We start from the raw sequence: 55,396 nt of genomic DNA on the forward strand, positions 1-55,396 counted from the left end.
ATCCTGCCCAAGCCCGATCTGGTGGACGAGGCGGAGGCGTGCCTGCGCCTGCTCTCCGGCCGCACCCATCGGGTCTATACCGGCGTCTGCCTCATCGATCCGCGCGGCCGCACGGCCACCCGCCTCGTGGAGACCCGGGTGCGCTTCAAGAGGCTCTCGCGCGACGAGATCAACGATTACCTCGCCTGCGGCGAGTGGCGCGGGAAAGCAGGCGGCTATGCCATCCAGGGCATCGCCGGGGGCTTCGTCGTGAAGCTGGTGGGCTCCTACACCAACGTGGTGGGGCTGCCGCTTTCGGAAACCCTCGGCCTGCTGACCGGCCAGGGCTACGACGTGCGCGCCGGCTGGGTGGAGCGCGCGGCGTGAGCGCGGATACCCCCGCCAAACCCATCCCCGCCGCTCGTCCGTGCCCCATCTGCGGCAAGCCGCCGGTGGAGCGCTACAAGCCCTTCTGCTCCAAGCGCTGCGCGGACGTGGACCTCAACCGCTGGCTATCCGGCAGCTATGCAATTCCCGGCCGTCCCGAGGAGGACGAGGACGGGGAGAGCGGCCCGCCCGAGCGGGGCTAGGCGCCCACCGCCCCCACCTTGACGGCTCCCGTTACGGCGCGCGAGGGTGCCGCAGGTCTGGCGCGGGCCGGGTCTGGCAGTGGAGCGAGCATCATGGCGGCGGTGGAACGGGTGTCGGCGGATCATCCCCCCTTCCGGACTGAGGCCTTCATCGACGGAGCCTTCGTGCCGGCTGCATCGGGCCGCACCTTCAGCGCCGTCAACCCCGCCACCGGCCATGCCATCGCCGAGGTCGCGGCCTGCGATGCGGAGGATGTGGACCGGGCGGTGAAGGCCGCGCGCCGCGCCTTCGAGGATCGCCGCTGGGCCGGCCAGCGCCCGCTGGAGCGCAAGCGCGCCTTGCTGCGCTTCGCCGAGCTCATCCGCACCCACCGGGACGAACTGGCCCTCACCGAGACGCTGAACATGGGCAAGCCCATCTCGGACGCCCGCGCCATCGACGTGCGCGCGGCGGCCGACTGCTTCGCCTATTACGGGGAGTGCTGCGACAAGATCTACGGCGAGGTCGCGCCCACCACCGACGACAACCTCGCTTTGGTGCTGCGCGAGCCGCTGGGCATCGTCGGCTGCGTCACACCGTGGAACTTCCCCATGATCATGGCCGCCTGGAAGGTGGCGCCGGCCCTCGCCATGGGCAATTCCGTGGTGCTGAAGCCGGCTGAGGAGAGCCCGCTCACCGCGCTGCGCCTCGCCGAGCTGGCTGCGGAGGCCGGTATCCCCGACGGGGTGTTCAACGTGGTGCCGGGGCTCGGTGTCGAGGCCGGCAAGGCACTGGGGCTCCACATGGACGTGGACGCCATCGCCTTCACCGGCTCCACCGAAGTCGGCCGCTATTTCCTGCGCTATTCGGCCGAGAGCAACATCAAGCGCGTGGCCCTCGAACTGGGCGGCAAGACCGCCTTCGTGGTGGCGCACGACGTGAAGGACCTCGGCGCCGTGGCCGAGGCGGTGGCCGGTGGCATCTTCTTCAATCAGGGCGAGATGTGCACGGCGGCCTCACGGCTGCTGGTGGACAACCGCATCCGCGCTGAGCTGGTGGAGCGCGTCGCCGCGCTTGCCCCGCGCTGGATGCCGGGCGATCCGCTCGACCCTGACGCGCCGGCCGGCGCTGTGGTGAGCCGCGAGCATCAGGGCCGCATCCTCTCCGCGATCCAGGCCGGCGGCGCGAGCGGGGCACGGCTGGTGACGGGCGGCACGGCCGTGCGCACGGAAACCGGTGGCGCCTTCGTGGCGCCCACCGTGTTTGACGACGTGGCGCCGTCCTCCGCGCTGGCGCAGAACGAGATCTTCGGCCCCGTGCTGTCGGTGATCGGCTTCGACGGGCTGGACGAGGCCGTGGAAATCGCCAACGGCACCATCTACGGCCTCGGCGCCTCCGTCTGGAGCGCCGACCTTGCCGCCGCCCACAAGGTAGCGCGGCGCTTCAAGGCCGGCATCGTCTATGTGAACTGCTTCGACGCCGACGACATCACCACGCCCTTCGGCGGCGTGAAGCAGTCCGGCTTCGGGCGCGACAAGTCCCTGCACGCGCTGGAGAAGTATTCCGACCTCAAGACGGTCTGGACGCGGCTCTAGCCGTCCGGGACGCGATATCCGTCAGCGCCGCGCCAGCAGATGCGCCTCTTCGGTCGCTTCCCACTGGCCCTTGAGGGCGTCGGGGCGGGTGACGGCATCGAGCTGCGTCACCTGATAGCCGGCATCATGCAGCGCATGGACCTCTGACGCAGGCACGGAGAAGGGCGGGCCCCCGACGAGGGACTGATCATACACGAGGGTGACCACCAGTTGCGGAACCGCCCCGGTGATGGCCCTGACATGGGCGGCATAGCGCGGCCGCATGTCGGGCGGCAAAGCGATCAGGGCGGCGCGGTCATAGACGGCATCCACCGGGCCGAGGGTCTCGGCGGTGAGGGCGAAGATGTCGCCCTGGAAGATGTCGAGGCCGGGCGCGTGGAAGCGCAGGAGGTCGCCGGCCTCGGTGATCTCGGGCACCACGTCCAGCTCGGCGAACAGCTCGTCCACCGCGATGCGGCTCAATTCCGCGCCGGCCACGGCGAAGCCCTGCCCCAGCAGGTAGGCAATGTCCCGCGTCTTGCCGCACAAAGGCAGGAAGAGGCGCGCGCCGGGCGCGAGGTCGAGGCGGGGCAGGTGCTTCACCAGATAGGTATTGGGCTTTCCCTCGTGAAAGCCGATCTGCTTCGTCTCCCACCGCGCCTGCCAGAACCCCGGTTCCATGCCCTCGCCTCCGCACGCTCGATCCACCAGTCGCAGCTTTAGCAGATCAGGCGGGCGGCGACAGCGCGGGGGTGGCCCACGGTCCCGCTTTCGCGCTAGAACCGCAGAGGTTCAACACGGAGCATCGCCATCGTGACGTCCGCCCCCCTGTCCAACTCCACCGCCCACTGGCGCGCGCTGGATGCGGCGCACCACCTGCACCCGTTTTCCGACACGAAGGCGCTGAACGCCGAGGGGGTGCGGGTCATCACGCGGGCCGAGGGGGTCTATGTCTTCGACAGCGACGGCAACAGGATCCTCGACGGCATGTCGGGCCTGTGGTGCTCGCAGGTGGGGCACGGGCGGCACGTCATCGTCGATGCCATCGCCCAGCAGCTGCATCAGCTCGATTATTACAACACCTTCTTCAAGACCACCCATCCCGGCGCGGCGGAGTTGGCGGCGGCCATCTCCGAGGTAGCGCCGGCCCACATGAACCACGTGTTCTTCACCTCCGGCGGCTCGGAGGCGGTGGATACGGTGCTGCGCATGGTGCGCCATTACTGGGCGTCGCTGGGCAAGCCCGAGAAGCACATCTTCATTTCCCGCCGCAACGGCTATCACGGCTCCACCATGGGCGGTGCCTCGCTGGGCGGGATGAAGCCCATGCATGCGCAGGGCGGGCTGCCCATTCCCGGCATCATCCACGTGGCCCAGCCTTATTGGTGGGCCGAGGGCGGCGAGATGAGCCGCGAGGATTTCGGCCTCTATGCCGCGCGCGAGGTGGCCCGCGCCATCGACGAGGCGGGGCCGGAGAATGTGGCCGCCTTCATCGGCGAACCGATCCAGGGCGCCGGCGGCGTCATCATCCCGCCCGCCAATTACTGGCCCGAGGTGGAGAAGATCTGCCGCGAGCGCGACGTGCTGCTGATCTGCGATGAGGTGATCTGCGGCTTCGGGCGCACGGGGCGCTGGTTCGGCGCCGAATTCATGGGGGTGAAGCCGGACCTCATCACCTTCGCGAAGGGCGTGACCTCCGGCTACTTCCCGCTGGGCGGGGTGATCGTCGGCGACCGGTTCGCCGAAGGCTTCATCGAGCATGGCGGCGACTTCAACCACGGCTACACCTATTCCGGCCATCCCGGCGGCTGCGCCGCGGCGCTCGCCAACCTCAAGATCATGCATGAGGAAAAGCTGGTGGACCGGGTGCGGACCGATATCGGCCCCTATCTGCAGGAACGCTGGCTGAAGCTCGCCGAGCATCCCCTCGTGGGCGAGGCGCGCATGGTGGGGCTCATCGGGGCCATGGAGCTGACCCCCGACAAGGCCACCCGCGCCGCCTTCGCTGCGGAGGAGGGCACGGTGGGCCTTATCTGCCGCGACTTTTCCTTCAAGGAGGGGCTGGTGATGCGCGCGGTGCGCGACGGCATGATCCTCGCCCCGCCCTTCACGCTCTCCCACGAGGAAGCGGACGAACTGGTCGCGACCGCCTGGCGGGTCCTGGACCTCACCCATGCCGAGCTCACCAAGCGCGGGATGATGGTGCCGGTGCCCCGCGTGCCGGCGCGGGTGACCGCCAGCGCCTGAGGGACCCGCGAGGCCGGTGCCTGGGGCACCCGTTCTGCTGCCCGGCCGCGTGCCAGGCATCCCCACCGAACCGGGCGGCAGCGTTCGGCACGCGTCCTGCCATCACAGGCGGACCAGCCCGCCGTCTCCCTTATGCGGTTGATGGGGGGGCCCTCACGGCAAAGCCAAAGTCAAAAGTGGCGCGCGCGGGGCGACGGCCAAGGTTTGCGGAGGCCTCTTTCTCAGATCAGCCCAAATGTCCAGAACGTATTGATCGTAGTCGGGAACGATTTGCCATCGATCACTGTTTCTCCTGCAACATGAACGCAGCAGGAGAGGTAACATGCGCAAGACATTGTTGATCAGTACCGTGGTTGCCGGCCTCGCGGCTCCCGTGATCGTTCCCACGGTCGCTTTCGCGCAGGCCTCCACCGCCACGGGCGCCATCGGCGGCGCCGCTGTCGGCGCAGTGGTCGGCGGCCCCGTGGGTGCCGTGGTCGGCGGCGTGGTGGGTGCGGGCGTTGGTGCCGCGGCCGAGCCGCCGCAGGAAGTGCGCACCTATGTGATGAAGGAGCGCCGTCCCTCCGTCCGCCTCCAGCAGGAAGTGGTGGTGGGTGAGCCCCTGCCGTCCAACGTGGTGCTCTACGACATTCCGGACAACAACCAGTACGGATACACCGTCGTCAACGACCGCCGGGTGATCGTGGATCCCCGGACCCGCAAGGTGGTCTATATCGTCGAGTGACGGAACGGTCTGGTACCGCGTCGAAGGCGCCGCCCCCCGGGCGGCGCCTTTGGCGTTTCAGGCCACCGGCGCGGAGTCCGCGAACTGCGGATGCGCGGCACTGAAGGCGTCGAACCAGGCGACGAGCTTGGGATGATCGGCCCGCCAGTCCCCCGCAAAGCGGAAATCGAACCAGCCGAGGGCGCAGGCAAGGGCGATGTCGCCCACGTTCGGCGTGCCGGAATAGGGCTCCACCTCGGCTTCCAGCGCATCGAGCGCGCGCAGGCGCTTGCCGGCCTGATGCTCCAGCCAGCGCGCCTCGTGCTTCTCCTGCGGCCGGAAGCGCGCCTCATAGAGGATCAGGATGGCCGCATCCATCATCCCGTCCACGAGCGCTTCCCGGCGCAGGACCTTGATGCGCGCCACGGGCTCGGTGGGGAGGATGCGCCCGTCGCCGGCCAGATGGTCCAGATAGGCGAGGATCACGGAAGAATCGAACAGCACCTCGCCGTCCCCGGTCAGCAGCGCCGGGATCTTTCCCAGCGGGTTCTGCTGGCGCAGCGTGTCGTTCGCGTCGAGGGTGTCGGCAGGCTCCAGTTCAAGCGAAATGCCGAGGATGGCGGCAGCGACGCGCACCTTGCGCACGAAGGGAGAGGTGGGGGAGTGGCGGAGCAGCATGTGGGGGTCCGTCAGGACGGGGGAGGGACCCTCTGGATAGCGCGCCTGCCGCCATGCTGCCACGCAAAATCAACGGCATCTCCCCTGCCGCGTTCGCTACCCGGTTATTCCGGCGGCGTCAGCCCGCCTCGGTCAGCCACGACACCCGCGCGCGCCCCTTGCCGTCTCGCGCCAGCAGCGGGGCGAGGGCGTTGAGCACCGTTTTCATCTCGTCCGCCAGCGTGAAGGGCGGATTGACGATGATGAGGCCGGAGCCGGAGAGCGTGTCCAGCGCGCGCACCTGCGCGAAATCCAGTTCCACGCGCAGGGTCTTGGGCAGCTTCAGGTGGGCCACGTCGCGGCGGAAGGCGTCCACCGCGCGCAGGTCCTTGATGGGATACCAGAGCATGAAGATGCCTGTGGCGAAGCGCCGGTGCGCCGCCTCCAGCCCCGCCGCCATGCGCTGGAACTCGCCGGGCTCCTCGAAGGGCGGGTCCACCAGCACCACGCCGCGCCGCTCGCGCGGGGGGAGATGCGCGGCGATCGCCTGCCAGCCGTCCTGGGCGAGCACCTTTACTCGGCCCTCGGCGCCGGGCGCCTCGCCCACCCGCTTTTCCAGCTTCGCCCGCTCCTCCTTGTTCAGCTCGCAGAACAGGAACTTGTCCTGCGGCCGCGACAGAGCGAGGGCGAGGGCCGGCGAGCCGGGATAGAGCTTGCGCCCGCCCTCGCGCAGTCCGCGCACGCAATCGAGATAGGGCGCAAGAAGCGCCGCGGCGGGGGCGGGGAGGGTGCCGGCGTCCTGGGCCGCCAGCACCGCCTCGATGCCCGCATCCGCCTCGCCGGTCTTGCGGGCGTTGCTGCCGTCGAGATCGTAGAGCCCGGCGCCGGCATGGGTGTCCAGCACGCGGTAGGGCGCATCCTTCTTGCCGAGATAGGCGAGCACGCGGGCCAGCGCGGCGTGCTTCATGACATCGGCGGGATTTCCGGCGTGGAAGGCGTGGCGATAATTCATCTCGGCTCGGCGATGGCGCGGAAGGGGGATGGGGACGGCGCGTGCAGCTGTGACGCAACGGTATTGTGGCCTTCATGACGCCGTGCGACCGTCCCGGCGTGACGCATGGACGCTGGCGCGTCAAGCGGCAGTCAACCGCACGCGGTCTCCGCGTCCGCAGGAGGGAAACATGAAGCCTCTCGTTTTCGCGCTGTCCCTTGGTGCCACGCTCGCGGTCGCGGTGCCGGCTTCGGCCCAGCAGGTTCCCTCCCTCGTCGGCACCTGGAAGGGACCGAGCGACGGGGTGGGCATGGAAATGGGCTATGTCACCGCCGATTACGGCTTGGTCGTCGAGGAGCAGCGCGGCCGCTCGTTCAAGGGCAAGGTGATCTATCCGGTGCCTGGCGGCACCAAGTCCGAGCCCATTCACGGCACGATCACGCCGGACCTGAAGACCGTCTATGTGGTGGGCGACGACGGCTTCCACATCGGCACGCTGCAGCCCGACGGCAAGTTCGACCTCTGCTATCTGGAAGTCGACGACGACGACGCGCTAGCGCTCTGCGCGCGTCTCACCAAGCAGCCCTGAAAACGGGTCTCGAACCGGCCGGCGGGGGCCTCAGCGCCCGCCGCGCACCGGCGGCATCACCATGCGCGAGAGCCGGCAGGCGCGGCGGTCCACCTCCGGGCAGGGCTGGAAGGCGAGGTCGCGGCTGAGGCACACCCGCACTTCCCGCAGCCGGCGCCGGTCGCAATCCACCGAGATCATGCCGGTGTCGAGGCCGGGATTGGCGGCGCGGAAGGCGTCTTCCACTTCCTGCGGCGAAACCATCTTGTAGTCGTCGAGGCGGGAGAACTCCGCCGGGATGACCACCTTGGCCTTCGCCGCGCGCACCTGATCGAAATAGGCCTGCGGCGACAGGCCGGAGCAGGTGCCGTGCTTCTTCCATTCATAGATGACGAGACGCCGGCTCGGCATCACGTCCAGCATGGAATTGACCAAAGGATTGGGCACGTAGGGCGGCGGGCTCTGGCAATATTGCGGGAAGCCCCGCTCATATTGCGGCCACAGCCCGTGCACCACGAAGGCGTAGGGGCGGGTGAGCGAGCATTGCGGCTCGCTGTCCGCGCGGCGGCCCTGGTCCTCGCAATAGGTCGGCGACCAGGACAGGGAGAGCACATAGAAATCGAACTGGCCGGGCTGGCCCTCGGCGCGCGCCGGACCATGGGCCGCGAGCGCCAGCAGCAGCGCGACACCGGCGGCGAGCCGGCCCGCGGTCGCCCGCAGGGCCTGCGCGAAAGGCCGCGTCACGGACCCGCCATCTTGCAGGACGGGGCGTAGGCGTAGTTGCGGTCGAGACCCACCACGCACCATTCCACGCCCCAGCTGGCGCCGATGAAGCCGCCGTCCTCGATGATGGAATAATAGATGGCGCGCTTCTTGAGATCGTTGGTGAAGACCGTGCCACGGCAATAGCGGCGCGGCTGGTATTCCGGTCCCCACGGGCGATAGGCGATCTCGTGCACCTTCTCGAAGTCGGTGATGGAGAGGGCGGAGGCCCAGAAGCGTCGCTCGGTCTCGGCGAAGCGGGTGGCGATGAGGTCGAGCGCCTCCTGGCTGTCGCAGGCCGGGATGACGCCGGAATAATTGGGGCCGGAGAGCCAGAAATTCAGCTCGGCCAGATTCGCCGCCTTGGCCGGGGCGAAGGATACCGGCGCGAACGCAAGCGCAGCCACGGCGGCCGCCGCGGCGATCCGGCCGAAGGCGCCTCCCATGGCCGCGCGCATGCGCTTCATCTTGCCGCCAGCCTTGTCGCCAACGGCCTTCGCGCCCAGCGCCCGCTCACCCATGGTCGTCTCCACTTCGCGGCCTCTCGCCCCTCCGGGCGTACCTCGGCGGGACGATGCGACCGGCTTTTGCTGCGGTCAAGGACGCGGCGGCAACACCTTAAGAGAAAATGAACGAGCGGTTCGATGGCGGGTGTCGTGCTCTCGCCGGAAAAGACCGGCAAGCTGGCCAGGTCCGACTCGTGCGGGAGGAGCCCCGAATGCCGCAAACGACGCCCCACCTCGTGGCCGCAAGCCGCAGCGGACCTGAACCCTCCGCCTTGCCGCGCTTCGCCACCGGCCGGGAGGCGGCGCTGGAGATGCGGCCGGACCAGCCGGTCTATTGCTTCCGCCCGGACGTGCTCGCCGCCGACGCCGCGGCCTTCCTCAAAGCCTTTCCGGGCAAAACCGCCTATGCGGTGAAGACCAATGGCGAGCCCATGGTGCTCGACGTGCTGGCGCGCGCGGGCATCAACGCCTTCGATGTGGCCTCTCCCGCCGAGTTCGCGGCGGCGCGGGCGGCCGCGCCGGGGGCCGAACTTTTCTACATGCACCCGGTGAAGGCGCAGTCGGACATCCGCCTCGCGCTGGAGCATTACCGCATCCGCGCCACCGCCCTCGACCATGAGGACGAGGTGGCGAAGATCGTGCGCATCGTTCGCGCGCTGGATCTCGACCCGGAAGACCTCACCTTGTTCGTGCGCATCGCCTCCAAGGGGGAGGCGGCCTACGAGCTGTCGCGCAAGTTCGGCGCGGCGCCGGGCCATGCGGCGGAACTGCTCCAGCGCATCGACGGCCTCGGCATACGCTGCGGCCTGTGCTTCCACGTGGGCAGCCAGGTGGAGGATGTGGACACCTATGCCCGCGCCGTCGCCACCGCCGCCGAGGTGCGCGATGCGGCCAAGGTGCCCATCTCCGCGCTCGACGTGGGCGGCGGCTTTCCCGCGACCTATGCGGTGGACCCCCGCCGGCCGGTGCCGCCCATGCCGCCGCTGGGCGAGATCGTCGGCGGGCTGATGGGGGCGGTGGAGCGGCACGGCTTTTCCGGCATCCCGCTGGTGGCGGAGCCGGGGCGCGTCATCGTCGCCCGCGCCTTCTCGGTCATCGTGCGGGTGCTGCTGAAGAAGGGCCAGCGCCTCTACATCAATGACGGTGTGTGGTCGTCCTTGTCGGATTCGTGGACGGGGAAGATCCTGCTCCCCGTGCGTCATATCCCCGATCCCGCCCGTCGCCGCCGGCCGGGGCGGGCGGACGTGATGGCGCCCTTCCGGATCTACGGCGCCACCTGCGACAGCGTGGACGTGCTCTCCCGCCCCTTCTATCTGCCGGAGAGCGTGGATACGGGCGACTGGATCGAGATCGGCCACATCGGGGCCTATTCCCTCTCGCTGCGCACGCGGTTCAACGGCTTCTACCCCGACACCTTCGTGGAGGTGACGACGCCGTTCGACGCCGGTGAGGCGCCGGACGGCTTCGCCGAGCCCGAGCGGCGTGGCTCCGTGGAGGGGTAAGGAAAGGCGGAGCCTTCAACCTGAGCTGTCATGCCCCGGCTTGTCCGGGGCATCCACTGTGCCGACAGCGCGATGTCTGAACCATGAGCTGCCCCGTCCGCCCGGTGGATCCCCCGGACAAGCCGGGGGATGACGGCCGAAAGGGATGGTGAGGGTCCCCCCTAGAACCAGATCTTCTGCGTCTCGCGGCCCTTGTAGAGGTCGGCGACATACTCGCCATAGCCGTTGAAGATCACGGTGGGCACGCGCTCGCCGGTGGCGATGTCCTCCTCGCTGGCCTGGCTCCAGCGCGGGTGCGGCACCTTGGGGTTCACATTGGCCCAGAAGCCGTATTCGGAGCCCTGCAACTGCTCCCAGAAGCTCACCGGCTGCTTGTCGGTGAAGGTGAAGCGGACGATGCCCTTGATGGACTTGAAGCCGTATTTCCACGGCAGCACGAGCCGCAGCGGCGCGCCGAACTGGTTGGGCGCCGGCTTGCCGTAGACGCCGGTGACGAGGAAGGCGAGCTCGTTGGTCGCTTCTTCCAGGGTGAGGCCCTCGACGTAAGGCCACGTATAGCGGAAGTCCCGCTGGTTGGGCGCCACCTTGGGATCGAGGAAGGTCTCCATCTTGATGTATTTGGCGCCCGAGGTGGGGGCGGCGAGGGCCACGAGGTCCTTCATGGGAAAGCCCGTCCACGGCACCGCCATGGACCACGCCTCGACGCAGCGGTGGCGATAGAGGCGCTCCTCGAACTTCACCTTCTTGAACAGGTCATCGATGCCCATCTCCTGGGGCTTCTCCACCAGCCCGTCGATCTTGACGAGCCAGGGACGGCGCTGGAAGCGCGTCATGGAGGGGCCGACGACCTTGCCGTAGCTGAACTCGTAATAATTGTTCACGAGGCTCGACTTCGCCTCCGGCGTCACCGGCCGCTCGAGCGTGTAGCGGGGGTTGCGGGTGGCGGGGTAGAGGCTGGCCGAGGGGTCGGGCACGTCGCCGACGCGCTGGGCTGCGGCAGGGCTGGCGAGGGTCCCGGCGCCGAGGCCGGCGAGGAGCATCGCGCCCGCACCCATGGCCTGGCGGCGGTTGAGATAGACGTCCTCCGGCGTTGCCGCCGATTCGGGAAGTTCCCAGCCACGCCTTGATCTGATGAGCATTCAGTGTCCTCCGTCGCGGCGCCAAGATCAGGGCGGGGGGACGAAGGGGCAAGTCACACGGGCGTGTCTCACACGGGCGTGTCTCACACGGGCGTGTCTTACGCGCCGGTGTCGAGCCTCATTGCGGGCTGGTGGCGGATTGCTCCAGCGTCAGCGTCGCGCCGGCGATGGAGACGCTGAGGCCGCTGTCGGAGGATACGCTGAGCGGCTGAAGCGTCACCTGCTTGGTGGCGTCATCTGAGGCCAGCATGTTGGCGGAAAAGCCGGGGCCGAGGGAGAAGCCGGTGGAGATGCCGACATATTTCCCGGCGAGCGCGCCGGGCGCCACGGCCGGCGAGGTGGCGATCACCGCCCACAGCATGCTGGCCTGATCGGACACGCCGAAGTCGAGCCCGATCCGCTCCATGGTGCCGCTGTAATAGTGGTTGACCCCCATGGAGGGCCGGTATTCGCATTTCACGGAGCGCGAGGAGCCGAAGCCGTAGCCGGTGGCGAAGGCGCTGCGGCATTCCAGCAGGCCGGCCGCCACCTGCGGCATCGCCGGGCCGCCCAAGGCCGGCGCCAGCATGGCGGCGAGGCCTGTCGCGCCAAGCGCGACCACCACGGAACGAGACACAAACCCGGACATGCCGAACCCCTCCGCACAGGGATGGCGCCTCGGCGGGGACGTTTCGTCCGGCCGAGGCAAAGCTCACTCTGCCACGAAGGCTGCGGCCCTTTTATGGTGGGTCGCGAAATACCTTCAGTTCGGCAGCAGAACGAGGGTGAGGTCGGCGATGCCGGCCGCGACGTCGGCGCCCACCATGCCCTCGACCGAGACAGTCTGCAGGGCGATCTGGTTGCTGGAGCCGCCGAGCAGCACGTTCGCGCCCGCGCCGATGGTCCAGGCGGCATCGGCCGAGACGCCGATATAGCTGCCGGCGATGTCGCTCGGGTTGGGCCGGGCGGTGGGGGCGAACACGGCCCAGGCGAGCGTATCGGCGGCGAGCACGCCGAGATCGATGCCGAAGCGGGAGATGGTGCCCTTGTAGCGCGACAGCACCACATAAGGCTGCGCCGCATTGTCCCGGAATTCGCAGGCCGCCTCGCGCATGGAGCCGATCACGAAGCCGATGGACGGCGCGACCTTGCACACCAGCATGCCGGACTGGACCAGCGGTCCGGTCGGGGGCGGGGGAAGCTGCACCGGCGGGAGGGGCTGGGCAGAGGCCGGAACCGCGGCGGCGAGGACGGTCGAGACGGCAAGGACGGCGGCGGCGATGGTGGCGCGCATGGAATATCCCCCGGATGGCGACGTGAGAGACGTACGTGGCCGCGGAGTCTCGCGCAATCTCGACGTCCGTCGGCGTGGCGCGGGCGGAATCATCGGGGCGCGCGCGGGGAGTCGGGGGCTTGAAAATGCTCGCGCCCCCGGTTGGGCCGGGGGCGCGGGGCAGGCTTGCTGTTTAGCTCTATGCCGCTGCGGCAGGTGGCGTTTCGGCCGTCCTGCCGCAGGGCGGAGCCGAATCAGCGCAGGGTGAGGTCCGACACGCCGAGGGCGAGGTTGAGACCGGTCTGGCCTTCGAGCGACAGCGGCTGCAGCGCGAAGGTGTTCTGCGAACCGCCGACCAGCACGTTGGCGCCGAGGCCCACGCCGATGGAGGCCGAGCCAGCCGCGCCCACATAGGTGCCGCGCAGGGCGCCGGCGGGAACCTTGGCGGACGGAGCGAACACGCCCCACACCAGGGTGCCGCGGCCGTTCACGCCGATGTCGAGGCCGAAGCGGCGCACGGTGCCCTGATAGGTGGCGCGCTTCACGCCATGCACGGCGGGACGGAACGCGCAGCTCATCTCGCGCACGGAGCCGATGACGAAGGCCACGTTGGGAGCCAAGTTGCAGGTCAGCGTGCCCACCTGGACGCGCGACTGAGCAGAAGCGGGAAGCGCGCCGGCGACGAGCACAGCGGCCGCAGCGAGGCCGGCCTTGAGAACAGTCTTCATGATGTCGTTCCTCCTGTGGGAAGCGGGCGGGTCGAATCCGGCGCCCGACGACCGCGCAGCCTTAGCCCAGACTTCACCGCTGCGCCAACGCTCCAGTTGGCGCCGGGTTCCGTTTTCCCGCTGCTGTTGCAATTCCCACCCTGCCGAAAGGTCACTTTCGCGGGAGGTGGGGGGACGCGAGCGGCGTGCGCCGCTCGCGATGCTTGGGTCAGACCAGGGAGCCGCAGAAGCGCTGGATGCGGCGGCAGGCTTCCTCGAGGTCCGTGGTGGCCGTGGCGTAGGAGATACGGAAGGCCGGGCCGAGGCCGAAGGCCGAGCCGTGCACCACCGCGACGCCCTCGGCGTTGAGCAGCTCGGTGGCGAACACCTCGTCGTCGGTGATCTTCACGCCCGAGGGCGTGGTCTTGCCGATGGTGCCGGCGCAGGACGGGAAGACGTAGAAGGCGCCTTCCGGCTTCGGGCAGGTGAGGCCCTTGGTCTGGTTGAGCATGGAGACCACGAGGTCGCGGCGCTCCTTGAACACCTTGTTGTTGGCGGCGATGAAGTCCTGCGGCCCGTCCAGCGCCTCGAGCGCCGCCCACTGGGCGATGGAAGAGGGGTTGGAGGTGGACTGGGACTGCAGCGTCCCGATGGCCTTGATGAGCGCCTCCGGGCCGGCGGCGTAGCCGATGCGCCAGCCGGTCATGCAATAGGCCTTGGACACGCCGTTCATGGTCAGCGTGCGGTCGTAGAGCGCGGGCTCCACCTGCGCCGGGGTGACGAACTTGAAGTCGTCATAGACGAGGTGCTCGTACATGTCGTCGGTGAGGATCCACACATGGGGATGCTTCACCAGCACGTCGGTGAGCGCCTTCAGCTCGTCGAAGCTGTAGGCCGCGCCGGAGGGGTTCGAGGGGGAGTTGAAGATCAGCCACTTGGTCTTCGGCGTGATGGCGGCTTCCAGCACCTCGGGACGCAGCTTGAAATTGTCTTCCAGCGTGGTCATCGCCGGCACCGGGGTGCCGCCGCAGAATTCCACGATGTCCGGGTAGCTCACCCAGAAGGGCGCCGGGATGATGACCTCGTCGCCGGCGTCGACCGTGGCCACGAGCGCGTTGAACAGCACCTGCTTGCCGCCGGTGCCGACAGTCACCTGCGAGGGCTTGTAGTCGAGCCCGTTCTCGCGCTTGAACTTGCGGCAGATGGCGGCCTTCAGCTCGGGAATGCCGTCCACGGCGGTGTACTTGGTCTCGCCGCGACGGATGGCCGCGATGGCGGCTTCCTTGATGTTGTCGGGGGTGTCGAAGTCCGGCTCGCCGGCCGAGAGCGCGATGATGTCCCGCCCCGACGCCTTCAGCTCCCGCGCCTTGTTGGAGATGGCGATGGTGGGGGAGGGCTTGATGCGCTTGAGGGCGGACGAAAGGAGGCTCATGGCCTTTGGGCTCCGGGACGCGCGATCGTGGGCGGAGCGGATGCCGCGGCACGGGCGCAACGATGACAGGTCGAGGGCCGGCCGGATGCCGGCGCGGCGGACACTAGTTCAGAGCTTTGCCGCGAACAAGCAAGGATCGTGAATGTCGCGCCACGCCGGATTGATGGATCGCCGCGCGGTGCGGCCGGCTGCAATCGGGGCTTGCAGCCACCCCGGCCTGCCGCCACATGCTGGGGCGTCGGGGGTGGGAGGACGGTTGAGGTGCTGACGCTCTATTCCACGCAGTCGTCGGGCAATTCCTACAAGGTGCGCCTGATGCTGGCGAAGCTCGGCCGGCCGTTCCGCCTCGTGGAGGTGGACATCTTCGCCGGCGAGCACCGCACGCCCGAATTCCTCGCCATGAACGTGGAGGGGCGGGTGCCGCTCCTCGATGTGGACGGGCGCTTCCTCGCCGAGTCCAACGCCATCCTCTTCTATCTCGCCGAGGGCACGCCGCTTCTGCCCGTCGACGCCTTCGCCCGCGCCGAGGTGCTGCGCTGGATGTTCTTCGAGCAGAACAGCCACGAGCCCGGCATCGCCACTGCCCGCTTCTGGCTGCGGCAGGTGCGCGGCGGTCGCGAGTTGCGCGCCCATGACGTGGATCGCTGGATGGAGGAGGGCTATGCGGCGCTCAAGGTGATGGAGCGGCACCTGTCCGCCCGCCGCTATTTTGTCGGCGATGCGCTCACCATCGCCGACATCGCCCTGTTCGCCCACACCCATGTGGCGGAGGAAGGGGACTTCTCCCTCGCCGCCTTCCCCGTGGTGCGCGACTGGCTCGCCCGCGTCGCGGCGGAGCCGGGGCATGTGGACATGGGCTGGCGGCCCGAGAACGCGGCGGCCGACCCGGCGCTCGCCTGAGCGGCGCAATGGCGCGGCAAAACAGCGGGGATGGCTCGCGCGTCCGTGAGCGAACGACATCATCTTGCCATCATCCGTGAAGGCTAAGCCGCGGTCGCGCCACGATTCTTTTCCACCCTGCCTTGTGTCGGCGGAACTGATTCGCCCCTTTTCACGTTGCCAAGGAGCGCGCGGAACAGGGGATGAGGAGGCTGCCCCAATGAGCGAGACCATCATGTCCGGACGTTGTGACGTCGGCGGTTACATGGAAGCAGGGCACTTTTCCCTCACCCGCCGGGCCGTGCGCCAGTCGCCGGCGGATCCCGAGTTGCTGGCCCGCGCCGTGCGCGCCCATAAGGAAGGCGATGCGCTGGCCCAGGCCGTTCTCACCTTTGCCCTCATGGTCGCCATCGGCGCAGTGGCTCTGGTCCTCGGCGGTCATGCGGCCATGGCGGGGGATCTGATCGCCGGCGGCGTCACGGAATCGTCCGGCTTCCTCCTGTCGCTCGGCGCGGTCGGCGGCGCGGTTCTCCTGTCGGCCCTTGCGGCGCGGCGCCTCGCCACCTCTCGCGTCGAAGCCCGCGCGCGTGCGCGGTCGCGTTGATCCGGCAGCGCGGCATACGCCCACGCCGCTGAACGCCGTGCTGCCCGAGGCGCAGCTTGCCGCCGGGCCGCGAACAAAGCGGCGGCGCGGCACAGGCGGAGCGGCGCTCGGCGCCATCCTTATTCTCATCCTGATTGCGGCGGCGACCTACGCCTTCGCCCAGCCCGTAGAGGCTCGTCTCGGGGGCGAGCAGGTGCGCGTGGTGCCCTTCGCCACCGGCCTCGATACGCCCTGGAGCATCGCCTTCCTCCCCGATGGCCGCCTCCTCGTCACCGAGCGCGACGGGCGGCTGCGCCCCATCGATGCGACGGGCAAGGTGGGCGCACCTATCTCTGGCGTGCCCAAGGTGGCGGCGCGCGGGCAGGGCGGCCTTCTGGATGTGGTGCTCGATCCCAAATTCGCGCAGAACCGCCTCATCTATCTCAGCTATGCCGAGCCGCGCCCGGAAGGCGCCGCCACTGCCGTCGCCCGCGGCAAGCTCTCCGATGACCTCACGCGCCTCACCGATGTGGACGTGATCTTCCGCCAGCAGCCGGCGGTGTCAGGTGGCAACCATTTCGGCTCGCGCCTCGTGTTCGCGCCCGATGGGATGCTGTTCGTCACCCTCGGCGAGCGGTTCAACCACATGGACAAGGCGCAGGACCTCTCCACGACGCTGGGCAAGGTCGTCCGCATCGCGCCGGATGGCTCCATCCCCGCCGACAATCCCTTCGTCGAAAGGGTCGGCGCCCGGCCTGAAATCTGGAGCTTTGGCCACCGCAACGTGCAGGCCGCGGCCATCGAGCCGGGCACCGGCTCGCTGTGGACCGTCGAACATGGCCCGCGCGGTGGCGACGAGGTGAACCGGCCGGAGTCGGGCGAGAATTACGGCTGGCCGGTGATCGGCTATGGCCGGCACTATTCCGGCGCCCAGATCGGCGTCGGCACGGCCAAGGAGGGCATGGAGCAGCCCCTGTTCTACTGGGACCCTTCCATCGCCCCATCCGGCGCCGCCTTCTATACGGGCGATGCGCTGCCGGGCTGGCGCGGCCAGCTTTTCGTCGGCGCGCTGGCGGGTCAGGCGCTGGTGATGGTGAAGGTGCGCGACGGCGCCGTCATCGGCGAGGAGCGCCTGCCCCTCGGCAAGCGCATCCGCGACGTGCGCATGGGGCCGGACGGCGCGCTCTGGCTCGCCGCCGAGAGCACGGGTGAGATCCTGCGCGTGGTGCCGGCCGGGCGCTGAGCGGATTCCCTCGGTCCCCAAAAGCGACCTAAGATCGACGGGCCGCAGACGCGCGGCGCCGTCTTCCCGGAGTTCCCATGGCCTCGACCCTGCTCGCCCGCAACGCCCTCGTGCTCGTGACCATGGACGGCGCGCGGCGGGAGATCGCGGGCGGCGGGCTCTATGTGGAGGACGGCCGCATCGTCGCCGTGGGCCGGCCGCAGGACCTGCCGGCGAGCGCCGACGAGGTGATCGACCTGTCCGGCCATGTGGTGATGCCCGGCATGGTCAACACCCACCATCACATGGTGCAGAGCCTGACCCGCGCCGTGCCGGCGGCGCAGGATGGGGAATTGTTCACCTGGCTCACCTCGCTCTATCCGCTGTGGGCGGGCCTCACCGGCGATATGGTGGAGGCGGCGACGGAAACCGCCATGGCGGAGCTGATCCTCTCCGGCTGCACCACCTCCTCGGACCATCTCTACATCTATCCCAACGGCGCGCGGCTCGACGATTCCATCCGTGCGGCGCGGCGCATCGGCATGCGCTTCCACGCGGCGCGGGGCGCCATGACCATCGGCGAGAGCAAAGGCGGCCTGCCGCCCGACCGGGTGGTGGAGGACGAGGACTTCGTGATGAAGGACACCGAGCGGCTCATCGGCGCCTATCACGACCCCGCCCGCTATTCCATGCTGCGCATCGTGCTCGCGCCCTGCTCGCCGTTCACGGTGAGCCGCGACTTCATGCTGGAGACGCTGAAGCTCGGCCGCGACAACGGCCTGACGCTGCACACCCACCTCGCCGAGAACGACAGCGACGTCGCCTTCTCAGAGAAGACCTTCGGCATGGGGCCGACGGAATATGTGCGCTCGCTGGGCTGGGTGGGGCCGGATGTCTGGCACGCCCACTGCGTGAAGCTGGATGACGACGGCATCGCCCTGTTCGCGAAGACCGGCACGGGCATTGCCCATTGCCCCTGCTCCAACATGCGCCTCGCCTCGGGCGTCGCGCCGGTGAAGCGCTTCATCGCCGAGGGCATCCGCGTGGGGCTCGGGGTGGACGGCTCCGCCTCCAACGACAGCGGCCACATGCTGAGCGAGGCCCGGCAGGCCATGCTGCTGCAGCGCGTCGCCCATGGTCCCGACGCCATGAGCGCGCGCACGGCGCTGGAGCTGGCGACCTTGGGCGGCGCCCGGGTGCTCGGGCGCGACGATATCGGCGCGCTGGCCCCGGGCATGGCGGCGGATTTCATCGCGTTCGACATGTCGCGCCTTGCCTATGCCGGGGCGCTGCACGATCCGGTGGCGGCGCTCATCTTCTGCCAGTCGCAGGATGTGTCCCTCAGCGTCATCAACGGGCGGGTGGTGGTGCGCGACGGGCGGCTCCTCACCATCGACCTCGGCGCCGCGGTGGCGCGGCACAACGCCATGGCCGCCGAACTGGCGCGCCTGGCTTCCGCTTGATAAGACGACCGCGGCGGCTGGCGGCCCGCCCTCCCGGTGCCGGAAACGGCGCTGCCTTTTTGAAGACGACCGTCCGGAGTTGACGATGGGTAAACGCATCGTCGCGGTGCGCTACAGTCCCGACTGGCTCGCCTTGACCGACGACGACACCCGCCGCTTCCTGCGCCGCCACCACATCGACGAGAACCTGCTCGTGGATTTCATGGCGCTGTGGGATCGGAACCTGAAGGTGGATTACCGCAGCTTCCGCGACGAGATCGCCAAGCTCTCCCGCGCGAGCTTCGCCGCCGTGCGGGGCGCCGAGGTGATCTCCCACGAGGTGCTGCGCCAGACGAAGCGCGCGAGCGACGATCTCATCGCCTTCGTGGACGACGACGACTGGCTCTCCCCCGGCCTGTTCGAGGAGCTGGAGAAGGCCTGCCCGCGCCCGCTCAACGGCATCTGGTGGGGCTCGATCCTGGTCGGCCCGCAGCTGACCACCTACGAGGAATCCCAGACCGTCCCGCTGATCGAGCTGCGGCCGCTCAAGCGGGTGATCTACACCAACAATTACGCCGTGACCGGCCGCGCGCTGAACCATCACGGCTATCCGCGCCTGTTCGAGCACTATCACGCGGACCGGCGGTTCGGAAAATTCTGGTGGCCGCCCAAGAAGGTGCCGCTCTATCTCTCGGCCGCCTCCAAGCACCCGTGCTCCACGGTCTCCGTGCAGTTCTTCATGGCCCAGCCCCAGTTCCGCGCCGACCCGCGTCGCCACGTGGAGCGCTTCGCCGACCAATTGGCCGAGGCGGTGATCCCGCCCGAATACGGCTGGCTGAAGCAGCCCGTGGACGCCGTCGAGGCGCTGGTGCGCCGCGCGCTGGGCTGAGCGGTTTTGGACTTTGCCTTCGCTCAGGCGCCGCGTGGGCTGATCGCGCGGCGCCTGCGCAGCATCGTGCCGCTCAGAATTTGTGGAAGATGAAGAAGGCGCCGGCCGAGATGAAGGCGAAGCCGAGCAGGTGGTTCCAGCCCAGCGGTTCCTTCAGGTAAAGCACCGAGAAGCCGGCGAAGACGACCAGGGTGATGACCTCCTGCATCGTCTTGAGCTGCGCCGTGGAATACACCTCCGAGCCGAAGCGGTTGGCCGGCACGGCGAGGCAATATTCGAAAAAGGCGATGCCCCAGCTCGCGACGATGGCGAGAACGAGCGGCGCCGACTTGTGCTTGAGGTGTCCGTACCAGGCGAACGTCATGAAGACGTTCGAGGCCACGAGCATGACGATGGGCAGGATTTGGGGGGGGATCAGGGAGGTCAAGTGGGGCAGGCTCCGAACCGAGCAAGTCTGGATCCCTCCTACTAATCTGTCCTCGGTGTGGATCATAGCTGCCGTACGGAAGGCCACGCCCCTCCATCCGACCCACAACTAAAAAGAGCATTATGAATTTATAATTGACAAAGGTTGTAATGAGCCTCGAAATGGCTGCCTTCGCTGGGGAATGGGGGGCGAGCATGAAAACGCAATTGGCGTCTGTTCTGGCGCTGGCTCTGACGGTCGGTGGCTGCGTCACGAATCGAGGTCCAGCCTTGGGCGCGCGGGAACTGGTCCCGCCGCAACGCGGCATCTATGTCGGCTCGATCTACTACGTATCCGAGCCTCCGACCGCGCAGTTGGAGACGCCGACCAATCTGGAGTCGCTCTGCGATACGCAGCCGGATTTGAAGATCTATGGCGTCGCCAATCCGGTCCCGGAAACCGTTGCCGACATCAACCTGCTGCTCGACACCCGCCTGCAGGGCTCTCTGGCCGGACTGAGCACGCAGCTCATTTCGCTCGGCCTGTCTGGAAACGTCGGCGATTATTACGAATACAAGCTGACGAACGTGTCCAAATACGCGATCTCGGAAGCGTCGGCCCAGACGGTTTTCGAGGGAATGGCACGACAGACCGCGTGCAACAGGGCCATTGCTCGCCACGCCAGCCAGGGCATCTACCAGATCAAGGCCACCTACGTCGGTGATCTTGTCTTCCAGCGCAAGCAGGGCGCCGGGGTTGATGCCAGCGTCTCGGCCAAGCTGGGCAAGGTGGAGCCGACCGTGAAGGCGACGTTCTCGCGGACCCTCAACCTTGGCTTCTCCGGCAAGGGGCTGGTCTTCTCGTTTGTGCCCATCCTCCGCACTCCGGCCATTCCGCGCAGCTAGTGGGTTTGCGGGGCGGGGGGGGCTTTTCCGAACGGGCCTCCCCGCCCATATTCCCACCATGGCCAAAGCATCCCGTCCCGGAAAGCTCGGTGAACGCTCGCAGCGTCATTTCGAGCCGGCGCCCCAGCAGGCGCTTGATCCCGCCCTCGCGCAGTCCCTCGGTCTGAATCCGGGCGACCTCACGGTCGATCTCGAATCCGCCGGCGCCTCCGCCACGGTGCAGGCGCTGGCCAAGCTGATCGAGACCGGGCGGCCCGAGGTGAACGGCCAGACCTGGGTGCCGCACCGTCCGCCGCGGCCGGAGAAGTCGGAAGGCGGCGTCGCCTTCACCATGAAGAGCGACTTCCAGCCCGCCGGCGACCAGCCGCAGGCCATCAAGGAATTGTGCGCGCAGGCCGAGGCGGGGGATCGTGACCAGGTGCTGCTGGGCGTCACCGGCTCCGGCAAGACTTTCACCATGGCCAAGGTGATCGAGCAATTGCAGCGCCCGGCCATCGTGCTGGCGCCCAACAAGACGCTCGCGGCCCAGCTCTATGGCGAGTTCAAGAGCTTCTTCCCCGACAATGCGGTGGAGTATTTCGTCTCCTACTACGATTACTACCAGCCCGAGGCCTATGTGCCGCGGACGGATACGTACATCGAGAAGGAATCCTCCATCAACGAGCAGATCGACCGCATGCGCCATGCGGCGACGCGCTCGCTGCTGGAGCGGGACGACGTCATCATCGTCGCCTCGGTGTCGTGCATCTACGGCATCGGCTCGGTCGAGACCTATTCGGCCATGACCTTCGACATCAAGGTGGGCGAGCGCATCGACCAGCGCGGCCTGATCGCCGATCTCGTGGCCCTGCAATACAAGCGCATCCAGTCGGACTTCGCCCGCGGCACCTTCCGCGTGCGCGGGGACAGCGTGGAGATCTTCCCCGCCCATTATGAGGACCGCGCGTGGCGCGTGTCCCTGTTCGGCGACGAGGTGGAGAGCATCGCCGAGTTCGATCCGCTCACCGGCCAGAAGAGCGGCGACATGAAGAGCGTGCGCGTCTACGCCGCGTCGCACTATGTGACGCCGCGCCCGACGCTGATCCAGGCCATCTCCGGCATCAAGGCCGAGCTGAAGATGCGGCTCGACGAGCTCTACAAGATGGGCCGCCTGCTGGAGGCCCAGCGGCTGGAGCAGCGTACCCGCTACGATCTGGAGATGATGGAGGCCACCGGCTCCTGCGCCGGCATCGAGAACTATTCGCGCTGGCTCACCGGCCGCAAGCCCGGCGAGCCGCCGCCGACCTTGTTCGAATACGTGCCCGACAATGCGCTCGTCTTCATCGACGAGAGCCATGTGACCGTGCCGCAGATCGGCGCCATGTATCGCGGCGACTTCCGCCGCAAGGCGACGCTAGCGGAATACGGCTTCCGCCTGCCGAGCTGCATGGACAACCGCCCGCTCCGCTTCGAGGAGTGGGAGGCCATGCGGCCGCAGACCGTCCATGTCTCCGCCACCCCCGGCTCATGGGAGATGAACCAGACCGGCGGCGTGTTTGTGGAACAGGTCATCCGCCCCACCGGCCTCATCGATCCGCCGGTGGAGGTGCGCCCGGCGCGCACGCAGGTGGACGACCTGCTCGGCGAGGTGCGGGCGGTGGCGGCCAAGGGCTATCGCACGCTCGTCACCGTGCTCACCAAGCGCATGGCCGAGGACCTCACCGAATACCTGCACGAGAACGGCATCCGCGTGCGCTACATGCATTCGGACATCGACACCATCGAGCGCATCGAGATCATCCGCGATCTCCGCCTCGGGGCGTTCGACGTGCTCATCGGCATCAACCTGCTGCGCGAGGGCCTCGACATTCCCGAGTGCGGGCTCGTCGCCATCCTCGATGCGGACAAGGAAGGGTTCCTGCGCTCGGAAACCTCGCTGGTGCAGACCATCGGCCGCGCCGCGCGCAACGTGGACGGCCGGGTGGTGCTCTATGCGGATCACGTCACCGGCTCCATGGAGCGGGCCATGGCGGAGACCTCCCGCCGCCGCGAGAAGCAGGTGGCCTACAACACCGAGCACGGCATCACGCCCGAGAGCGTGAAGAAGGCCATCGGCGACATCCTCAATTCCGTCTACGAGCGCGACCACGTGCAGGTGGATGCGGGCCTCGCGGAGGAGGGGGCGGCCTTCGGGCACAATCTCAAGGCGGTCATGGCGGATCTGGAGAAGCGCATGCGCGCCGCTGCCGCCGACCTCGACTTCGAGACCGCCGCCCGTCTGCGCGACGAGATCCGCCGGCTGGAGGCCACGGAGCTGGCCGTCTCCGACGATCCGCTGGCGCGGCAGGAGGCGGTGGACGACCGCACCGGCGGCTACAAGGGGGCGCGCAAATACGGCAAGGCGGCCAACCTGCCGCCGAAGGAGGAGTCCGGGCGCCTGTTGCCGCGCGGCCGGGGCAAGCCTTCGGCCAAGGGTCGCGGCGCGGCCGCCGAGGACGGGATGGGGGAGGCGCAGGCGCCATACACTCCGCCGGGCGCGGCCACGCCGAAGGCGGCCCGCACCCCGGCCGAGACACCGCTGGCAGCGCCTCTACCCACGCGCGCCCACAAGCCGTCCCTCGACGACATGGGACCCGGCTCCGACCGCGTGGTGCCGCTGGCCGAAGACACCTTCCGCCCCGGCCCGAGGCCCGATCCCGGCACCAAGGGTTATCGCAAGGGCGGCAGGCGGAAGGGGTAGGGGCTTCGAAGGCTCGCCTGGGCGGGCCGTCACCCTCCGGCTTGTCCGGAGGGTCCACGGAGTGGCCGGGCTGGCGTTTTGCTTTTTGGCACCCGACGAGGGGCGGAGTGGATGCCCCGGAGGGGCCAGGGCATGACGGCTACTATCGCCGGCTGATCCGGCCGATGACCAGTTCGTCGATCTCCAGCCGGCGGATGCGCGCGCGGCCGATGGCGAGGCGGCCGATGGCGACGGCGCCCACGGCGAGCGCTCCGAAGGCCAGCGCGCCGATGGCGATGGCGCCGATGGACCCGGCGCCCAGAGATCCCGCACCCACGGTGCCTGCGCCGACCGCCCCGGCCCCCACGCCCACCTTGCGGATGCGGCGCTTGCGGGCGGGCGTTGCGGCGGGAGCCTCGGCCTCGGGGTCGGCGGTCATCGCATGTCCTCGGATCAGTGGCTTGGGATCAGTGGCTTGGGATCGGGCTGCGGCGGGTCACGGCACGAGGCTGTGGGCGTCCCAGTCCTGCCGCGGCACCTCGGCGCCCAAGGTGTAGCTGAAGGCTACCACATCCATGCCGTCCGGGCTGGTCTTGCAGCGATAGGCGAGGTGATACCAGTGCTGCCGGCTGCGGATGGCCGCGCCGGGGGCGGAGATGGCGGCATCGCCGTGCCGGAAGTCGCCGAGCTTGGGATCGGCGAAGGCATAGGCCACCACCTCCTCCGGCCGCATGTCCTTGTGCTCGCGCCCGATCTCGCCCATGGCGCGGGCGTTGCAGCGCTGCTCGATGCGGGTGCCGGGGTCCACATGCAGCATCATGTCGTCGTGTCGGCCGGGGCCGGCGAGCGCCGGGGCAGCCGTCGCGGCAGTGAGGAGGACGAGGGGCAAAGCAAGGCGAATCACGGCGCGGGCGTCTCCGCAGAACAGGGAAGCGCGCCGCCTCTAGGCCGAATCTGTGGCAGGGTTGGGACGAGACGGTGGCGTGGTACGCAAGAGGGGTCTCGCCCGCCATGGCGCCTGCGTGTTATGGTGTTCACGATACAGCTTCGGCTGTCGGGGCCACGGGCGGACCGGCCGGCAACGGCGCAGAGGACGGATGTTCGGGATGACGGGGGACGAACGGCCGATGATCCTCGCCCTGCAGGGTGGCGACCGGGAAGAGATCCAGTCCTTGCTGGCGGAAGCGGCGCGGCGGCTGGCCGCGCAGGGCGTGCGCGTGCTCGGCGTGGTGGAGCACCTGACCCCCGGCTGCGCCCATGAGGACGTGCTGCTGCTCGATCTCGTCTCCGGCGAGACCAACCGCCTGCATCAGGATCTCGGCCCTGGCGCGGCCGGGTGCAGCCTCGATCCGGCGGGTCTCGCGGCGGCCTCTGCCGGCGTGGAGCGTGCCATCGCCGATCGCCTCGCAGAGGGCGGCGACCTGTCCGACACGGTGGTGGTGCTCTCCAAGTTCGGCCGGCAGGAAGCCGATGGCCGCGGCCTCACCGCCGCCTTCCATGCGGCGGTGGCGGCCGAGCTGTGCGTCATCACCTCGGTTTCGCCCAGCATCACCGCCGAATGGGCGGGCTTCGCCGGCGACCTTGCCGAGCTGCGCCCGGCCGTGCTGGCCTCCATCGACGCGTGGTGGAGCGCGCGCGTTCCCGAACCGGCGGAATAGCCGGAGCGTTTCCGAGCGAAGTGGGCCCCGGTTCGCGTGAGGGAAACGCGTAAAACCCCCTCTACAGCCCGATATCGTCCAGGCTGCGCCCGCGCGTCTCGATGCGGTAGTGCCAGGTCACCACCGCGCCCAGCAGCGAGGCGCCGATCAGCAGGAACAGCAGCGTGCGGGTGCCGAAGTCCGCGAGCAGGATCGGGAACAGGAAGGCGGTGAGCACCGCCCCGATCTTGGCGAAGGCCGCGGCGAAGCCCGCCCCCATGCCGCGGATGCGGGTGGGGAAGACCTCGCCGGCGATCAGGTAGGTCTGCGCGTTGGGGCCGAGATTGGTCATGAAATTGAACAGCATGAAGCCGATGACCACCATCGTGACGGCGCGGTCGCCGGTGTAATAGGTGGAGAGCGCGGCCACCAGCAGCCCCGCCGCACAGCCGACGAAGCCGGCGATCTGGAGCGGGATGCGGCCGATGCGGTCGGACAGCGCCACCGCCACGCCGATGCCCACGAGCAGCAGCAGGTCCACCAGCGCCGCCCCCTCCGAGGCGAGGAGATCCGCCGTGACGAGATCACTCAAATTGCGCCCGACATCCGCCTGATGGCCGAAGGCGGCGGCGAGGATGGTGGGGGTGAAGATGCCGATGCCGTAGGTGGACAAATCCTGCAGGAACCACGGCACGCTCGCCAGGATGGTCGCGCGCCGGTTGTGCGGGGTCTTGAGCAAGGCGAGCGGGGTGCGCTCGTGGACATGATCGTGCCCGCCGGCCCCGGTCCCGCCGGCATGGTGGCTGCGACGGGCGAGCTCGATGGATTTTGGATATTGCGGCGACCGGGCGAGCAGGCGCTGCGCCGCCTGCTGCGCTTCCTCCACGCGGCCGTGGGCGAGCAGCCAGCTCGCGCTTTCCGGCACGAACAGCCGGGCCACCGCCACCGCCACCGCCGGCAGGATGGCCGCCGCATACATGATGCGCCAGGCGGAGACTGTCTCGATGTTGGACAGCACGAGATAGCCGAGCAGCGTGCCGGTGAGCGCGCCCACCGCCTGGAAGCCGAAGGCGCTGAGCACGAGGCGCCCGCGCGCCACGGACGGGATGCTCTCGGAGATCACCAGATGGGCGGTGGGATAATCGCAGCCGAGCGCGATGCCGATGCCGAACAGGAACACCACGGTCCAGCCGAAGGAGGGGCTGACCGCCAGAAGCGCGAGGAAGATGATGAAGATCACCATCTCCGCCACGAACATCAGCTTGCGGCCGAACTGGTCGGCGAACCCGCCGAGCAGCAGCGCGCCGACCAGGATGCCGGCGAGGCTCGCCGCGCCCACGAGGCCGTGCTGGAAGGCGTCCATGCCGAATTCGCGGGACATGAGGGGCAGCGTCACGCCCGTCATGAAGACCACGAGGCCCTCGAAGAACTTGCCCGCCGCGGCCAGCCACCAGATGCGCCACTGCATGGCGGTCATGGGCGTCGCGGCCACCTGCGTGCCGTCGCGCCAGATCGGGGTCTCGTCGATATAGTCCTGCACCGAGCGCTTGTGGTTGAACCCGCGCAGGTCCCGCATCTCGTTCATGGCCTTCCCCCACGCTCCAGCGTGACAGAAAGCGTGCGGGCCGTGAATTGCCTATGACGGTCGAGGGTCCGGCTACCGCCCCGGGGACTGGCGGGGCGAAAGGGGAGCGGCTAAGAAAGATGTTCACCGGCGTGCTGCCCGGCCGTTTCCGCGGCCTCTCAGCCCTTGGCGCGCCCCCTCCCGTCCGGCGCCGCAGGTTCCCATGGTCTCTTCCCGCGTCTCTGCTTTGTCCCTCGCGGCGCTCGCCGCGGGCCTCGCCCTCGCCGCCTGCCAGGGCAATCCGGACAGCTGGGGCACCGGCGTGGTGAAGCAGACGGACGCCTTCGGCGACTATTCGGAGACGGTGGTCTCCGTGCCCAAGCCCACCGCCGGGCCGCGCCAGTTCGAATGCACGGGCCCGTTCGCGCCCAACACCACCGCCATCAACATCGCCGCCGACTTCGGGCAGGCGAACGTCATCACCGGCAACATCATGTCGCCGGACGGCAGCACCGCGCCGGGCATCATCCTTCTGCCCAACGATCCCGCCTTGAGCCTGGAGATCGCCTGGAAGGACCCCGCCAACATGGTCGCCCCGCGCCGCGTCGCCTTCACCGAGAGCTCGGCCTGGACGGTGAACGGCATCGGCATCGGCACCAGCCTGTCCGACCTGGAGCGGGCCAACGGCAAGCCGTTCCGCATCCAGGGCTTCGGTGGCAATTCCGGCGGCGTGGTGGCCGACTGGCGCGGCGGACGGCTGGGCAATCTGGGCGGCGGCTGCGTGCTCGGGGTGCAGATGGCGCTGTCGGCCGGGGCCTCGGACGGCACGCAGGCGCGCATTTCCGGCCCCAAGGTCTATGCCTCGAACGATCCCGCCATCCGCGCCGCCAGCCCGAGCGTGGGCGTGTTCTGGGTGAACTACCGGTAGCGGGACCGGGGCCGGTCGTCGCGATTTGCGAAAACGGGGCCGGCGTTAAGATTAACGCTCTCTAAATACCGCCGGGCGCGCGCCGTCATCTTTGCAAGAAGCGTGACGGTTGTAGAGTGCCACTGCGCGTCGCGGACCCAACCGCGCGCAGGAGACACTCCAATGAAACGCCTGATCCTAGGAGCGCTGCTGGGGGCCGTCTGTGCCGTCAGCGGAGCCTTCGCACAGGGGGCGCCTGCCAATGCCCCCGCCGCGAGTGGCCGGCCCGCCAACATCGAAGAGTTGAATGGCGTCCAGTGGTTGTTCGTGCAGGTGGCGGATTCCATTTCCGTCACCGACAAGACCATCACGCTGAAGGGCGTCGCGCCGCAGGTCATCATGTTCGCCGACCGCCCCGAGCGGATCACCGGCGACGCGTCGACGGCGACCTTCATCAAGATCTGGAACGAGGGCAAGGATAGCTTCCAGAAGGACCCGCCCAACGCCACCCTCTCGGTGACGGTGAACGGCGAGCCCAACCTGTCCGTGATCGAGCTGTCGAATCCGGTGCTCTCCGGCGACACGCTGACCTATGACTACAAGCTCCTCAGCGAGGACAAGCCCCTCTCCGGCACCAATGCCAGCCTGTTCATCGACTGGTGGCATTATCACCGCTGGTGGGGTCCCGGACCCGGCCGCTGGGGTGGTGGCGGCTGCTGGCGCGGCCCGTATGGCGGCCTGCACTGCCGCTGGTGAGGCCTGATTTTCCGCCATTGACGCGCGCCCCCGTCCGCACACCGCGGCGGGGCGTTTGCGTCCGTGGCGCGTCTGCCATGATGGTGCCGTCTTGATGGTGCCGTTTCACCGGCGCGTGTCAGCACCCCGCTGCCGCCGGACGTTGTTCCTCGAAACCGTGAGAGACATCATGATCCGCTCCAAGGCCGCCCTGCGCCCGCTGACCCTCGCGCTGACCTTCGCCGCGGGCCTTGCCACGGCCGGGCTCGTGCAGTCGGCCTTTGCCGACCAGCCCAACATGCAGCGCGCGCTCGAAGCGCTGCGCACTGCGCGCGCGTTCCTGCAGCAGGCGGAGCCCAACAAGGGTGGCCATCGCGAGCGCGCCATCGACTTCGTGGACCGGGCCATCGGCGAGACCGAGGCCGGCATCCAGTTTGCGCGCTGATCGCGGCGCCGCCTTGTTTTCGGAAAGTTGCTGATGGCCGATTGGATCTCGTTCTGGAACGGTAGTCACGCCATCTATGTGAATGACCGGCACAAGGCGGTGCATTATGCGGCCATCGCGGCCGACCTCGTCGGCTTCGTGCCCGGGCCGCACGCGCGGGTTCTGGACTTCGGCTGCGGCGAGGCCCTCGCCTCGGCCGAGCTGGCGTTTCGCTGCGGGCGCCTCGTGCTCAGCGATGCCGCGCCGGCGGTGCGCAATCGCCTGAAGGGCCGCTTCGTCGCCGCCCCCGCCATCGATGTGATGTCGCCCGAGGAGGTCTCGGCGCTGCCCGACGGCAGCTTCGACCTCATCATCTGCAATTCGGTGGCGCAGTATCTCTCGCGCGACCTGCTCGCCAGCCTCGTCCGGGAATGGCGGCGGCTGCTGGCGCCGGGCGGGCGGCTGCTCCTCGCCGACGTGATCCCGCCCCATGTGAGCGCGCTGGCCGATGCGGAGGCGTTGCTGCGGCTGGCGGCGCGCGAGAAGTTCCTGCTGGCCGCGGTCGCCGGCCTCGCCCGCACCGCCATCTCGCCCTACCGCAAGCTGCGCGCGGAACTCGGGCTGACCACCTATGAGGAAGCCGAAATTCTCGATCTGCTGGAGGATGCAGGCCTCGCGGCGCGGCGGGTCCAGCCCAATATCGGCCACAACCAGCAGCGCATGGCCTTCATCGGCGAACGCCGGGCCTGAAGCCCCGCGCGGCACTTGAGCGTAGGCGGCGCGTCAAGCCCGCGCGGCGTTTGAGCGGAGGCAGCGCGTGAAGCCCGCGCGGCGCTTGAGCGTAACCAACACGATCCCCGCGCGGCGCCTGAGCGTAGGCGGCGCCGGCGTGGCTTCTCAGCCGCGCACCGCGCTCCGATGGGCGAAGGCCCAGACACGGTAGCCGGTGAAGGTCCACATCATGGTGATGCCGGTGGTGAGGAACTGGGCGAGCAGATAGAACAGCCCTGCCTTGTCCACGAACAGCCACATGAGGGTTTCGTTGAGCACGAAGGCCACCCCCGCCACCACGATGAAGCGCGGCACCGCCCCGGCATGGGAGCGCGTGGCGTCGAAGGTGAAGCGGCGGTTGAGGATGTAGGACACGATACCGCCCACGACGAATCCAACCGCCGAGCCGAGCACGGGGCCGACGGCATCCATCTCCACCAGAATGGCCAGCGTGGAGAAATGGGCGAAGGCGGCAGTGAGGCCCACGCCGACGAATCGGGCGAACTGGTTGACCAGATCGCCGTGGCGCGTGCGGTATTCATTGACCGTCCGGGCGAGGGAGGGCGGCAGCACTGGCGTCTCCGGCAGGAAAGCTTACAGGAATCCTCAAGGCCAAGCTGGCGCGGGGCGGGCGCCGGACACCCCGCGAGGATGTGTATTCCGGGCGCGGCGTCATCTCGGTGACATGGCTTCCGTCGCCGCAAATTATGGTCTAAGGAAGCCCATCAGCGCCAAGGGCCCGGGAAATTGCGCAGGTGTGACATCCTTGAGGTGTGACATCCGCGCCGCGTCCCGCCCGCGCGCAAGTCTGGGAGCAGGCCCCGGCCAAGCTCGTACCTTTCTGGGGCGCGTGACCCGCGGCCCTTTTTTTGCGCCCGGCGGGCGCTAGGAAGGGGCGGGCGCCGCGACGGGGCGGCTCCTGATGGAAACGGATCCCGTTGTCCTCGCCGGCTCAGCGGCGCGGGTGGCGGCGGTCGAGAGCTCAAAGACGGATATGCCGAAACGCACCGATATCGAAACCATCCTCATCATCGGCGCCGGTCCCATCGTGATCGGGCAGGCCTGCGAATTCGACTATTCCGGAACGCAGGCGGTCAAGGCGCTCAAGGAGGAGGGATACCGGGTCGTCCTCGTGAACTCGAATCCCGCGACCATCATGACCGACCCGGACATGGCGGACGCGACCTATATCGAGCCCATCACCGCCGAGATCGTCACCAAGATCATCGAGAAGGAGCGCGGCGACCGCTCCAAGGGCTTCGCGCTCCTGCCCACCATGGGCGGCCAGACCGCGCTCAACTGCGCGCTGTCGCTCAAGAAGATGGGCACGCTGGAGAAGTATGACGTCGAGATGATCGGCGCCACCGCCGAGGCCATCGACAAGGCCGAGGACCGCGAGCTGTTCCGCGAGGCCATGACCAAGATCGGCCTCTCGACGCCCAAGTCCCGCCAGATCAAGACCCTGCCCCAGGCGCTCGAGGCGCTGGACGAGGTGGGCCTGCCCGCCATCATCCGCCCGTCCTTCACCATGGGCGGCACCGGCGGCGGCATCGCCTACAACAAGGCCGAGTTCATCGAGATCATCGAGCGCGGCATCGATGCCTCCCCCACCAACGAGGTGCTGGTGGAGGAGAGCGTGCTGGGCTGGAAGGAGTATGAGATGGAGGTTGTCCGCGACAAGGCGGACAATTGCATCATCATCTGCTCCATCGAGAACATCGATCCGATGGGCGTGCACACCGGCGATTCCATCACGGTGGCGCCGGCGCTGACGCTCACCGACAAGGAATACCAGATCATGCGCGACGCATCGCTTGCGGTGCTGCGCGAGATCGGCGTCGAGACCGGCGGCTCCAACGTGCAGTTCGCGGTGAACCCCGAGGACGGCCGGCTCATCGTCATCGAGATGAACCCGCGCGTGTCGCGTTCCTCGGCGCTGGCGTCGAAGGCCACGGGCTTTCCCATCGCCAAGGTCGCCGCGCGCCTCGCGGTGGGCTATACGCTCGACGAGATCGAGAACGACATCACCGGCGGCGCGACCCCGGCCTCCTTCGAGCCGACCATCGACTACGTGGTCACAAAGATCCCGCGCTTCGCCTTCGAGAAGTTCCCCGGCGCCGACCCGGTGCTGACCACCGCCATGAAGTCGGTGGGCGAGGCCATGGCCATCGGCCGCACCTTCCAGGAATCGCTCCAGAAGGCCCTGCGCTCGCTGGAGACCGGCCTGTCCGGCCTCGACGACATCGAGATCGAGGGCCTCGGCCAGGGCGACGACAAGAACGCCGTGCGCGCGGCGCTCGGCACCCCCACGCCCGACCGGCTGCTCTATGTCGCCCAGGCCATGCGCCTCGGCCTCTCCGACGAGCAGATCCATTCGGCCTGCAAGATCGACCCGTGGTTCCTCGCCGAGATCCGCGGCATCGTCGAGATGGAGCAGAAGGTGCGCCGGCTCGGCCTGCCGGAGACGGCCGGCCAGTTCCGCCGCCTCAAGGCCATGGGCTTCTCCGACGCCCGCCTCGCCACCCTTGCCGGCCTCCACGAGGGCGAGGTGCGCGCGCGGCGCCAGGCGCTGGACGTGCGCCCGGTCTACAAGCGCATCGACACCTGCGCGGCCGAGTTCGCCTCGCCCACCGCCTACATGTACTCGACCTACGAGACGCCCTTCGCCGGTGTCCTCGCCGACGAGGCACAGCCCTCGGAGCGGGAGAAGGTCATCATCCTCGGCGGCGGTCCCAACCGCATCGGCCAGGGTATCGAGTTCGACTATTGCTGCTGCCATGCCGCCTTCGCCCTGAAGGATGCCGGCTATGAAGCCATCATGGTCAACTGCAACCCGGAGACGGTCTCCACCGACTACGACACCTCGGACCGGCTCTATTTCGAGCCGCTGACCGCCGAGGACGTGCTGGAGCTGATCGCCCGCGAAAAGACCCGGGGCACGCTGAAGGGCGTCATCGTGCAGTTCGGCGGCCAGACCCCGCTCAAGCTCGCCAAGGCGCTGGAAGATGCGGACGTGCCGATCCTCGGCACCTCGCCCGACGCCATCGACCTCGCGGAGGACCGCGACCGGTTCAAGACGCTGCTCGACCGGTTGAAGATCCGCCAGCCGGCCAACGGCATCTCCTACAGCGTGGAGCAGGCGCGCCTCGTCGCGGCCGAGCTCGGCTATCCCATGGTGGTGCGCCCCTCCTACGTGCTGGGCGGCCGGGCCATGCAGATCATCCGCGAGGAGAGCCAGCTCGGCGACTACCTGCTCGAGACCCTGCCGGGCCTCGTGCCGCAGGAGATCAAGGCGCGCTATCCCAACGACAAGACGGGCCAGATCAACACCGTCCTCGGCAAGAACCCGCTCCTGTTCGACCGCTATCTGTCCGACGCCATCGAGGTGGACGTGGACGCGCTGTGCGACGGCAAGGACGTGTTCATCGCCGGTATCATGGAGCACATCGAGGAGGCGGGCATCCATTCGGGTGACAGCGCCTGCACGCTGCCGCCCTATTCGCTCTCGCCCGACACCCTCGCGGCGCTGGAGAAGCAGACCGCGGCCATGGCGCTGGCGCTCGGCGTCGGCGGCCTGATGAACGTGCAGTACGCCATCAAGGGCGACGAGATCTACGTGCTGGAAGTGAACCCGCGCGCCTCGCGCACGGTGCCCTTCGTCGCCAAGGTCATCGGCCTGCCCATCGCCAAGATCGCGGCGCGGGTGATGGCCGGCGAGAAGCTGGCCAGCTTCAACCTCGTGCAGCCCAAGCTCGGCCACATCGCGGTGAAGGAGGCGGTGTTCCCCTTCGCCCGATTCCCCGGCGTGGACACGGTGCTCGGCCCGGAGATGCGCTCCACCGGCGAGGTGATGGGCCTCGACACCGATTTCGGCGTCGCCTTCGCCAAGAGCCAGCTGGGCGGTGGCACCAAGGTGCCGAAATCGGGCACGGTGTTCGTCTCGCTGAAGGATGGGGACAAGATCCGCATCCTGCCCACCATGAAGATGCTGGTGGACCTCGGCTTCAAGATCATCGCCACCTCGGGCACCCAGCGCTTCCTGGAGGAGCACGGCGTGCCGGCGACGAAGATCAACAAGGTGCTGGAGGGCCGCCCCCACATCGTGGACGCCATCAAGAATGGCGGGGTCCAGCTGGTGTTCAACACCACCGAGGGCGCGCAGGCGCTGGCGGACAGCCGCTCGCTGCGCCGCGCCGCCCTCTTGCAGAAAGTGCCGTATTACACCACGCTGTCCGGAGCCATCGCTGCGGCGCAGGGGATCAAGGCCTATGTGGGCGGCGACCTGACGGTGCGTCCGCTGCAGGGCTATTTCGGTGCCGAGGGCGACAGCGCTGGCGTCAGCCCGCGGGGCGCAGCCTCCGTCGCCTGATCCCGGAAGGGAACACCGGCGCGCGGCCCTTTGGGCCGGCGCGCATCCGTCGCGGCCGTCCGGCGTCTCAAGGCGCGGGGCGGGCGCATCGCCCGGGGGCCATGGATCGCCCGAACCGGGACAGTCGCCGCAGCCGAGGCGCCGAAAGGCGCCGCGGGGCGGCTTTGTTTTCGGCGCCGGCACCACCTGAGGTGGGTCTCCGGCGCACCGAGCAGTTTCAGGAGGTCTGACAAGGACCCATGGAGAAGATTCCGATGACGGCGGGCGGCTTTGCCGCCCTCGAGCGAGAGTTGAAGCAGCGTCAGCAGGTGGAGCGTCCGCGCATCATCAATGCCATCTCGGAGGCGCGCGCCCATGGCGACCTGTCCGAGAACGCGGAATATCACGCCGCCAAGGAGCAGCAGTCGCTGAACGAGGGCCGCATCGCCGATCTGGAGGACAAGATCTCCCGCGCCGAGGTGATCGACGTCTCGAAGCTCTCCGGCGACATCGTCAAGTTCGGCGCCACGGTGACGCTGGTGGACGAGGACACTGAGGAAGAGAAGGTCTGGCAGATCGTCGGCGACAGCGAGGCTGACGCCAAGGCCGGCCGCATCTCCATCTCCTCGCCGGTCGCCCGCGCGCTCATCGGCAAGAAGAAAGGCGCCTCGGTGGAGGTCGTCACCCCCAAGGGCGCCCGCTCGTTCGAGATCGCGGACGTTCGCTGGGCCTGAGGGGCGCGCGCGGTTCTCATGTCTTGGCCAGGGTGACTTGGCCCATCGTCTCCGCCGTCATGCCCCGGCTTGTCCGGGGCATCCACATCGCGGCAGGCGCAGTGCCGAGACGCGAGAAGCCAGCCCGGTCGCACGGTGGATCCCCCGGACAAGCCGGGATGACGGCGCTCAAGTTCAAAAGGATCTGTGACTCTCGCGTCGCGCGCCGGGGGTACGCCTTGCGCTCACGCCCCACCCGTCACGCCCCCTTGGGCAGTCCGGCTTCGAGCGGCACGATGGGCGCGTCCTTGGACTGCTTCAGCGTCAGGGCCGTCTTCACGTTGCGCACGTTGGGCGCGGCGGTGATGTCCAGAACGAAGGTCTGGAAGGTGCGCAGGTCCGGCGCAACGCACAGCATCAGGAAATCCACGTCGCCCGAGAGCATCCAGGCGCTGCGCACCAGCGGCCAGCCGGAAATGCGCTCCTGGAAGGCGGCAAGGTCGGCTTCCGCCTGGCTGATGAGATGCACCATGGCGAAGGCCATCAGGTCGTAGCCCAGGCGCTTCTCGTCGAGCAGCGCGCGATAGCCCTCGATGATGCCTTCCTCTTCCAGCGCGCGCACGCGCCTGAGGCAGGGCGGGGCGGAGATGCCGACCCGCCGGGACAATTCCACATTGGTCATGCGACCGTCCCGCTGCAGCTCGTCGAGGATCTTCCAGTCGACAGCATCAAGGCGAACGGTCAAGGCACGGCTCCTTGGGGGCAAGGTTGGGAACGCGGCCGCGGACGCGGCGGACGGGGGTTACGTCCGCGCACCTTAGTCTCCGTATGCGGCAACGCAACGAAATAATATTGCGTCGGTTGCGCTGCGAAGGGACAGAAGCTGCCGCCTTGTGGGCACGCGGGGGAGCCCCTACATTCGGGCATAGCTCACGCTGCGGCCATCGGGCGGGCCCGCCATACGTCCCGTCCCCTCTCTTGTCGCGGCTTTCAGCCTTTCGAGCTTCTGGTTTTCGAGGACGTCATGACCACCCACAGCGCCAAGGTCGTCATCATCGGGTCGGGCCCCGCCGGCTATACCGCAGCCATCTATGCGGCTCGCGCAATGCTGGAGCCGGTCCTGTTCGAGGGCATCCAGCCCGGCGGCCAGCTCACCATCACCACGGATGTGGAGAATTATCCCGGCTTCGCCGATCCCATCCAGGGCCCCTGGCTGATGGAGCAGATGCGCGCTCAGGCCGAGCATGTGGGCACGAAGATCATCGCCGATCACGTGAACAGCCTCGATTTGTCCCGCCGGCCGTTCCGCATGGAGACCGAATCGGGCGACACGTGGCTCGCCGACGTGGTGATCCTCGCCACGGGCGCCCAGGCGCGCTGGCTGGGGCTCGAATCGGAGGCGGCGTTCCGCGGCTTCGGCGTCTCGGCCTGCGCCACCTGCGACGGCTTCTTCTACCGCGGCAAGGAGGTCGTGGTGGTGGGCGGCGGCAACACGGCGGTGGAGGAAGCGCTCTTCCTCACCAATTTCGCCTCCAAGGTCACGCTGGTGCACCGCCGCGACGCCTTCCGCGCCGAGCGCATCCTGCAGGATCGCCTGTTCGCCAACCCCAAGGTGAATGTCGTGTGGCATTCGGAAGTTGCCGATGTGGTGGGCGAAACTGGCGACATCTCCAAGGTCACCGGCGCGCGCCTGCGCGACGTGCGGACCGGAACCCTCACCGAGCTACCCGCTGAAGGCATATTCATCGCCATCGGTCATGCGCCTGCCACAGAGCTGGTCAAAGACCAGTTGAAGCTCAAGGAGAGCGGATACGTGTGGACGGCGCCCGATTCGACTGCGACGTCCGTGCCGGGCGTGTTCGCGGCCGGCGACGTGGCTGATGATGTGTATCGCCAGGCGGTCACGGCCGCGGGGCGGGGCTGCATGGCGGCGCTGGAGGCGGAGCGGTTTCTCGCCCACCACAGCGTGGCGCAGGCGGCGGAGTAAAACGTCCGGGCGCGGGGAACCGCCCGGTGACGATCTAAAAGGGTTCAAGGAAGGCCGCGGGGCAGGGGAGCCCGCGGCTTCTCCCGAGACAAGCGAAAAACAGCGCCACCTCGCCGGCCGGATGCCGGTGATGCTCAAGGGGCTCGGGCCGGATGGATTGGGACAAGCTTAAGGTCTTCCACGTGGCCGCGGAAGCGGGCTCCTTTACCCATGCCGGCGAGACACTGGGGCTTTCCCAGTCGGCGGTCAGCCGCCAGGTCTCGGCGCTGGAGGCGGAACTGAAGGTTCCGCTGTTCCACCGCCACGCCCGCGGGCTCATCCTCACCGAGCAGGGCGAACTGCTCTACCGCACCGCCCATGAGGTGTTCCTCAAGCTGGAATCGGCGCGCGCCCAGCTCACCGACAGCCGCGAGAAGCCCAATGGCGACCTGCGCGTCACCACCACCATGGGCCTCGGCACCCACTGGCTCACCGCGCGGGTGGGCGAGTTCGTGGAGCTGTTCCCGGACATCCGCATCCAGCTCATCCTCACCGACGAGGAGCTGGACCTTGCCATGCGCGAGGCGGACGTCGCCATCCGCATGCGCCAGCCGGTGCAGCCGGACCTGGTGCAGCGCAAGCTCTTCACCGTGCATTTCCATGCCTATGCCTCGGCCGACTATCTCAAGCGCCACGGCCATCCGCGCACGCTGGACGAACTGGACAAGCACCGCATCCTGCTGCTCGGCGGGCCGATCCCCTCCTATTTCCAGGGGCTGAACTGGCTGGAGCATGCCGGCCGCGACGGCTCCACGCCGCGTATTCCCGCCTTCGAGGTCAACAACGTGCTCGGCCTCAAGCGCGCGGTGGAGCGGGGCGTGGGCATCGGCACCCTGCCGGACTATCTCTCCGACGATTCCACCTCGCTGGTGCAGCTCTTCACCGATCGCGAGACGCCCAAGCTGGAGGCATACTTCACATATGCCCAGGAAATGCGCTCGGTGGCCCGGATTCAGGTCTTCCGCGACTTCCTGATTTCCAAGGCGCAACGCTGGAATTACTGATTTATGACGTTCGTAGGTGCTATGGTAAGGCTTGGATTGCCTAGCCAAGCGCTGGGCACATGCCTGATATGCGGTCAGTATACGTTGCATTCTGCCTATTCGGGGAGCATCTTTCCCTTGCGCTGATTGCATCCTGTGCGGTGCATCAGCTGTTCCCCTCTGGAAGGTTCGCTGCTCTGCAGCGATACTTGCCGGGTCCCGACCAGGACCCGGCATTTTTCTTTTGTGCGGTTCATTTTTCAGGGTGCCGCAGCGGCTCTTTTCCCCCAATGTCAGGCGCCGGCCCTCAGGCCGGAGCAACTTGACCGGGGTGAGTCATGGCACTTCTCAAGCGTGGGCTCGCGGGCGAGCCCGTGAAGATCCTTCAGGCGAAGCTCGGCGTGACTGCGGACGGCCAGTTCGGCCCCGCCACCGAGACGGCCCTCAAGGCCTACCAGACCCAGCACGGCCTCGCCGCGGACGGCATCGCCGGGCCGGACACCTTCACGGCCCTCGGCCTGCCGGAGCTGGTGCTGCTCACTGTGGGCACCAAGGGCGAGGCGGTGAAGAAGCTGCAGACGGCGCTGGGCATTCCCGCCGACGGCGCTTTCGGCCCTGCCACCGCCAAGGCGGTGAAGGAATTCCAGGAGAAGAACGGGCTGGACGCGGACGGTATGGCCGGCCCCGACACGCTCGCCAAGATTCCCGCCTTCGCCGGCGTCTTCTCGCCGGAAGCGGTGGCGAAGTCGCAGGCCGCGCCGGGCACCATCTCCACCGATGCCAAGCCCGCCGAGGCCGGCGCCACCGCCGCGCCGAAGAAGAGCATCTGGCAGACCATCACCTCCTTCTTCTCCTGATCCGTGGGAAACCGCGGGGGGAACAGGGGCAGGCTCCGGGCGTTGGCCCGGGATGAACCTTGCCCCTCTCCACCCGCTGCGCCCCGGCGCTGAATACGATACGGCCGCCCCCATGGGCGGCCGGTCCTCCTCTTCAGGCTTGGCCGCCCTCGTGGGCGGCCCGTTCCCGCCCGAGCCTGGCCGTCCGCCGGAGCCGCCCATCCTGCCGCCGGACCCGGTGGAGGACCCGCCGGACCTGCCGGAGCCCGGCCCGGACCTGCCGCCGCTTCCCGAGGGCGATCCCTCCCGTGAGCCGCGCCGCGATCCCGAGCCGGAGCCGCCGCCGTTCCGCGACCCCGTCGATCCCACCGACCCGCCCGCGCGCATGGGCTGAGCGCCCGCTCTGGCGGGCCTCTGCGGCGCGGCTTATGCTGAAGCCATGCAACGCAGCATGGCCAAGGCCCTGATGGATCGACTGGTGAAGCCCGCCGCACTTGCCCTCACCATTGCGGGCCTCCCGCTCGCGGCCGACGCCCGCACCGACCGGCCGGACCTGTTCGTGGATGTCTCAGGCGTGGTGCCGGACGCGGTGTTCGACGTGCGCTATTTTTCCACCGACAATTTCGTCGGCACGCGGGTGGACGGCTACGGCGCCGCCCGCTGCTTCCTCACCCGCCCGGCGGCCGAGGCGCTCGTCAAGGTGGCGGCGGAGGCGAAGAAGAAGGGCCTCGGCCTGCGCATCTTCGATTGCTACCGCCCGGCCCGCGCCGTCGCCCATTTCGCCCGCTGGGCCAGCGACCTGCGGGATGAGAAGACGAAGCCCACCTATTATCCCGACGTCGCCAAGAAGGACCTCTTCGCGGAAGGCTACATCGCCGCCCGCTCGGGCCATTCGCGCGGCTCGACGCTGGACCTCACCCTGTTCGATCTCGCGACGCGGCGCGACATCGACATGGGCACGCCGTTCGACCTGTTCAGCCCGCGCTCCTGGCCGGATTCCGCCGCCGTCACCGCCACCCAGCGCGCCAACCGCCGTCTTCTCGCGGGGCTGATGAGCGAGAACGGCTTCAAGCCGTTCGATAAGGAATGGTGGCATTTCACCCTGAAGGACGAGCCCTTCCCGGACACCTATTTCGATTTCCCCATCGAGTAGGGCGGGGGATCCACCCCACCGCTCGCGCCGAGCGGGAAGGCATCGCGCAAGCGGCACCGTGGATGCCCCGGACGAGCCGGGGCATGACGGCCTCAAAACCCTTCAGCCGGCCCATGCCGAGCCTCAGTTCGGCGCGATCTCCTCCACCTTCAGCCGGCGGCCGAAGGTGTCGAAGAAATCGCCTTCGTTCAACACCAGCCGGTTCTCGCGGATGCGCTGTTCCAGCGCGCGCAGGCGGCCGCGCGCCTCGCCGTTCTCCAGCGGGCCGCCATCCTCCGTCTGGGCGAAGAAGGCGGCGCCGTCCCAGGCCTGCCGGGAGCCGGCGAACAAAGCGATCATGCCGGCCCATTCCACCTCGTCGCCGATGATGTTGAGGAAGGTGGAGGCGAGCGGCTTCACCTCCGGCTCGGCGATGCGCACCAGCACCACCAAAGCGGTGAAGCCGCCATGGTCGGCGAAGGTGGCGGCGAGCCAGTCGTCGAAATCGGTGGCCATCGGTCTTCAGAAATCCACGAGGGGCGTGTCGGGAAGATAGTGCTCGAACAGGTACCAGAAGGCGCTCTGCCGCGTCATGGCGTACCACTCCTCGAACGCCGCGAGGGCGGTCTGCGGCGCCGCTTCGCTCTCCATCTCGAACAGCGCCACGGCGACCGGGGCGAAGCGCACGAGCACCTCGGCGCGGGCCTCGCTGTCGTCGGACCAGCCCAGCCGCGCGCGCAGCAGCGCCTGCCCGGCGGCGGCGGCCATCTCGGCATCGCCGATGCCGTCGAGCGCGGTGGCGAGGGACCGCATCAGGTCGGCCCGGCGCCAGGCATGGGCCCGCTCGCGGGCCAGCTCCTCGGTGCGGCGGGCGGCCTCGGCGCGATAGGCCGTCTCCGCCACATCGGCCGCGACCTTCGCGGCGTCGAGGCGCGCCAGCACGGCGGCGCGGGCCTCACGGGCAGGGTCGGGCGCGGCTTCGGGGGCCGGGGCGGGGAGGTCGGTCTCGGGGCTCATCGTCCCTTCCCGTAGCTGCGGGGGCGCGCATCCGGCGCGGGCTGCTTCAGCGCCGCAGGAGTGGGCGCAGCGGAATTTGGCGCCAGAGGATTTGGTGGGGCAGAATTTGGCGGAAGAGAGTGGGAGTCGAACCCACCAAGGACCGGCTCGCGGCCCCTCCCGGATTTGAAGTCCGGACGCCCCACCAGGGACGCTTCTCTTCCCCGCGACGGCACCGCCGCGGTGATTTCAGGCGCATCGTCCGCCGCTCCGGCGAACAGGTCCAGCCGGAACGGATTGATGCGCCTCAGATCGCCACGACGCAAGGTGAGGCCGTGGCGGTCGAAGAATTCGAGGATCTGGATCGCCACCTTGCGCCCGTTCTGCACTTCGTCGCGGAAGGCGGCGGCGGTGAACTCGTCCTTCATGCGCTCGCCGGAGAGGCGGGTGATGATCTCCACCATCTCCGACACCACCGGGCGCAGGAAGAAGTGGTCGTGGGCCACCTCGTCCACCCGGCCCATGCGGCCGAGCAGCTTCATCAGGCGGCGCACGTCCGGCTCGGGCACGGCGAGGAGGCCGGCGATGTCGCGCACGCGGGGCGGGCGGAAGCGCTCCTCGCCGGTGAGCAGCGGCTTGATGCGCGCCCACAGCGCCTCGTCGGCGGCGGCGAGCTTCACCGAGAAATCCGCGCGGCGCACCCAGGCGCCCTCCTGCCGGATGGTGCCGGCGGGCAAGGCGGCGAGCGCGGCCAGGAAGGCGGCGGCCGGCAGGCGCGGCTCCAGCATCATGCGCAGCCGCTCGCGGCCGAGGCCCGGCATGTCCGGATTGTCCGCATGGAAGGCGTCGAGCGCGGCCATCACGCTGGCCGAAAAGGTGGCCAGCGTCGCCCGCGTCAGCGCCAGCGTGGTGGAGCCCGCGGCGAGGCGGGCGAGATCGAGCAGCTGCGCCAGCGCCTCCACCTCATCGGCGGAGAGCGCCCGGTCGCGAGCGAAGGCGTCGAGATCGACGAAATGCGGCGGCACGGCCAGAAGCCCGGCCAAAGCCTTGGCGGGATCGCGCTGCGCCAGCGCATCGAGCTGGGCGATGCGCTCGGGCGTGCGGCGCTTGCGGCGCGGTCCGCGCAGATCGAGGAAGCGGCCGCCGCCAATGGTGCGCTGGGCCGAGGTGTCGCGGATGACGAAGCGGTCGCCCGCCGCCGCCGCGATGGGCGCCTCCAGCACCAGTTGCACCTTGCCGGTGCCACCGGGCGCGATGGCATCGCCGAGCAGCACGAGGCGCGCCCCCACCTCGCGCGCGGCATGGTGCAGGCGCACCGGCAGCCACTGGGCGATGGGGCGGGGCTCGCTGGCCAGCACCTTCAGCTCGGCGTCGATATGGTCGGCGGGGGCGTGCAGCGCCGGGTCCAGCACCACGTCGCCGCGGGAAATGGCGTCCTTGGAGATGGCCTCGCCGGCGAGGTTGATCCCGCAGCGGTCGCCGGCGACGCCGGTCTCGGCCACGCGGTCCTGCGCGCGGATGGAGCGAACGCGGGCGGATAGGCCGGAGGGGCTCACCGTAACCCGGTCGCCCACCTTCACCGCGCCGGACAGCACCGTGCCCGTCACCACCGTTCCAGCGCCGGAGAGGGTGAAGCTGCGGTCCACGGCGAGGCGGAACCGCCCGCCGCCGGCCCGCCGGCCCAAGGTGCGCGCGGCGTCCACCAGCATGTCGCGCAGGGCGTCCACCCCGTCGCCCCGCGCCGCCGCCACGGGCAGGATGGGGGCGCCGGCCAAGCCGGTGGGGGCGAGGAGGGCGGTGATCTCGGCTTCCACCGCAGCGAGGCGGTCGGCGTCGGCGAGGTCGGCCTTGGTGAGGGCGACCACGCCCTTGTCGATGCCGAGCAGGTCCAGGATGGCAAGGTGCTCGCGGGTCTGCGGCATCACACCGTCATCGGCGGCCACCACCAGCAGCGCGAAATCGATGCCCCCCGCACCGGAGAGCATGGTGTGCACGAACTTCTCGTGCCCGGGCACGTCCACGAAACCCAGCACCTCGTCCCCCACCGGGAGATAGGCGAAGCCGAGGTCGATGGAGATGCCGCGGGCCTTCTCTTCCTTCAGGCGGTCGGTATCGACACCGGTGAGCGCACGCACCAGCGTGGTCTTGCCATGGTCGATATGTCCGGCCGTCCCGATGATCACCTAGGGTAGCTCTCCCAGCGGAATGGCGGCGCGGCGCTGGGCGGCGGCGGCTTCTTCCGGGCTCAGCGTGGCGCTGACCGCGTCGAAGAAGCGGTCGGCGAGGGCGCTGTGGCCGGCGCGGGCGCGCAGCAGCCAGGCGAAGGCGGCGATCTTGTCGTGGGGCACGCCGGCTCCGAGATGATAGGCGGCGCCGAGCATGGCCTGCCCGTCCGCGTCGCCCGCCTCGGCGCCCTTGCGCCACCAGCGCGCGGCCTCCACCGGATCGCGATCCGTGCCGAGCGCATTGTGGGCGATCATACCGAGGCGCGTCATGGACGAGCCGACGCCCTGCTCGGCCGCGGCCAGCGCCCAGCGGCGGGCCTCGGTGGTGTCGGGCGGCATCACCTCGCCCTCCAAGAGCATCCAGCTCAGCATGTCTTGTGCGGGGGCGTCGCCGTCCTCGGCCGCGGCGCGGTACAGCTCGGCAGCGCGGGCATAGTCCTGCGCCACGCCCTGGCCCTTGAAATAGAGCGTCGCGAGGTTGCGCCGGCCCACCGGGTCGCCGCCCTCGGCGGCCAGCTCCAGCCAGCGGCGCGCGAGGTCGAGATCCTGGTCGACGCCGAGGCCGTCCACGAAGCAGGCGCCGATATTGTTCTGGGCGCGAGCATTGCCGGCGCGGGCCAGCGGCTCCCAGATGTTGAGCGCGGTCTCGTACTGGCCGGCGGTGGCCGCCGTCAGCGCCTCGGCCATGAGCTCCTCGGGGGAGCGGGTGTCGGCCACCGGCTCTTCCGGTGCCTCCTCGGTGAAGGCGGGCTCGGTGTAGGAGACCGCGGCATAGCTTGCCTCGGCGACGTAGGTCTCGACGAAATCGGGCGCCGCGACCTCGGGGGCCGTGACATGCGGCGCAGGTTCCGGCGCGGGGGCCTCGACGGCGGGCGCGTCCGCCGTGCTGGGCGCGCGGGCGAACACGATCTCCTCGAAATTCAGCTCCACCGCCGGGGCTTCCGGCTCGCGCGCGGGCGGCTCGTGGGCGACCGGCTCCGGCTCGGAGACTGGGGCGAAGGGGTTGTCCTCGCGCATGCGCTCGCCGAGGCGGGGCCGGCGCGGCGCGGGGGCGACGGGACGTTCCTCGGCAGCGGGGCGCGTGGGGGCAAGGCCGCTGGCGATGTCGCCGAGCAGCGCGTCGAGGTCCACCTCGGCCTCGCTCACCGGGCGGCGCTCGCTGGCGCGCTGCAGGCGGGGCATGGGCGGATGCACATGGGGCGGCCGGGGCGGCGCGCGATCCTGCGGCGCATCGGTCGGCGCTTCCGGCTCGTCCGGTCCCCCGCCCTTGCCCTTCAGTCGGTCAAGCCAGCTCATGTGCCCCCTCCAAAGCGGTCACGGACGCGACAAGCGCCGCTTCGTCATCTAGGCACCTCACATCCAGCACCAGCGCCTGATCGTCAATCCGTCCGATCACCGGAACCGGCAACCGGCGCATGGCATCGGCCAACCGGCCGATGGCGCCGCCGCTGCCGTCGCGGGCGCGGATGGCGAGGCCCACGCCCTCCAGCGTCTCCAGCGGCAGCGCCCCGGAGCCGATCTGGCTGCGGCACGGCACGCTCTCTACGGTGAAACGAGCACCAAGGATGCGCTGGAGATGCGGCGCCAGTCGGGCAGCTTGGGCGGCGAGATCCTCGCGCGACCGGGTGAGGTAACGAAGTGTGGGAAGGCGCGCGGCGAGGCGGTCCGGGTCGCGATAGAGCCGCAGCGTGGCCTCGATGGCGGCGAGGCGCACCTTGTCCACGCGCAGCGCCCGCTTCATGGGGTTCTTGTTGATGCGGGCGATGAGATCGCGCCGCCCCACGATGAAGCCGGCCTGCGGCCCGCCGAGCAGCTTGTCGCCGGAGAAGGTGACGATATCCGCCCCCTCCGCCAGCGCCTCCCGCACGGTGGGCTCATGCACGAGGCCGTAGCGGGAGAGGTCGGCCAGCGTGCCGGAGCCGAGGTCGTTGACGAGGGGCACGCCGCCGGCGCGGGCGATCTCGGCGAGGTCGCGGGGCGGCACCTCGGCGGTGAAGCCCTCGATGCGGTAGTTGGAGGTGTGGACCTTCAGGATCACCCCGGTCTCGGGCGCGATGGCGTCGCGATAGTCGCGCGGATGGGTGCGGTTGGTGGTGCCCACTTCAGCGAGTTCCGCGCCGGCCCGGCGCATGATCTCGGGCATGCGGAAGGCGCCGCCGATCTCGATCAGCTCGCCGCGCGAGACCAGCGCCGGCTTTCCCGGCGACAGGGTGTTGAGCACGATGAGGACGGCGGCGGCGTTGTTGTTGACCAGCGTCGCGTCCTCGGCGCCGGTGAGTTCGCAGATGAGGCCGCGCACATGGTCGTCACGCTCGCCGCGGCGGCCGCCGTCGAGGTCGTATTCCAGCGACACGGCGTTGCGCATGGCGCGGGTGGCGGCCTCGATGGCCTCCTCGGCGAAGATGGCGCGGCCGAGATTGGTGTGCAGCACCGTGCCGGTGAGGTTGAACACCGGCTTCAGGCTGGGGGCGGCGGCGGCATCGAGCCGGGCGAGGGCGGCGGCGGCGATCTCCTCGGGCGTCGCGGGGGCGCCGGCACCGGCCTTGAGCGCGGCGCGGCGCTCGTCGAGGGCGTCGCGCACCGCCTGCGTCGCCGCCTGCCGGCCATGGCGCTCCACGGCGGCGCGGGCGGCCTCGGCCTTCAGCACCTGATCCACGGAGGGGAGCAGGCGCAAAGGCGGGGCGGGGGAGAGGGCCGCCGGTGCGTTCGCCATCTCGCCGCCCTCAATAGCCGAGGAGGAAGGGGTTGAAGGCGGCGCGCCGATACGGGCCCTCCTTCTGCTTGATGTCGAGGGCGAGGCTCGCCACGTCGTCGGCGACGGGATCGAGGCCGTCATCCTGGGTGAGGTAGAACACCTTGGAATAAGCGTGGCAGGTGTCGCAGGTCTCGGCCTTCACCGCGCCGTTGCCGCCCTCCATTTCCTGATAGCCGATGCCGGCGGTGGAGCCGCAGGCGGTGCAGCGCACCCGCACATAGTTCCAGAGCGTGCCGCACAGGGCGCAGGCGCAATAGCGGGCGCCATGGGAGGTGGGCCAGTTGACGATGAGGCTGCCCACCGGCGGGCCGCCGCAGGTGGGGCACACGCCGTCACCCACCGGAACGAGCCTTGCGGCATCGAGCTGGGACGCGAGGCGGGCGAAATGGGCTTCCAGCGCCGCCGCCACATAGAGGTGCTCGGCCAGCGCCTCCTCGGGGATGGAGGAGGCGAGCACGTTGCGGATCATCTCGCCGCGCGCCACGTCGGAGGCCATGCGCACCCGCTCCAGCGCGGTGCGGGCGGCCTCGGGCTGCTCGATCTTGGTCGCCTCGGCCAGCGCCCGCTCGAACAGGGTGTCGAAGGCGGCGTCGGTGGTGAAATGGCTGCGATCGAGGGGCGGCATCTCGTTGGCGCGGGCGCGCTCGACCTGCGCCGCCTCCACCGGCTCGGGCGCGGGCGTCGCGGCGATGGCGGCGTGCTGCGCCTCGCTGAGCCCGGCGAGGAAGGTGAGATAGGGGGCGAGGGGATTGTTCTGCGCCAGATGCCGGAACCGCGCCGCGCGCCGCGCGAACAGGGTCGAGGGGTCCGGCAGATAGGCGAAGGTCGGCGCCGTCACGCCCTCCAGCACGGAGGGATCGGGAATCGGGGGCGCCGAACTGGGGCCGAAGGTACGCGACATGATGACCTCACGAACCTCACGGGTCACGTGCACCGGACATGAACCTCCTGGTCGCACGCGGCGGCCGGGAGGCCATTATAGGGAAAAGGCCTACTCCGCGGGAGTCCCGCGGGTCCCCGACTTGCGGGAGCTGACCAGCTCGCGGAACCACTTCCTGTGGTGCCGCCACGCCCAGCCGCCCGTTACCTGCCCCCGGGTCATGGCGCTGATGGTGCCCTTGACCCAGATGGCAGCGTATACGTGGACGATCCACACGCAGATGATCGCCACCGCCGCCAGCGCATGCACCAGAAGCGCGATGCGCTGCTGCTCGATGGTGGTGTAGGAGGCGAAATAGGCCTGCCAGATCACCACACCCGAGGTGATGAGCACCATGATGAGCAGGCTCATGCCCCAGAACACCATCTTCTGCCCGGCATTGTACTTGCCGAGTTCCGGCAGCTTCTCCTCATGGCCGGCGATGACGTCGCGGATGCGGCGCATCCAGGTGCCGTCCTCGCTCTTCCAGAGGTTGGCCTTCCAGAAGCGCAGGAACATGCCGGCGAAGGAGAAGAAGAGCACGACGCCGATCCAGGGATGGATGGTGCGCGTCATCTGCCCGCCGCCGAACAGGCCGGTGAGGAAATAGAGGCTGGGATGGAACAGTGCGAGGCCCGAAATCGCCAGCAGGATCAGGCTGATGGCCGTCACCCAGTGGTTGATGCGGGCGCCCACCGTGTAGCGGTCCACCTGCACGGGGCGACCCGGATGAACCGCGTCGCCTTTCTCCAGATCGTAGGGTGCGCTCATGAGCGACCTCCGGACGACAGCTTCTCGGCCGTCAGCTTTTCGGCGTTCGCCTCGTCCTCAGGCGACACCTTGTTGGCGCCGTTGACGAGGTAGTGCAGCGCGCCGGCGAGGGCGGCAAAGCCCATGACGCCGAGGCCCACATACTTGGTCACGCCCTTCCACGCCTCGACGATGGGGCTGATGCGCGGATTGTCCGGCAGGCCCGCATAGATCGAGGGCTTGTCGGCGTGCTGCAGCACGTACATCACGTGCGTGCCGCCCACGCCGGGCGGATCATACAGGCCCGCATTCTTGTAGCCGCGGGACTTCAGATCCTTGATGCGGCCCTCGGCCCACTGCTTCATCTGCGTCTTGGTGCCGAAGACGATGGCCTGGGTCGGGCATGCCTTCTGGCAGGCGGGACCCTGGCCGACGGCCACGCGGTCCGAGCACAAAGTGCACTTGTAGGCCTTGTGATCGAGCTGCGAGATGCGCGGGATGTTGAACGGGCAGCCCTTCACGCAATAGCCGCAGCCGATGCACTTGGCGTGGTCGAAGTCCACGATACCGTTGGAATACTGCACGATGGCGCCGGGCGCCGGGCAGGCCTTCAGGCAGCCCGGATCGGCGCAATGCATGCAGCCGTCCTTGCGGATGAGCCATTCGAGATTGTCGGTCTCGGGGTTCACCCACTCGGTGAAGCGCATGAGCGTCAACGACGCCGGCGTGAGGTCCGGCGGGTTGGTGTAGGTGCCGTTGAAGGTGCCGATCTCCTCGTGGAGCTCGTTCCACTCAAGGCATGCCGACTGGCACGCCTTGCAGCCGATGCACTTCGACACGTCGATGAGCTTGGCCACCGGCTCCTTGAACTCGACCTGCGAGGGGGAACCGGAGGCGGAGCGGCGGACAAGGTCCGCATCGCTCATCTTGGGCGCCACGGGGGCGGTGGTGGGGTTCGGAATCGGAGGAAACATGCTGGTTCTCCTTTTCCTTACGCCACCGGCCCGGTGGAGGGCTCGATGTTGACAAGGAACGCCTTGAACTCCGGCGTCTCGATGTTCGCGTCACCCACGAACGGGGTGAGCACGTTGGCCGGGAAGCCCTTCTTCGCGGCGCCGACGAAGCCCCAGTGGATGGGGATGCCGACGATGTGCACGGGCTTGCCGTCCACCATCAGGGGACGGATGCGCTTGGTCACGTAGGCCTTGGCGAAGACCGAGCCCCGCTTCGACCACACGCGGACCCAGCCGGCGTTCTGGATCGACTTCTCCTTCGCCAGTTGCTCGGAGATCTCCACGAAGAATTCGGGCTGGAGCACCGAATTCACGTGGTTGTTCTTCGTCCAGTAATGGAAGTGCTCGGTGAGCCGGTAGGAGGTCGCCGCATAGGGGAACTCCTTCGACGCCACGTCCGCGAACTGGGCGAAGTCGTCCTTGAACACGCGCGCCACCGGGTTGCCCCGCACCTTCGGGGCGATCAGGTTGGCGACCGGGCTCTCGAACGGCTCGTAATGCACCGGGAACGGTCCATCCCGCATCATGCCCCGGGTGAACAGGCGGGAGACGCCTTCCGGGTTCATGATAAACGGGCCGACATCCTGCGGCTTGGCGGTGGGGGCGATGTCGGGCACGTCGTAGCCCGTCCACTTGGCCCCGTCCCACCAGATCAGCTTGCGGGTGTCGTCCCACGGCTTGCCGTCGATGTTGCAGGAGGCGCGGTTGTAGATGATGCGCCGGTTGGCCGGCCACGCGAACGACCACTTCAAGTAGGCGCCGGTGTCATCGGGATCGGAATTGTCCCGGCGCGCCATCATGTTGCCCGCCTCGGTGTAGCAGCCGGAATAGATCCAGCAGCCCGCCGCGGTGGAGCCGTCGTCGCGCAGCACGCCGAATGTCGGCACCTGCTTGCCCGCCTCCAGGACCTTCTTGGTGGGGTCGTTGGGGTCGAGCACGTCCGAGACCACGTAGCCGTTGAGCTCCTTGGCAAGCTCGTCGGGCGAGGGCTCGTGCGGGTCCTTGTAGTTCCAGGTCAGGTTGACGATCGGATCGGGGAACGCGCCGCCGTCCTTCTTGTACATCTCCTTCAAGCGCAGATGGATCTGCGCCATGATGTAGATGTCCGTCTTCGCCTCGCCCGGAGGGGTGCCGGCGGCCCAGTGCCATTGCAGCCAGCGGCCTGAATTCACCAGCGAGCCGTTGTCCTCGGCGAAGCAGGTGGTGGGCAGCTGGATGACCTCCGTCTGGATCTTGGACGGATCGGCCTGGTTGTAGACGCCGTGGTTCTCCCAGAAGCGCGCGGTCTCGGTCTCCAGCGGATCCATGATCACGAGGAGCTTGAGCTTGGCGAGCGCCTCCGCGAGCTTCGCCTTGTTGGGGAAAGCCTGCAGCGGGTTGAAGCCCTGGCAGAAGTAGATGTTCATCTTCCCCTGCTTCATCAGCTCGAACGCGCGCAGGATGTCGTAAGACGGCACGTCGAGCTTCGGCAGGTAGTCGTAGGCCCAGTTGTTGTCCGCCGTCGCCGACGCACCCCACATGGCCTTCTGGAAGGAGACGAAGAACTTCTTGTAGTTCTGCCAGTAACTCATCTGGTTGGGACGCAACGGCTTGAAACCGCGCGTCGACATATAGGCGTTGAAGTCCGGCTCCTTCTCCGTCGGGATCGTGAGATAGCCCGGGATCAGGTTGGACATCAGGCCGATGTCGGTGAGGCCCTGGATGTTGGAATGCCCGCGCAGGGCGTTCATGCCGCCGCCGCGCACGCCGATATTGCCGAGGAGCAGCTGGAGCATCGCCATGCAGCGGATGTTCTGCGAGCCCTTCGAGTGCTGGGTCCAGCCGAGCGCGTACATGGAGGTCATCGTCTTGGTGGGCGACGAGCACTCCGCGATCATGGACGCCACCTTCAGGAACTTGTCCTTGGGCGTGCCCGTGATGCGCTCGACCAGCTCCGGCGTGTAGACGGAGACGTGCTGCTTCAGCAGATTCCAGACGCAGCGGGGATGCTGGAGGGTATCGTCCACGACCGCATAGCCGTCGGGGCCGATCTCGTAGTCCCAGGAGGAGCGGTTGTAGTCCCGCTTCATCTCGTCATAGCCCGTGAACAGGCCGTCCTGGTACCCGAAGCCTTCCTTGACGATGTAGCCGACGTTGGTGAACGCCTTCACATAGTCCCACTGAATCTTGTCGTTCTGGATGCAGTAGTTGATGACGCCCAGAAGGAAGGCGATGTCGGTGCCTTGCCGGATCGGGGCGTAATAGTCCGCCACCGCGGCCGAGCGCGTGAAGCGCGGGTCCACGACAACGAGCTTGGCGCCACGGGTGGCCTTCGCCTCCGTGACCCACTTGAATCCGCACGGGTGCGCTTCAGCGGCATTGCCGCCCATGATGACGACCAGATCCGTGTTCTTGATATCGGTCCACGAATTGGTCATCGCGCCACGGCCAAAAGTTGGGCCCAAACTGGACACCGTGGGGCCGTGTCAGACGCGCGCCTGATTGTCGAAAGTCAGAATTCCGGTTGAGCGCACCACCTTGTAGGTGGCGAACGCGGTTTCGTTGGTGGTGGCGGAGGCGGCGAGGAAGCCGGTGGTGAGCCAGCGGTTCACCGTCACGCCGTCATTGTTCTTGGCGATGAAGTTGGCGTCGCGGTCCGCCTTCATGGCCTTGGCGATCTTGTCGAGCGCCTCGTCCCAGGAAATCTTCTCGAACTTGTCGGAGCCCGCGCGCCGGATCATGGGCTGCTTGAGGCGCTGCTCGGACTTCACGATGTCGAGCAGGGCCGCGCCCTTCGGGCAGAGCGTGCCGCGATTGGTGGGGTGGTCGGTGTCACCCTCGATATGGGTGATGTCCGCCTTCTCGCCCTTGGCGAGATTGCCCTTGGAGAAGATGAGGATGCCGCAGGCCACCGAGCAGTAGGTGCAGGTGTTGCGCACCTCGGTGGTGTTGACGAGGCGGAATGGCTTGATGGTGGAGGCCAGGGCCTCCTCGATGGGACCGAATCCCAACGCGCCCAGCGTCGTTCCCGCCACGCCCGCGCCCGCCGTTTTCAAAAACTGGCGCCGCGAGAGCTCCATGTTCATCGAAGGAAGCCTCCGACCTTTCGTGCCCCGACCGGGGACGGTTTCGGACGGCCTCGGGGCCGCTCCGGGAGCTGGATCACCCAGCGTGACCGGACGGTATTTTGGAACTGGAATGATGTCAATTTTCGCCCGCGCAACTCCGCGTGTTTGAACGAAAATCGCCTTGTTGTCGCATGTTGCGATGCGGCACGCGTGCGCCTGCCCGCTACCGCTTCTGACGTAACGGCATATGGTTTTGCGGCGCCTTCCTGTTGTGCGCTGCCGAAGCATGGCTGACATCACGGAAACGAGCGTTGACCGCGCTTGCAACCCTGACGCAGAGTGACCGCGTGAAGGTCGGTTTGGCTCCCGCGGGTCGGGGCGCACACTCTATCCAGCCGGATATAACATTTCCCGGACCGCAGCGTCGCTGGCGGGGCCGTGGACGCGTATCCGCGCGATCCCGGACGGTCGGGTCTCTGCCTCAGCGCGGCATGCCGGGCGCGCTGGCGCTCGCCCTCGTGCTCGCGGCTGGTCCCCTGCTCATCGCACCCGCCAGCGCGGCGGAGGAGGAGCGCGCTCCGCCGGGCCTTCTCGCCGCCGTCGAAGGCCGCCCCGTCGCCCCCGCGCTCTCGCTCGGCGTCCTTGATGGCGCGCCGGCGACCCTTGCCGCGGACGCGCCGCCGACCATCGTCCATTTCTTCGCCACCTGGTGCGCCCCCTGCCGCACCGAGCTTCCCGCCCTTGCCGATTTCGGCCGTCGCAGCGGCGTGCGGGTGCTGCTGGTGGACGTGGCCGAGCCCGCCGACCGCATCCGCCGCTTCTTCGCCGAGGGAACGGCCGGCGCCGCGTCCGGCCCCGTTCTGCTCGACCAGAACCGCGCGGCGGCGCGGGGCTGGGGTGTCAGCCTGCTGCCGGCGAGCTTCGTGGTGATCTCCGGCCGGCTCGTCCTCGCCTATGAGGGCGAGGTGGACTGGGCCGATTCCAGAACCCACGCCGCGATCGCCGCCGCGGCGGCGCCCCCGCAAAAAAACCAACCAAAAGAAGCCCAGGGAGAACAGACCCGATGACCACCCGTCGCGACCTTCTGAAGGCCGGCGCGCTCGCCGGACTTTCCGCCGGTGCTGCCGCGCTGCTGCCTCGCGCCGCCTTTGCGCAGGCCGCAGAGGCGCGCGTGTTCGCCCCCACGGTGGGCAACTGGCGCAGCTTCCAGATCACCACCACGGTCGAGATCCTGAAGCCGGCCGGCAAGGTGCAGGCCTGGCTGCCGGTGGCCTCCTTCTCCAATCCGGACTGGTTCAAGCCCGGCGAGAACACCTGGACCACCAATGCCCGCTCCGCCAAGATCGTGCGCGATGCGCGCTCCGGCGCCGACATGCTGCACGTCGCCTGGGCCGAGGGCGAGCCGGCGCCGAAGGTGGAGCTGGTCAGCCGCGCCACCACCCGCGACTTCGCCGTCGATCTCACGAAGCCCGGCAAGCCGACGCCCCTCACCGCCGAGGATCGCCGCCGCAACACCGCGGCCACAGACCTCATCCCCACCGACGGCATCGTGAAGGCCACGTCCGACAAGATCGTCGCCGGCAAGGCGTCCGAGCTGGACAAGGTCGGCGCCATCTTCCAGTGGATCGTGGAGAACACCTATCGCAACGCTGCTACTCGCGGCTGCGGCATCGGCGATATCGCGGCGCTGCTGAAGAGCGGCGATCTCGGCGGCAAGTGCGCCGATCTCAACGCTTTGTTCGTGGGGCTGGTGCGGGCGCAGGGCATTCCGGCGCGCGATGTCTACGGCCTGCGCGTGGTGCCCTCGCGCTTCGGCTACAAGAGCCTCGGCGCCAATTCCGAGATCGTCACCAAGGCGCAGCATTGCCGGGCCGAGGTGTTCCTCTCCGAGTTCGGCTGGACCCCCATGGACCCGGCCGACGTGCGCAAGGTGGTGCTGGAGGAGCCCCCGGGCAAGCTGGCGCTGGACGACCCCAAGGTGGTGGCCGCGCGCAAGGCGCTGTTCGGCTCGTGGGAGGGCAACTGGTTCGCCTACAACACGGCGCACGACGTGACGCTGCCCGGCTTCGACGGGCCGCACCTCGGCTTCCTCATGTATCCCCAGGCGGTGACCGCCAGCGGCCTGCTCGACTGCCTCGACCCGGACAATTTCAAATACACCATTCGCGCCGCTGAAATCGCGGTGTGATCAAGTCGCCGGTCAGGGCGTGGTCCCCGCTGTGGCGGCGCTCAGCGTCGCCCGGCGGGGACATTCTTCCCGGCCTTCCTGCGCGGTGAACCCCGCCGGGGGGCTGCTCCTTTCTTCCGGAACCCATTCCATGCTCGACGTGCCCCACGCTTCCCCGCAGGACCAGGCGCCGGTCCGCCTCACCAGCCTCGCCCATGGCGGCGGCTGCGGCTGCAAGCTCGCGCCGTCCGTGCTGCAGGAGCTGCTGGCGGGGCAGGCGAGCGGCGGGCCGTTCGAGCGGCTGCTGGTGGGCACCGAGACGGGGGACGATGCGGCCGCCTACGATCTCGACGGCGAGACCGCCATCATCGCCACCACTGACTTCTTCATGCCCATGGTGGATGACCCCGACCATTTCGGCCGCATCGCCGCGACCAACGCCATTTCGGACGTCTACGCCATGGGCGGCGAGCCGCTAATGGCGCTCGCCATCCTCGGCATGCCCTTGGGCAAGATCGACACCGCCACCGTGCGGGCCATCCTCGCCGGCGGGCAGGCCATCTGCGCCGAGGCCGGCATTCCGGTGGCGGGCGGCCATTCCATCGACTGCCCGGAGCCGGTCTACGGCCTCGCCGTCATCGGCCGGGCGCCCAAGGCGCGGCTGCGCCGCAATTCCACGGCGCGCGTGGGCGATGCGCTCATCCTCACCAAGGCGCTGGGCGTCGGCGTCTATTCCGCTGCCTTCAAGAAGGAGGCGCTCTCCGCCGCCGCCTATGACGAGATGATCGCCTCGGTGACCAAGCTGAACCGCGTCGGCGCGGCGCTCGGCAAGGAGGCGGCGGTGAGCGCCATCACCGACGTGACCGGCTTCGGCATCCTCGGCCATGGGCTGGAGATGGCGCGCGGCTCGGGCGCCACCCTCGTCATCGAGCGCGCCGCGCTGCCCTGGCTCTCGGAGGCGGAAATGCTGGTGCAGCAGGGCTTCGTCACCGGCGCCTCGCACCGCAACTGGGCGAGCTACGGCGCCGAGGTGGACCTGCCCGAAGGCACGCCCGACTGGCAGCGCCACCTCTTCACCGATCCGCAGACCTCCGGTGGCCTGCTGGTGGCCTGCGCGCCGGAGGAGGCCGACCGCCTGCTCGCCGACATCCGCGCGGCGGGCTATCCCGCGGCGGTTCGCATCGGGCGCGTGGAGGCTGGGCCGGGGCGGGTGCGCATCGCCGGCTGAGGCGACAAGCGGGGGCTCTGTGGGGACGCCGGCGCCGAAATCAAGGAACCATGCGGCGTGGCAGGTCGTTCTCCCGGCGAAAGGAGAACGGATATGCCCTCCACCGACGCCTTGAACGCTTATTCGACGGCGCCCCGGCGCCCGTCTCCCGTCGTGCTGCCTTCGCCCAACAGGGCGCGCATCTGCGCCACCGCGATCGTCGGCGGCATCATGTTCCTTCTGGCCTCGGGCGCTCCCGCGCCGGCCGCCGCGCAGACCGCTGCACCCGCGGCCCAGACCGGCGCCTGCGAGGAGCCGCCCCACACCGCCGCGACGCCCCCCGCGCATGGCCCGGATTCCGGCACCAAGCCCGGCAGCGAAGGCTCCACCGCCTGGAGCGGCGGCACCGGCGGCTCCTATACCGGCCTCACGCCGCATGCGGGCACGCCGGCATCGCCCACCCGCCAGCCGGATACGGTCTCCGGCGTCAATCCGAAGCCGGAGCCGCAGGGGAAGTGCTGACCCGGCGTTCGGCTCTCGCCCAATGGATGGGACCGAGATCATAGGCCAGCTGATGGCGCACCACGGCGGCGTCGGCGTCTGACGCATCGCCGGTGCGGGCGGTCAC

The 55,396-nt window shown here is 68.8% G+C and carries 55 protein-coding genes, 1 tRNA gene and 1 pseudogene (2 of these 57 cut by a window edge); 30 read left to right on the plus strand and 27 right to left on the minus strand.

The genetic code is table 11. The features are described from left to right. From FHT36_RS16580 to FHT36_RS16590, 3 genes are all read left to right on the plus strand, one after another. Positions 1–366: the 3' portion of a Maf-like protein gene (locus FHT36_RS16580; protein ID WP_169123611.1), read on the plus strand. 255 nt of this gene lie to the left of the window's left edge; only the last 366 of its 621 coding nucleotides appear in the window; the start codon falls outside the window, past its left edge; the stop codon is at positions 364–366. Beyond that, positions 363–569, plus strand: coding sequence for a DNA gyrase inhibitor YacG (yacG, locus tag FHT36_RS16585; protein WP_168462442.1), 207 nt, complete (start codon positions 363–365; stop codon positions 567–569). The genes FHT36_RS16580 and yacG overlap by 4 nt, the downstream gene beginning before the upstream one ends. Before the next feature lie 93 nt (positions 570–662). Continuing rightward, positions 663–2,144, plus strand: coding sequence for an aldehyde dehydrogenase (locus FHT36_RS16590; protein ID WP_169123612.1), 1,482 nt, complete (start codon positions 663–665; stop codon positions 2,142–2,144). Positions 2,145–2,165: 21 nt separating this feature from the next. On the opposite strand, the gene tmpT is transcribed toward FHT36_RS16590, so the two are convergent. Next, positions 2,166–2,804 (minus strand): thiopurine S-methyltransferase, encoded by a 639-nt coding sequence (tmpT, locus tag FHT36_RS16595; RefSeq protein WP_169123613.1) that lies wholly within the window; start codon positions 2,802–2,804, stop codon positions 2,166–2,168. Between the two features lie 132 nt (positions 2,805–2,936). On the opposite strand from tmpT, the gene FHT36_RS16600 reads away from it, so the two are divergent. Both FHT36_RS16600 and FHT36_RS16605 read left to right on the plus strand, forming a co-directional pair. Beyond that, positions 2,937–4,370, plus strand: a complete 1,434-nt coding sequence (locus FHT36_RS16600) for an aspartate aminotransferase family protein (protein WP_348644489.1) — start codon at positions 2,937–2,939, stop codon at positions 4,368–4,370. Positions 4,371–4,692: 322 nt separating this feature from the next. Continuing rightward, a complete protein-coding gene (locus FHT36_RS16605; protein WP_169123614.1) occupies positions 4,693–5,094 on the plus strand; it encodes a DUF1236 domain-containing protein in 402 nt (133 codons plus the stop codon). A gap of 57 nt (positions 5,095–5,151) precedes the next feature. On the opposite strand, the gene FHT36_RS16610 is transcribed toward FHT36_RS16605, so the two are convergent. Beyond that, positions 5,152–5,751 carry a glutathione S-transferase N-terminal domain-containing protein gene (locus FHT36_RS16610; RefSeq protein ID WP_169123615.1) on the minus strand — a complete coding sequence of 200 codons (600 nt, stop codon included), beginning with the start codon at positions 5,749–5,751 and terminating at the stop codon, positions 5,152–5,154. A 118-nt stretch (positions 5,752–5,869) separates the two neighbouring features. After that, a complete protein-coding gene (locus FHT36_RS16615) occupies positions 5,870–6,742 on the minus strand; it encodes a 23S rRNA (adenine(2030)-N(6))-methyltransferase RlmJ (RefSeq protein ID WP_169123616.1) in 873 nt (290 codons plus the stop codon). A 169-nt stretch (positions 6,743–6,911) separates the two neighbouring features. Here FHT36_RS16615 and FHT36_RS16620 point away from each other — a divergent pair, with 169 nt between their 5' ends. Then, the gene (locus FHT36_RS16620; RefSeq protein ID WP_169123617.1) at positions 6,912–7,310 is read left to right on the plus strand and encodes a hypothetical protein; all 399 of its coding nucleotides are present in this window, start codon (positions 6,912–6,914) and stop codon (positions 7,308–7,310) included. A 30-nt stretch (positions 7,311–7,340) separates the two neighbouring features. Here the strand turns inward: FHT36_RS16620 and FHT36_RS16625 are convergent, their stop codons facing one another. Together FHT36_RS16625 and FHT36_RS16630 are read right to left on the minus strand one after the other, a co-directional pair. Then, on the minus strand, positions 7,341–8,033 hold the full coding sequence (locus FHT36_RS16625) for a ribonuclease T2 (RefSeq protein WP_348644490.1): 693 nt from the start codon (positions 8,031–8,033) through the stop codon (positions 7,341–7,343). Next, positions 8,030–8,572 (minus strand): hypothetical protein, encoded by a 543-nt coding sequence (locus FHT36_RS16630; RefSeq protein ID WP_246702279.1) that lies wholly within the window; start codon positions 8,570–8,572, stop codon positions 8,030–8,032. Before FHT36_RS16630 ends, FHT36_RS16625 begins: the two co-directional genes overlap by 4 nt. Before the next feature lie 257 nt (positions 8,573–8,829). Here FHT36_RS16630 and FHT36_RS16635 point away from each other — a divergent pair, with 257 nt between their 5' ends. Next, positions 8,830–10,059 carry an alanine racemase gene (locus FHT36_RS16635; RefSeq protein WP_169123854.1) on the plus strand — a complete coding sequence of 410 codons (1,230 nt, stop codon included), beginning with the start codon at positions 8,830–8,832 and terminating at the stop codon, positions 10,057–10,059. A 161-nt stretch (positions 10,060–10,220) separates the two neighbouring features. On the opposite strand, the gene msrP is transcribed toward FHT36_RS16635, so the two are convergent. The 5 genes from msrP to FHT36_RS16660 form a co-directional block, all read right to left on the minus strand. Then, a complete protein-coding gene (msrP, locus tag FHT36_RS16640) occupies positions 10,221–11,198 on the minus strand; it encodes a protein-methionine-sulfoxide reductase catalytic subunit MsrP (RefSeq protein ID WP_169123619.1) in 978 nt (325 codons plus the stop codon). A 118-nt stretch (positions 11,199–11,316) separates the two neighbouring features. After that, on the minus strand, positions 11,317–11,826 hold the full coding sequence (locus FHT36_RS16645; RefSeq protein ID WP_169123620.1) for a DUF992 domain-containing protein: 510 nt from the start codon (positions 11,824–11,826) through the stop codon (positions 11,317–11,319). A gap of 114 nt (positions 11,827–11,940) precedes the next feature. Further along, positions 11,941–12,471 carry a DUF992 domain-containing protein gene (locus FHT36_RS16650; protein ID WP_169123621.1) on the minus strand — a complete coding sequence of 177 codons (531 nt, stop codon included), beginning with the start codon at positions 12,469–12,471 and terminating at the stop codon, positions 11,941–11,943. Positions 12,472–12,704: 233 nt separating this feature from the next. Then, positions 12,705–13,178 (minus strand): DUF992 domain-containing protein, encoded by a 474-nt coding sequence (locus FHT36_RS16655; protein ID WP_169123622.1) that lies wholly within the window; start codon positions 13,176–13,178, stop codon positions 12,705–12,707. A gap of 208 nt (positions 13,179–13,386) precedes the next feature. Then, positions 13,387–14,589, minus strand: a complete 1,203-nt coding sequence (locus FHT36_RS16660; RefSeq protein WP_169123623.1) for a pyridoxal phosphate-dependent aminotransferase — start codon at positions 14,587–14,589, stop codon at positions 13,387–13,389. 261 nt (positions 14,590–14,850) lie between these two features. Here FHT36_RS16660 and FHT36_RS16665 point away from each other — a divergent pair, with 261 nt between their 5' ends. The 5 genes from FHT36_RS16665 to FHT36_RS16685 all read left to right on the plus strand — a co-directional run bounded on the left by FHT36_RS16665 (position 14,851) and on the right by FHT36_RS16685 (position 19,604). Beyond that, complete coding sequence (locus tag FHT36_RS16665; protein ID WP_169123624.1) at positions 14,851–15,489, plus strand: glutathione S-transferase family protein; 639 nt, start codon at positions 14,851–14,853, stop codon at positions 15,487–15,489. A 199-nt stretch (positions 15,490–15,688) separates the two neighbouring features. Then, complete coding sequence (locus FHT36_RS16670) at positions 15,689–16,072, plus strand: hypothetical protein (RefSeq protein WP_169123625.1); 384 nt, start codon at positions 15,689–15,691, stop codon at positions 16,070–16,072. After that, positions 16,056–17,294: a PQQ-dependent sugar dehydrogenase gene (locus FHT36_RS16675; protein WP_348644491.1), complete on the plus strand. Its 1,239-nt coding sequence runs from the start codon at positions 16,056–16,058 to the stop codon at positions 17,292–17,294. Before FHT36_RS16670 ends, FHT36_RS16675 begins: the two co-directional genes overlap by 17 nt. Positions 17,295–17,371: 77 nt before the next feature. Continuing rightward, entirely contained in the window at positions 17,372–18,736 is a 1,365-nt protein-coding gene (locus FHT36_RS16680; protein WP_169123626.1) for an 8-oxoguanine deaminase, read from the plus strand. Positions 18,737–18,821: 85 nt separating this feature from the next. Next, positions 18,822–19,604, plus strand: coding sequence for a hypothetical protein (locus FHT36_RS16685; RefSeq protein ID WP_169123627.1), 783 nt, complete (start codon positions 18,822–18,824; stop codon positions 19,602–19,604). A gap of 73 nt (positions 19,605–19,677) precedes the next feature. Here FHT36_RS16685 and FHT36_RS16690 read toward each other — a convergent pair whose 3' ends face one another. Beyond that, a complete protein-coding gene (locus FHT36_RS16690; RefSeq protein WP_373878225.1) occupies positions 19,678–19,992 on the minus strand; it encodes a DMT family protein in 315 nt (104 codons plus the stop codon). Positions 19,993–20,192: 200 nt separating this feature from the next. Here FHT36_RS16690 and FHT36_RS16695 point away from each other — a divergent pair, with 200 nt between their 5' ends. Both FHT36_RS16695 and uvrB read left to right on the plus strand, forming a co-directional pair. Further along, positions 20,193–20,915 (plus strand): hypothetical protein, encoded by a 723-nt coding sequence (locus FHT36_RS16695; protein WP_169123629.1) that lies wholly within the window; start codon positions 20,193–20,195, stop codon positions 20,913–20,915. A 58-nt stretch (positions 20,916–20,973) separates the two neighbouring features. Then, a complete protein-coding gene (gene uvrB, locus FHT36_RS16700) occupies positions 20,974–23,634 on the plus strand; it encodes an excinuclease ABC subunit UvrB (RefSeq protein ID WP_169123630.1) in 2,661 nt (886 codons plus the stop codon). Positions 23,635–23,776: 142 nt separating this feature from the next. Here uvrB and FHT36_RS16705 read toward each other — a convergent pair whose 3' ends face one another. Then, positions 23,777–24,052, minus strand: coding sequence for a hypothetical protein (locus tag FHT36_RS16705; RefSeq protein ID WP_210257851.1), 276 nt, complete (start codon positions 24,050–24,052; stop codon positions 23,777–23,779). Between the two features lie 57 nt (positions 24,053–24,109). After that, the gene (locus FHT36_RS16710; protein WP_229646604.1) at positions 24,110–24,517 is read right to left on the minus strand and encodes a DUF930 domain-containing protein; all 408 of its coding nucleotides are present in this window, start codon (positions 24,515–24,517) and stop codon (positions 24,110–24,112) included. A 202-nt stretch (positions 24,518–24,719) separates the two neighbouring features. Between FHT36_RS16710 and FHT36_RS16715 the strand changes: the two genes are divergently transcribed. Beyond that, the gene (locus FHT36_RS16715) at positions 24,720–25,271 is read left to right on the plus strand and encodes a DUF2478 domain-containing protein (protein WP_169123631.1); all 552 of its coding nucleotides are present in this window, start codon (positions 24,720–24,722) and stop codon (positions 25,269–25,271) included. Positions 25,272–25,332: 61 nt separating this feature from the next. On the opposite strand, the gene FHT36_RS16720 is transcribed toward FHT36_RS16715, so the two are convergent. Beyond that, complete coding sequence (locus tag FHT36_RS16720) at positions 25,333–26,835, minus strand: MFS transporter (RefSeq protein ID WP_169123632.1); 1,503 nt, start codon at positions 26,833–26,835, stop codon at positions 25,333–25,335. Between the two features lie 202 nt (positions 26,836–27,037). Here FHT36_RS16720 and FHT36_RS16725 point away from each other — a divergent pair, with 202 nt between their 5' ends. The 4 genes from FHT36_RS16725 (at position 27,038) to FHT36_RS16740 (ending at position 29,630) form a co-directional block, all read left to right on the plus strand. Then, positions 27,038–27,742 (plus strand): hypothetical protein, encoded by a 705-nt coding sequence (locus FHT36_RS16725; RefSeq protein ID WP_169123633.1) that lies wholly within the window; start codon positions 27,038–27,040, stop codon positions 27,740–27,742. A 162-nt stretch (positions 27,743–27,904) separates the two neighbouring features. Beyond that, a complete protein-coding gene (locus FHT36_RS16730) occupies positions 27,905–28,477 on the plus strand; it encodes a hypothetical protein (protein WP_024277505.1) in 573 nt (190 codons plus the stop codon). Positions 28,478–28,646: 169 nt separating this feature from the next. Continuing rightward, positions 28,647–28,901, plus strand: coding sequence for a hypothetical protein (locus FHT36_RS16735; protein WP_169123634.1), 255 nt, complete (start codon positions 28,647–28,649; stop codon positions 28,899–28,901). Positions 28,902–28,934: 33 nt separating this feature from the next. After that, positions 28,935–29,630 (plus strand): class I SAM-dependent methyltransferase, encoded by a 696-nt coding sequence (locus tag FHT36_RS16740; RefSeq protein ID WP_169123635.1) that lies wholly within the window; start codon positions 28,935–28,937, stop codon positions 29,628–29,630. 147 nt (positions 29,631–29,777) lie between these two features. Here FHT36_RS16740 and FHT36_RS16745 read toward each other — a convergent pair whose 3' ends face one another. Beyond that, complete coding sequence (locus tag FHT36_RS16745; protein ID WP_169123636.1) at positions 29,778–30,224, minus strand: GtrA family protein; 447 nt, start codon at positions 30,222–30,224, stop codon at positions 29,778–29,780. A 421-nt stretch (positions 30,225–30,645) separates the two neighbouring features. Here FHT36_RS16745 and carB point away from each other — a divergent pair, with 421 nt between their 5' ends. Together carB and greA are read left to right on the plus strand one after the other, a co-directional pair. Beyond that, a complete protein-coding gene (carB, locus tag FHT36_RS16750) occupies positions 30,646–34,020 on the plus strand; it encodes a carbamoyl-phosphate synthase large subunit (RefSeq protein WP_169123637.1) in 3,375 nt (1,124 codons plus the stop codon). A gap of 239 nt (positions 34,021–34,259) precedes the next feature. Beyond that, positions 34,260–34,733 (plus strand): transcription elongation factor GreA, encoded by a 474-nt coding sequence (gene greA / locus FHT36_RS16755; RefSeq protein ID WP_169123638.1) that lies wholly within the window; start codon positions 34,260–34,262, stop codon positions 34,731–34,733. A gap of 238 nt (positions 34,734–34,971) precedes the next feature. Here greA and FHT36_RS16760 read toward each other — a convergent pair whose 3' ends face one another. After that, on the minus strand, positions 34,972–35,457 hold the full coding sequence (locus FHT36_RS16760) for an Lrp/AsnC family transcriptional regulator (RefSeq protein WP_169123639.1): 486 nt from the start codon (positions 35,455–35,457) through the stop codon (positions 34,972–34,974). A 279-nt stretch (positions 35,458–35,736) separates the two neighbouring features. On the opposite strand from FHT36_RS16760, the gene trxB reads away from it, so the two are divergent. The 5 genes from trxB (at position 35,737) to FHT36_RS16785 (ending at position 39,710) form a co-directional block, all read left to right on the plus strand. Then, positions 35,737–36,699: a thioredoxin-disulfide reductase gene (gene trxB / locus FHT36_RS16765; RefSeq protein WP_169123640.1), complete on the plus strand. Its 963-nt coding sequence runs from the start codon at positions 35,737–35,739 to the stop codon at positions 36,697–36,699. Positions 36,700–36,851: 152 nt separating this feature from the next. After that, positions 36,852–37,742: a LysR family transcriptional regulator gene (locus tag FHT36_RS16770; protein ID WP_024277513.1), complete on the plus strand. Its 891-nt coding sequence runs from the start codon at positions 36,852–36,854 to the stop codon at positions 37,740–37,742. A 317-nt stretch (positions 37,743–38,059) separates the two neighbouring features. Beyond that, positions 38,060–38,578, plus strand: a complete 519-nt coding sequence (locus FHT36_RS16775; RefSeq protein WP_169123641.1) for a peptidoglycan-binding protein — start codon at positions 38,060–38,062, stop codon at positions 38,576–38,578. 52 nt (positions 38,579–38,630) lie between these two features. Beyond that, on the plus strand, positions 38,631–38,951 hold the full coding sequence (locus tag FHT36_RS16780) for a hypothetical protein (RefSeq protein WP_169123642.1): 321 nt from the start codon (positions 38,631–38,633) through the stop codon (positions 38,949–38,951). Positions 38,952–38,996: 45 nt separating this feature from the next. Beyond that, a complete protein-coding gene (locus FHT36_RS16785; protein WP_210257818.1) occupies positions 38,997–39,710 on the plus strand; it encodes a M15 family metallopeptidase in 714 nt (237 codons plus the stop codon). Positions 39,711–39,833: 123 nt separating this feature from the next. On the opposite strand, the gene FHT36_RS16790 is transcribed toward FHT36_RS16785, so the two are convergent. From FHT36_RS16790 to fdnG, 10 genes and pseudogenes are all read right to left on the minus strand, one after another. Next, positions 39,834–40,205, minus strand: a complete 372-nt coding sequence (locus tag FHT36_RS16790; RefSeq protein WP_169123643.1) for a hypothetical protein — start codon at positions 40,203–40,205, stop codon at positions 39,834–39,836. Between the two features lie 6 nt (positions 40,206–40,211). Next, entirely contained in the window at positions 40,212–40,706 is a 495-nt protein-coding gene (locus FHT36_RS16795; RefSeq protein ID WP_169123644.1) for a hypothetical protein, read from the minus strand. A gap of 107 nt (positions 40,707–40,813) precedes the next feature. Then, positions 40,814–40,909 (minus strand) — tRNA-Sec (locus FHT36_RS16800). A gap of 135 nt (positions 40,910–41,044) precedes the next feature. After that, a pseudogene (gene selB / locus FHT36_RS16805) lies at positions 41,045–42,868 on the minus strand (selenocysteine-specific translation elongation factor); the annotation flags it as partial. Next, positions 42,869–43,597, minus strand: a complete 729-nt coding sequence (locus FHT36_RS16810; RefSeq protein ID WP_169123859.1) for a tetratricopeptide repeat protein — start codon at positions 43,595–43,597, stop codon at positions 42,869–42,871. Between the two features lie 595 nt (positions 43,598–44,192). Next, a complete protein-coding gene (gene selA, locus FHT36_RS16815) occupies positions 44,193–45,623 on the minus strand; it encodes an L-seryl-tRNA(Sec) selenium transferase (RefSeq protein ID WP_169123645.1) in 1,431 nt (476 codons plus the stop codon). Positions 45,624–45,633: 10 nt separating this feature from the next. Continuing rightward, on the minus strand, positions 45,634–46,566 hold the full coding sequence (gene fdhE, locus FHT36_RS16820) for a formate dehydrogenase accessory protein FdhE (RefSeq protein ID WP_169123646.1): 933 nt from the start codon (positions 46,564–46,566) through the stop codon (positions 45,634–45,636). 90 nt (positions 46,567–46,656) lie between these two features. Continuing rightward, a complete protein-coding gene (locus FHT36_RS16825; RefSeq protein WP_169123647.1) occupies positions 46,657–47,355 on the minus strand; it encodes a formate dehydrogenase subunit gamma in 699 nt (232 codons plus the stop codon). Beyond that, a complete protein-coding gene (fdxH, locus tag FHT36_RS16830; RefSeq protein WP_169123648.1) occupies positions 47,352–48,308 on the minus strand; it encodes a formate dehydrogenase subunit beta in 957 nt (318 codons plus the stop codon). Before fdxH ends, FHT36_RS16825 begins: the two co-directional genes overlap by 4 nt. 17 nt (positions 48,309–48,325) lie before the next feature. After that, positions 48,326–51,412, minus strand: a complete 3,087-nt coding sequence (fdnG, locus tag FHT36_RS16835; RefSeq protein WP_169123649.1) for a formate dehydrogenase-N subunit alpha — start codon at positions 51,410–51,412, stop codon at positions 48,326–48,328. 473 nt (positions 51,413–51,885) lie between these two features. Between fdnG and FHT36_RS16840 the strand changes: the two genes are divergently transcribed. The 4 genes from FHT36_RS16840 to FHT36_RS16855 all read left to right on the plus strand — a co-directional run bounded on the left by FHT36_RS16840 (position 51,886) and on the right by FHT36_RS16855 (position 55,290). Further along, on the plus strand, positions 51,886–52,461 hold the full coding sequence (locus FHT36_RS16840) for a TlpA disulfide reductase family protein (RefSeq protein ID WP_169123650.1): 576 nt from the start codon (positions 51,886–51,888) through the stop codon (positions 52,459–52,461). Beyond that, positions 52,458–53,582, plus strand: coding sequence for a transglutaminase-like domain-containing protein (locus tag FHT36_RS16845; RefSeq protein WP_169123651.1), 1,125 nt, complete (start codon positions 52,458–52,460; stop codon positions 53,580–53,582). The genes FHT36_RS16840 and FHT36_RS16845 overlap by 4 nt, the downstream gene beginning before the upstream one ends. Before the next feature lie 130 nt (positions 53,583–53,712). Then, complete coding sequence (gene selD, locus FHT36_RS16850) at positions 53,713–54,789, plus strand: selenide, water dikinase SelD (RefSeq protein WP_169123652.1); 1,077 nt, start codon at positions 53,713–53,715, stop codon at positions 54,787–54,789. A 93-nt stretch (positions 54,790–54,882) separates the two neighbouring features. Further along, on the plus strand, positions 54,883–55,290 hold the full coding sequence (locus FHT36_RS16855; protein WP_169123653.1) for a hypothetical protein: 408 nt from the start codon (positions 54,883–54,885) through the stop codon (positions 55,288–55,290). Here the strand turns inward: FHT36_RS16855 and FHT36_RS16860 are convergent. After that, positions 55,256–55,396, minus strand: the end of a protein-coding gene (locus tag FHT36_RS16860) for a bifunctional aminoglycoside phosphotransferase/ATP-binding protein (protein WP_169123654.1). It continues 1,476 nt past the right edge of the window; 141 of the gene's 1,617 nt are visible here — the last part of the coding sequence; its start codon lies beyond the right edge, outside the window — the gene reads right to left on this strand; the stop codon is at positions 55,256–55,258. The two genes, FHT36_RS16855 and FHT36_RS16860, sit on opposite strands and share 35 nt — an antisense overlap.

Source organism: Xanthobacter sp. SG618 (assembly GCF_012932745.1).
Lineage (GTDB): Bacteria > Pseudomonadota > Alphaproteobacteria > Rhizobiales > Xanthobacteraceae > Xanthobacter > Xanthobacter flavus.

Bases quoted from the DNA above. Each gene is read 5' to 3' on its own strand.
- FHT36_RS16680 (WP_169123626.1), top strand. From the start codon at position 17,372: ATGGCCTCGACCCTGCTCGCCCGCAACGCCCTCGTGCTCGTGACCATG.
- FHT36_RS16660 (WP_169123623.1), bottom strand. From the start codon at position 14,589: ATGAGCCTCCTTTCGTCCGCCCTCAAGCGCATCAAGCCCTCCCCCACC.
- FHT36_RS16840 (WP_169123650.1), top strand. From the start codon at position 51,886: ATGCCGGGCGCGCTGGCGCTCGCCCTCGTGCTCGCGGCTGGTCCCCTG.
- FHT36_RS16770 (WP_024277513.1), top strand. From the start codon at position 36,852: ATGGATTGGGACAAGCTTAAGGTCTTCCACGTGGCCGCGGAAGCGGGC.
- FHT36_RS16685 (WP_169123627.1), top strand. From the start codon at position 18,822: ATGGGTAAACGCATCGTCGCGGTGCGCTACAGTCCCGACTGGCTCGCC.
- msrP (WP_169123619.1), bottom strand. From the start codon at position 11,198: ATGCTCATCAGATCAAGGCGTGGCTGGGAACTTCCCGAATCGGCGGCA.
- FHT36_RS16590 (WP_169123612.1), top strand. From the start codon at position 663: ATGGCGGCGGTGGAACGGGTGTCGGCGGATCATCCCCCCTTCCGGACT.
- FHT36_RS16825 (WP_169123647.1), bottom strand. From the start codon at position 47,355: ATGAGCGCACCCTACGATCTGGAGAAAGGCGACGCGGTTCATCCGGGT.
- FHT36_RS16650 (WP_169123621.1), bottom strand. From the start codon at position 12,471: ATGCGCGCCACCATCGCCGCCGCCGTCCTTGCCGTCTCGACCGTCCTC.
- carB (WP_169123637.1), top strand. From the start codon at position 30,646: ATGCCGAAACGCACCGATATCGAAACCATCCTCATCATCGGCGCCGGT.
- FHT36_RS16715 (WP_169123631.1), top strand. From the start codon at position 24,720: ATGACGGGGGACGAACGGCCGATGATCCTCGCCCTGCAGGGTGGCGAC.
- FHT36_RS16775 (WP_169123641.1), top strand. From the start codon at position 38,060: ATGGCACTTCTCAAGCGTGGGCTCGCGGGCGAGCCCGTGAAGATCCTT.
- fdxH (WP_169123648.1), bottom strand. From the start codon at position 48,308: ATGTTTCCTCCGATTCCGAACCCCACCACCGCCCCCGTGGCGCCCAAG.
- FHT36_RS16810 (WP_169123859.1), bottom strand. From the start codon at position 43,597: ATGGCCGAGGCGCTGACGGCGGCCACCGCCGGCCAGTACGAGACCGCG.
- trxB (WP_169123640.1), top strand. From the start codon at position 35,737: ATGACCACCCACAGCGCCAAGGTCGTCATCATCGGGTCGGGCCCCGCC.
- selD (WP_169123652.1), top strand. From the start codon at position 53,713: ATGCTCGACGTGCCCCACGCTTCCCCGCAGGACCAGGCGCCGGTCCGC.
- FHT36_RS16645 (WP_169123620.1), bottom strand. From the start codon at position 11,826: ATGTCCGGGTTTGTGTCTCGTTCCGTGGTGGTCGCGCTTGGCGCGACA.
- uvrB (WP_169123630.1), top strand. From the start codon at position 20,974: ATGGCCAAAGCATCCCGTCCCGGAAAGCTCGGTGAACGCTCGCAGCGT.
- FHT36_RS16855 (WP_169123653.1), top strand. From the start codon at position 54,883: ATGCCCTCCACCGACGCCTTGAACGCTTATTCGACGGCGCCCCGGCGC.
- FHT36_RS16740 (WP_169123635.1), top strand. From the start codon at position 28,935: ATGGCCGATTGGATCTCGTTCTGGAACGGTAGTCACGCCATCTATGTG.
- FHT36_RS16605 (WP_169123614.1), top strand. From the start codon at position 4,693: ATGCGCAAGACATTGTTGATCAGTACCGTGGTTGCCGGCCTCGCGGCT.
- FHT36_RS16795 (WP_169123644.1), bottom strand. From the start codon at position 40,706: ATGAGCCCCGAGACCGACCTCCCCGCCCCGGCCCCCGAAGCCGCGCCC.
- FHT36_RS16735 (WP_169123634.1), top strand. From the start codon at position 28,647: ATGATCCGCTCCAAGGCCGCCCTGCGCCCGCTGACCCTCGCGCTGACC.
- FHT36_RS16705 (WP_210257851.1), bottom strand. From the start codon at position 24,052: ATGACCGCCGACCCCGAGGCCGAGGCTCCCGCCGCAACGCCCGCCCGC.
- selA (WP_169123645.1), bottom strand. From the start codon at position 45,623: ATGGCGAACGCACCGGCGGCCCTCTCCCCCGCCCCGCCTTTGCGCCTG.
- FHT36_RS16845 (WP_169123651.1), top strand. From the start codon at position 52,458: ATGACCACCCGTCGCGACCTTCTGAAGGCCGGCGCGCTCGCCGGACTT.
- FHT36_RS16785 (WP_210257818.1), top strand. From the start codon at position 38,997: ATGCAACGCAGCATGGCCAAGGCCCTGATGGATCGACTGGTGAAGCCC.
- FHT36_RS16615 (WP_169123616.1), bottom strand. From the start codon at position 6,742: ATGAATTATCGCCACGCCTTCCACGCCGGAAATCCCGCCGATGTCATG.
- FHT36_RS16790 (WP_169123643.1), bottom strand. From the start codon at position 40,205: ATGGCCACCGATTTCGACGACTGGCTCGCCGCCACCTTCGCCGACCAT.
- FHT36_RS16690 (WP_373878225.1), bottom strand. From the start codon at position 19,992: ATGCTCGTGGCCTCGAACGTCTTCATGACGTTCGCCTGGTACGGACAC.
- FHT36_RS16720 (WP_169123632.1), bottom strand. From the start codon at position 26,835: ATGAACGAGATGCGGGACCTGCGCGGGTTCAACCACAAGCGCTCGGTG.
- FHT36_RS16725 (WP_169123633.1), top strand. From the start codon at position 27,038: ATGGTCTCTTCCCGCGTCTCTGCTTTGTCCCTCGCGGCGCTCGCCGCG.
- FHT36_RS16630 (WP_246702279.1), bottom strand. From the start codon at position 8,572: ATGGGTGAGCGGGCGCTGGGCGCGAAGGCCGTTGGCGACAAGGCTGGC.
- FHT36_RS16655 (WP_169123622.1), bottom strand. From the start codon at position 13,178: ATGAAGACTGTTCTCAAGGCCGGCCTCGCTGCGGCCGCTGTGCTCGTC.
- FHT36_RS16670 (WP_169123625.1), top strand. From the start codon at position 15,689: ATGAGCGAGACCATCATGTCCGGACGTTGTGACGTCGGCGGTTACATG.
- greA (WP_169123638.1), top strand. From the start codon at position 34,260: ATGGAGAAGATTCCGATGACGGCGGGCGGCTTTGCCGCCCTCGAGCGA.
- FHT36_RS16730 (WP_024277505.1), top strand. From the start codon at position 27,905: ATGAAACGCCTGATCCTAGGAGCGCTGCTGGGGGCCGTCTGTGCCGTC.
- FHT36_RS16610 (WP_169123615.1), bottom strand. From the start codon at position 5,751: ATGCTGCTCCGCCACTCCCCCACCTCTCCCTTCGTGCGCAAGGTGCGC.
- fdhE (WP_169123646.1), bottom strand. From the start codon at position 46,566: ATGTCGCGTACCTTCGGCCCCAGTTCGGCGCCCCCGATTCCCGATCCC.
- tmpT (WP_169123613.1), bottom strand. From the start codon at position 2,804: ATGGAACCGGGGTTCTGGCAGGCGCGGTGGGAGACGAAGCAGATCGGC.
- FHT36_RS16620 (WP_169123617.1), top strand. From the start codon at position 6,912: ATGAAGCCTCTCGTTTTCGCGCTGTCCCTTGGTGCCACGCTCGCGGTC.
- FHT36_RS16780 (WP_169123642.1), top strand. From the start codon at position 38,631: ATGAACCTTGCCCCTCTCCACCCGCTGCGCCCCGGCGCTGAATACGAT.
- FHT36_RS16695 (WP_169123629.1), top strand. From the start codon at position 20,193: ATGGCTGCCTTCGCTGGGGAATGGGGGGCGAGCATGAAAACGCAATTG.